This is a genomic window from Streptomyces sp. NPDC036984 (genome assembly GCF_055607665.1).
In genome coordinates, this window is record NZ_JBVJRL010000004.1 from 141,365 (window position 1) to 199,035 (window position 57,671).

Here is a 57,671-nt window from a genome sequence, read left to right on the forward strand (position 1 = left end):
GTGACCGCACGCTGCGGGTCCTCGGACTCGCCGGCCGCCAGGGTGGCGATCTCGCTGCCCATGAAGGAGAAGACGACCAGCAGCACGCCGGTGAGAATCGCTCCCGGACCGTGCGGCAGGAATCCGCCGTGCGAGGTCAGGTTGCCGAAGGAAGCCTTCTCGGCGTCCACACCCGGCAGCACGCCGAACACGGCGAGCAGGCCGACGACGATGAACGCGCCGATCGCCACGACCTTGATGCCGGCGAACCAGAACTCGAATTCGCCGTAGGAGCCGACGGAGACCAGGTTGGTCGCGGTCAGCACGGTCATCACGATCAGGGCCCAGCCCCACTGCGAGATGTCCGGGACCCAGCCATGGAGGATCTCGGCGCCGGCGGTCGCCTCGACGGCGAGGACGACGACCCAGAAGAACCAGTAGAGCCAGCCGATGGAGAAACCGGCCCAGCGGCCGAGCGCACGGTCGGCGTGCGCGGAGAACGATCCGGAGGTCGGATTGGCGGCGGACATTTCGCCGAGCATGCGCATCACCAGCACGACGAGCGTGCCGACGAGGGCGTAGGACAGGAGGATGCCGGGTCCCGCGGTGGCGATACCGGTTTTGGAGCCGACGAAGAGGCCGGCTCCGATGACGCCACCGATCGCGATCATCGACAGATGGCGGTTCTTGAGTCCTGCTTGAAGGCCCGAACCAGGGGTCATGGACGGATTTCCTTTGCGCCAGGTAGAGCTTCCCGCACGAGCGGTGTACGAGCCGGTCCAGTGAATCGGAGGCGAACGAATTCGGGAACCTCTGAATCCGGATCGTTACTTGAGGTTTCCTTGAGGATCTATGGCCTGGTTCACAGATTTTCCCCCTGGGTCGACCGCCGACACCCTGGGGCTGCTGCCCTCTGACAGGCGTGTCACACTCGTGGCATGCGCGTGTATCTCGGCTCCGACCATGCGGGCTACGAACTCAAGAACCACCTCGTCGAGTGGCTGAAGGCCGCCGGCCACGAGCCCGTCGACTGCGGGCCGCACATCTATGACGCCCAGGACGACTACCCGCCGTTCTGCCTGCGTGCCGCGGAGCGGACGGCCGCGGACCCGGAGGCTCTCGGCATCGTGATCGGCGGCTCCGGCAACGGTGAGCAGATCGCCGCGAACAAGGTGAAGGGCGTGCGCTCGGCGCTGGCCTGGAGCGAGGAGACGGCGGCGCTCGGCCGCCAGCACAACAACGCCAACGTGGTGGCCGTGGGTGCGCGGATGCACAGCACGGAGGAGGCGACCAAGTTCGTCGAGGTCTTCCTCGACACCCCGTTCTCCGGCGACGAGCGGCACATCCGCCGCATCGACATGCTGTCGGCGTACGAGACCACGGGCGACCTTCCGCCGATCCCGGCACACCACCCGCAGCAGTAGAAAGCCCCGGCCCCGGGGGCTCCGCCCCCGGGGCCGGGCGCCCACCCCAACCGGTCGGCTGGGAAGACCCGGATCCCGGGGGCTCCGCCCCCGGCTCGCCGCTCGCCCATCCGAACCGGTCGGCTGGAAGGCCCGCCCTCCGGGGCCCCGCTTCCCGCCCCCGGCTCGCCGAACCGCTCACCCGACTCCGTCGGCCGGCAAGCCGAGCCCGGATCGGCCGCCCTGTCGTTCAGCTCTCGGCCGAGCGAGGCGGGTGGGCGGGTGGGAAAGACGATGGAAAGGACACGGCAGCCTTGCCGGAAGGGCACACGATTCACCGGCTGGCCCAGGACTACGCCGAGCGCTTCCACGGCACGGCCCCCCGCGTCACCAGCCCCCAGGGCAAGTTCTCCGACGCCGCCGCCCTCCTGGACGGCACCGAGCTGACCGCCACCGAAGCCCACGGCAAGCACCTCTTCCTGGGCTTCCGGGACGCCGACTGGGTCCACATCCACCTCGGCCTCTTCGGCAAGGTCGGCTTCGGCGACGCTCCCGCGCCCCCGCCGACGGACACCGTCCGGCTCCGGCTCGCGAACGACACGTCGTACGTCGATCTGCGCGGCCCCACCACCTGCGCCCTGATCACGGACGGCGAGAAGCGGGCGATCCACGACCGGCTCGGCCCCGACCCGCTCCGCGCGGACGCCGACCCGGGCACCGCCTACCGGCGGATCTCCCGCAGCCGTACGACGATCGCCGCGCTGCTCATGGACCAGAAGGTGATCGCCGGCGTCGGCAACGTCTACCGCGCCGAGGTCCTCTTCCGGCACGGCATCGACCCCTACCGCCCCGGCCGGGACATCACCCCGGCCGAGTGGGACGCGGTCTGGAGCGATCTGGCCGCGCTGATGCGCGAGGGCGTGCGGAACAACCGGATCGACACCGTCCGCCCGGAGCACACCCCGGAGGCGATGGGCCGCCCGCCCCGCGTGGACGACCACGGCGGGGAGGTGTACGTCTACCGCCGGGCCGACCTGCCCTGCCACATCTGCGGCGACGAGGTCCGCACCGCCGGTCTCGCCGCCCGCAACCTCTTCTGGTGCCCGACCTGCCAGCGGCCCTGAACCGGCGCCAGGCCTGTTGTCACTCCCGCCTGCCCCGCGACGCCATGCACGTGTGACGACAGGACCTAGAAACCGTGCGGCAGCCACGGGGCCACCGGTGAGCCGAACGCCACCGACGCCTCCGTCAGCGCCCCCGGCCGCAGCTCCCGCACCCGCCCGGCCGCGGCCAGCGACAGCAGGCTCACCCCGCCCAGATAGGCCGCGCCCAGCTCCCGTACGGACACGGCGAGGTCGGCCGCGTCGGTCGTGCGCTCGCAGGACGCGCCCTTCGGATCGCCGGTCAGCCGCCAACGCCCCGCGTTCCAGGGGCAGAAGGCGTCCTCCACCTCGAACACGACGTCCACCGGCGCCTGATAGGTCCGCGCCGCCAGCGCCGCGCCGACGTCGACCAGCCGGACGTAGGCGTCCTCCCGCAGTCGCGGCGCACAGCGGCGGATGTCGGAGACCAGGTGCTGCCAGCCGTCGTCCACCGGCCGGGACCCCACCGCCAGCGTCGACATCAGGTCGATGCCGAAGAGGAAGCGCCACAGCGCGGCCTCGGTCACCGGGTCGAGCGCGGCCAGGTCCTTGAGGTGCACCGTGCCGTCGGGGGCACCGCTCTCACCCCACTCGCCCTTGGTGCGGAAGCGGGCGTACCCGGTGATCTCGCCGTCCCGCTCGGCCACCACGCACCGCAGCCGTGACCCCCCGCCCCGCTCTCCCTCCGGGTCGACCAGGGCGGCCCGCTCCCAGTGCGGCTGCCGGGCCAGCATGCCCGGCCGCCCCGGCACCAGGGCCGCGTACACCGCCTCGCACGCGTCGAGGACGTCGGCAGGCGCCGCGTAGCGCAGCCGCACCTCCTCCGTGCCGGCGGGCAGGGCCAGGGTCACCCGGCTCGTGTCGATCTCGGCGCTGACCCGGAAGGTCGCGGCGCCGTATCCGAACCGGCCGTAGATGGCCGGCTCCGACGCGGTCAGCACCGCGATCGGCTCGCCCAGCGCCCGGACGTCGTCCAACTGGCGGCGCATCATCGAGGTCAGCACCCCGCGCCGCCGGTGGGTGGCCACGACCCCCACCATCGTCACCCCGGCCGCCGGCACCGCGGCCCCGCCCGGCACGGTCATCCGGAAGCTGAACGCGCCCGCCGTCCCGACGATCGCGTCGCCGTCCCAGACGGCGAGTGAGCGGTCGAACTCGGTGACGGCCCGGTCCACTTCGCGCTCCTCCGCCGAGGCCGGCCCGGCACCGAAGGCCTGGTACAGGGTGTCGTGCCACCGGTCCCACTCGTCCTCGCGCAGCACCTTCAACTCGGTCCCGTGAACACTCCGCATGAGCCATGCCTATCAGGGCATTGCGGGACGAGCCAGTGAATTTCTTCGGGGTGAAGCCACCGGACGAACGGCGAAGCGGAGCCTCGCTCGGGGGACAAGTGGGACCTCCCGTGCCAAGCAGCCGGTCCGCTGGATAGGGTCCCGGACTAATGGCAGCGGAACGACAGCGGCGCGCGAAGGCCGAAAGGTTCACGGCCCGGTGGAGAATGCAGTGGCACCGGGCCCGGGTCGGGCTGCGCCGAAGCGCCGTGGACTACTTCCGCGGCGACGGCTCGGACTGGGTCGCCTTCGCCGGACTGCTGCTGGCCATCCCCGTCCTCGCGGCCATGACCCTGGCCGACGCGGTCTGGTGCTCCCCGGCCACCCTGGTGCTGCCGATCGTCGCGGGAGGCCTGCTGCTGCGCCCGGCGAGCCTGCTCGGCCTGTACGCGGCGGCGGCCACCGCGCTGATCGTGGAGTCGGTGCGGCTCGGCCCGTACACCGAGGGCCCCTCCCGGGTCACCCCCGGCATCGTCCTGGTGGTCGCCGCGTGCGGCTTCTTCGGGCTGCTGACCGCGCAGTTCCGCAGCCGGGTCGGCGTGCCCTGGCGGCGCGGCGGCACCATGCTGTTCGACCTGCGCGAGCGGATCCGGGTGCAGAGCAAGCTGCCGAAGCTGCCGCAGGGCTGGCATCACGAGATGGCGCTGCGCCCGGCGGGCGGTCAGTCCTTCTCCGGTGACTTCGTCGTCGCGGCCCGGACGAACGGCGGCCGGACGCTGGAGGTCGTGCTGACCGACGTGTCCGGCAAGGGCATGGACGCGGGCTCGCGCGCCCTGCTGCTGTCCGGCGCCTTCGGCGGCCTCCTCGGCTCGCTGCCGCCGCACGCCTTCCTGCCGGCCGCCAACGGCTACCTGCTCCGCCAGGACTGGGACGAGGGCTTCGCCACCTCCATCCATCTGGTGCTGGACCTGGACTCCGGGGACTACGAGCTGTACTCCGCCGGCCACCCGCCGGGGCTCCAGCTGAGCGCGGGCAGCGGGCGCTGGGAGGAGAAGGCGGCCGAGGGGCCGCTGCTCGGTGTGTACGACGGCGCCCAGTTCGACTCCGTGAAGGGCTCGCTGCGGCCCGGGGACGTGTTGATGCTGTTCACGGACGGTCTGGTGGAGACCTCCGACCGGGACATCATGGAGGGCATCGACCGGCTCACCGGTGAGGCCGACCGCTATGTGGCCGGAGGATTCCACGGCGCGGCCTGGCACCTCATCGAGGCGGTCGCCAAGGACGTCAACGACGACCGGGCCCTCCTGCTGATCTGCCGAGACGCTTCGGCGACCATCCGCTGAACGCCCCCGGCACAGGAGACACCGACCGGCATGACCCACCTCACCCTCCCCGAGGTCGAGACCCTCGCCCGCGCCGCCCACGAGGGCCAGACCGACAAGGCCGGACGCCCGTACGCGGAGCACCTCGCGGCCGTCGCCGAAGGCGTCCGCGCCCGCGGCGGCGACGCGGAGCAGATCGCCGCGGCCTGGCTGCACGACTCCGTGGAGGACGCCGCGCTGTGCGAGGAGTGGCTGGAGACGGCCGCCCTCGCCGAGCGGACCAAGGCGATCGTGCGCGCCCTCACCAAGCGGCCGGGGGAACCGCCCGAGACGTACGCGCGCCGGATCCTCGCCACCCCGGGCGCGCGCCTGGTGAAAGAGGCCGATCTGGCGCACAACGCCGACCCGGCGCGCCTCGCGGCCCTGGACGAGCCGACCCGGAAACGGCTGACCGAGAAGTACGCCCGGATGCGCGCGCTTCTCGGCCTGGGACCGGAGACCGGACCCGCGAGCGGAACCGGAACCGGGAAGGGGACCGGGATCGGCTAGACGCCGACCGTCTCCCGCTGCTTCTGCCGCTGGCGGGCGCCTTCGGCCGCGTCCTGCCGGAACGCCCACTCCATCTTCGGCTCCATCGCGAAGCGGAAGATCCGCTGCACCGGCCGGGTGCACAGCACGGTGACGGCCGCCGCCGCGGCCACGGTCACCAGGATCTCGCCGAGCGGACGGTGCAGCCAGGGGTGCTCGAACCAGCCGCGGTAGTCGCCGAACTTCACCAGGAAGCCGTGCAGCAGGTAGCCGTAGAGCGTGCCCGCGCCGAGCGCGGTGAACCACATCCGCCGGCGCGGCACCCAGGCGAAGAAGCAGGCCGTCAGCACCAGCGAGCAGCCCATCATGGCGAGCGTCATCACCGGGCCCGACCACCACGGGGCGCCCAGTTCCTGCGCCGAGTCGCGGTGGTAGAACCACGCGGTGTTCATGCGCGGCACCGCCCACCAGCCGATCGCCAGCGCCGCCGCGAACACCGGCACCGAGGCGATCCGCACCGAGCGGCGGCGCACCAGCTGGAAGTGCTCGGGCTTCATGCACAGGCCGAGCACGAAGTACGGAAGGAACTGAAGGACCCGCTGGAGATCGAGGTCGTCGCCGATGCTCGGGGTGACGGTCGCCAGCATCGCGAGGCCGAGGGCCAGCGGCACCGGCCAGCGCACCAGCTTCCAGACGGGCGTGGTCAGCCGCCAGACGAACAGCGCGACCAGGAACCAGGTCAGATACCAGGGATCGAGGAGGCTGATCTCCTCATGGGAGCCGGTGACGGCGTTCTTGAAGAGCGGGTACGCCGTCTCGAACAGGATGTACGGCACGGCGACGCCGGTGATCAGCCGCTTCAGCCGGTCCGGCCGCATGTCGAAACTGCGTGAGAAGAAGCCGGAGATGAGGATGAACGCCGGCATGTGGAAGGTGTACACGACGGTGTACAGGCCCTCCAGGATCCGGCTGTCGTCCTTCAGCGGCTCCCACGCGTGTCCCATCGCGACCAGCACGATGGCCAGGTACTTGGCGTTGTCGAAGAACGCGTCGCGTTGCCCGCCGGGTCTGTCCGCCGCCGCCTTCCGAGTGCGCTGCTGCTGCGCGCTCACCGGGGTACGCGGAGCGGGCACTCCGTCCACCGGCGGCTGTGCCGGGGGGAGCGGCCTGCGGTTCTGGCCGGGGGACGAGGCGGCGTCAAACATCTCAGGCACCCTAGCGTCGTCTGTGGGATTTCGTAAAACTCCCGCAGTGATTCCTGGTTATCGCGTTCGGGTACCCGGTGATTTACCGAACTTGCCACCCTTGTCCACGTGATGGTGCGCACACTAGGGTCGTCAGTTGACCCTGGATGTCCCGATTCATCCTGACTAATTGGGGCATACGTCGCCTCTGCGCCATCAATTCGAATTACTTGCGCAGGGGATGTGTGGGTGCGGAAACGAAGTCGGGTAATTCCTCGGCGCGTCACCGGCGTACGGCCGCTCGAATTGCAGTGCGGGGCATCGCCCGCGGCGGGCGGGCATCCGACGTTGCGTCACGGGCCGCATACGGCGGCCGGGTTGGTGGCACGATGGTTCTGGCGGGGGTGCGCGGGCCGTACCTCCGGGCCGGGAGAGCGGACCGACCGAGGGTGTGATCAGTTGTGGCCATTTCACTGTCTGTGGTGCTGCTGTTGGCGATCATCCTGGTGGTCCTGATCCGAGGGGGGAACATCAAGGCCGGCCCCGCCATCGTCGCGATCCTCTTCGGCTTCTTCCTCGCCTCGACCGGCATGGCACCATCGATCAACCGCTTCCTCAACTCGATAGCGGAGTCGATCAACTCGATCAGGTTCTGACCCGGCGGGGGAGCCGGAGAGTCCGGGCCGAACAGCACGGCGGGCCGGACGACTGAAACAACGGGGGGACGTACGGGAATGGCGCTGCGCGACTCGGACCCGGCGGAGGTCGGCGGCTACCGGATCGAGGACCGCCTGGGCAGTGGCGGCATGGGCGTGGTCTACCTCGCCCGCTCCGCCTCCGGCCGCCGCCTCGCCATCAAGGTCGTCCACGGCCAGTACGCCGACGACGACGAGTTCCGCATCCGCTTCCGCCGCGAGCTGGCCGCCGCCCGCCAGGTCAGCGGCGCCTTCACGGCACCCGTGGTGGACGCGGACGCCGACGCGCCACGCCCCTGGATGGCCACGCTCTACATCCCCGGCGAGGACCTCGGCACCCACGTGCGCCGGCACGGCCCGCTCCCGCCCGCCAGGCTGCGCGAACTCGCCGCCGGCCTCGCCGAGGCCCTGCGCGACATCCACCGCGCCGGAGTGGTCCACCGGGACCTGAAACCGGCCAACGTCATGCTCGCCGAGGACGGCCCCCGGGTCATCGACTTCGGCATCTCCCGGGCCGCCGAGGCCGCCGGCATGGACGCCCTCACCCAGACCGGCCGGGTGATGGGCACCCCGCCCTTCATGTCCCCCGAGCAGTTCGCCTCCCCGCACGAGGTCGGCCCGGCCACCGACATCTTCTCCCTCGGCGCGGTCCTCGCGTACGCCGCCACCCGGCGCGGCCCCTTCGACAGCCCGAGCCCCTGGGAGACGGCGACCCGTGTCGTCGAGGGCGACGCCGACCTGACCGGTGTCCCCGACGATCTGCTCCCCTTCGTCCGTCTCTGCCTGGAGAAGCACCCCAAGTCCCGCCCCGGCCCCGACGAGCTCCTGCACCTGCTCCGCGAGGGGCGGCTGCCCGACCCGCGCCCCGAGCCCGCGGTGCCGGTCACCGAGCCCGGCCGCCCGCGCCGGCGCCGCTGGTGGCCGGCCACCGTCGCCGCCACCGTCGCCCTGGCCGCCGCGGCCGCCACCACCACCGTCCTCGCCCGCGACGGCGGCGGCGCCCCGCACGCCCTGCCGGCCGGCTGGCACGCCTGGCACCGGCAGGCCGCGGACCCCACGGCCGAGAACCCGCGGGCCGTGGGCCCGAGCGAACCGTTCAGCCGCTGCGTCGTCGCGGACCAGGCGCTGCTGTGCGCCGGCGACGGCATCATGGCCGCCCGCTTCACCCTCGCCGGCGGCCGGAACACCTGGACCCGGCCCATGGACCCCACACCCGCCCAGACATCGGCCAGCGGCGGCGGCACGATCATCGGCACCCGCCCCGGCGCCGTGTACGCCTTCGGCGCCGACAGCACCGACATCAAGACCGGCGAAGAGCCCGAGAGCCGCACCCGGTACACCGTGCAGGCCTTGGACCCGGACACCGGCGAGCCGCTCTGGAGCAGGGTCGTCGCCGACAACGTGGACGGCCCGGGCCCGGAGTTCACGGGCGCCGTCGCCACCCCGGCCGGGGTCGTCACCGCCTACGGCGACGCGCCCGACTCCTACGCCCTGCTCGACGCCGCGCACGGCAAGGTCCGCTGGCACCGCAAACTGCCCGCCGGCGCCGACAGCGACTGCGGACTGACCGAGGCCGGCGGCCGGGCGTACCTGATCTGCCACACCTCCGACGACAACGGTGACCACGCGCGCACCACCGTCGCCCAGCTCGACCCCGCCACCGGCAAGGCCCACTGGCAGGTCGCGGCCAAGGGTGCGCTGTCCCTGTTCGGGCAGTCCCGGGGCCACCTCGTGCTCGGCGTCGACCCGCTCATGGACAAGCTGACCGGCCTGACCCTGATCGACACCTCTTCGCACGTCCTGACGACCGTACGGCTGTCCGCCCCGCGGAACGCCTCCGGCGCCTCCGTCGTCCGCGGCACCCTCTACCTCACCCTCACCAGCGGCAGCGTCCGCGCGATCGACCCGCGCACCGGACGCGAGCTGTGGCAGAGCAACTCCACCGTCGAGCAGCCCGGCCCGCCCACCGCCTCCGCCACCCGGCTCTACCTGGCCTCGCCCACCGGCCGGCTGGCCGCACTGGACCTGCGCACCGGCAAGGTCACCGGCACCCTCCCCGGCCGGGACGACAGCGACAGCAGCGGCTCCGGCGGCACCACGGCGGCCCCCGTCCTGGTCGGCGACGCCCTCTACGTCCCCTACGGCATGCGCGCGATCTACAGCGTGGACGTCAGAGACCTGTGACAATGCCCCCCCGGCGTGGTGCCGGCCGGGGAGGAAAAGGGAGCGGCGTTGATTCTTCGAGGGGCGCTCGCACTGCTCGCGGGAAGCGCATCGATCGTGGTCGCCTGCGGCTACCGCGGGGTGGATGTCCGGGTGTGGGACTGGGCGGACGCGAACTTCTCACCGCGCTACCGGACCCGCTACGGCACACCCTGGAGGAGCTTCGGACACATGAGGTTCTTCTTCGGCGTCGCGGGAGCCGCCCTCCTGGCACTCGGGCTGGCGATCCTGCTGCACTGAAACGGCCCGGGGCCGGCCGGATGTCTTCTCCCGCCACCTCTCGCGGCGGTGCCCTCGGATCCAGCGGTTCGGGACGGTTATTCCGGTCCCACAGGGTACTCACCCATCAGAGGGGGTGCATAACGGACAATCTGGAGGAGCTGTAATGACGACTCATCCCCGGCCTGACATGGAAACCCACCCCGACCTCATCGAAATGCGCAAGCGGCACGAGATGGCCGAAGGCATCGCGACCACCCCGAAGGCGCAAGCCGTCGAGGCCATGTCCCTGATCACGGGGCTCTACCTCGCCGCCTCACCGTGGATCGTGGGGTTCAACAACTTCTCCACCCTGGCGGTCAACAATCTGATCGTCGGCATCGCGTACGCCGTCCTCATGAGCGGCGGCTTCGGCCGGGCGTACGAGCGCTCGCACAGCATGGCGTGGGGCGCTTGCGTGCTGAGCGCGTGGACGATCTTCGCGCCGTGGGTCGTGGCAGGTGACGTCAGCACCACCAGGACCATAGTCAACAACATCATCGTCGGCCTGGTCGGCCTGGCGCTGGCCCTCATGGCCGCCGCGGCCGCCCGCCCGGTGGATCAGCGGCCCGGCGACCGCTCTTCCGTACGTATGTGATCGATCCCTGTCCGAAGGCTGCAACCATGACCGGCCCGAGGAACACGGAAGGCCCAGGGAGAGGAAAAACCTCTCACCTGGGCCTTCGGCATCCAGAGCGGGCGACGGGAATCGAACCCGCGTAGCTAGTTTGGAAGACTAGGGCTCTACCATTGAGCTACGCCCGCAGCAGCGAGCCGCAGGTCGGTGACCGCGGCGCTGAAGGCATCGTAGCGGGTCGCCCGCCGCCGAGGCCAACGAGTGAGGCCCAGGAGGCGTCCCGCGCGCCGCCTCGGAGAATGCGGCCGACGTAACCGGCCGGGGCATGTACCCTACGTGTCGCACCAGACGGGGTGTGGCGCAGCTTGGTAGCGCGTCCGCTTTGGGAGCGGAAGGCCGTGGGTTCAAATCCCGCCACCCCGACCACCGGCTCACGACGTCGTGATGATCGCCTTTTGGGGCGCTGACCGGCTGCGGTTACTATGCAAGCTGCGCGCCCGTGTGTCCCCGGCCCTCGCGGCCTACGTACTCCTCCGGGCGGCGAAATCCGCCGGGCCCGTCGGGCTCCGGCAGAACCCGAGAAGTCAGCCACAAGGAGACCGAACCGTGAAGAGCGCCGTGGAGACCCTGAACCCGACCCGGGTTCGGCTCACTGTCGAGGTGCCCTTCGAGGAGCTCAAGGACAGCCTCGACGCGGCGTACAAGAAGATCAACCAGCAGGTCACGGTGAAGGGCTTCCGTAAGGGCAAGATCCCGGCCCGCGTGATCGACCAGCGGTTCGGCCGCGGTGCGGTGCTGGAGGAGGCCGTCAACGACGCGCTGCCCAAGTTCTACACCGAGGCGGTCAACGAGGCCGAGCTGAGCCCGCTGGGCCAGCCCGACGTCGACATCACCGAGCTGAAGGACGGCGAGACGCTGAACTTCACCGCCGAGGTCGACGTCCGCCCGGCCGTGGAGATCCCGGACTACTCCGGTATCGAGGTCGAGGTCGACGCCGTCGAGGTCACCGACGAGGACGTGGAGAAGTCGGTCGAGCAGCTGCGCGAGCGCTTCGCCTCCACCTCCCCGGTCGAGCGTGCCGCCGAGGACGGCGACGTCGTCACCATCGACCTGGAGGCCAAGGTCGACGGCGAGGTGCTGGAGGACGGCATCGCCAACGGCGTGTCCTACACGATCGGCTCCGGTGAGCTGCTGGACGGCATCGACGACGCCGTCAAGGGCCTGTCCGCCGGCGAGGAGGGCACCTTCACCTCCGAGCTGAAGGGCGGCTCCGCCGCGGGCAAGGAGGCCGAGGTCACCGTCAAGGTCACCCAGGTCGCCGCCCGCGAACTGCCCGAGCTGGACGACGAGTTCGCGCAGCTCGCCTCCGAGTTCGACACCCTGGAGGAGCTGAAGGCCGACAGCCGCAAGCGTCTGGCCAACATGAAGCAGTTCGACCAGGCCACCCAGGCCCAGGAGCGCGTCCTGGAGAAGCTCCTCGAGCTGGTCGAGGTCCCGGTCCCCGAGAAGCTGCTCGAGGACGAGATCAACACCCGCAAGCACAACCTGGAGCACCACCAGCTCGGCCAGATGGGCCTCACCCTCGACAAGTACCTGGAGATCCAGGGCAAGACCGCCGAGGAGTTCGAGACCGAGACCCGCGAGGCCGCGGTCAAGGGCATCAAGACCCAGTTCGTCCTGGACGAGCTGGTCAAGAAGGAGCAGCTCAACGTCAACCAGGAGGAGCTCACCGAGCACCTCATGCGGCGTGCGGCCTCCTCCGGCATGTCCCCCGACCAGTTCGCCCAGGCCGTCGTCGAGGGCGGTCAGGTGCCGCTCCTGGTCGGCGAGGTCGCCCGCGGCAAGGCCCTGGCCGTCGTGGTCGAGGCCGCCACGGTGAAGGACACCAACGGCGAGATCGTCAACCTGGACGACGAGGAGGAGGAGACCGAGGCCGCCGAGGCGTCGGAGACCTCCGAGGAGAACGCCGAGGGCTGAGCGGTCCCACGGCGCCTCTGAAGCGCGTACGACGGGCCCTGGGGAGTTTCCCCGGGGCCCGTCGCCGTACCGGGGCGGGGAGTGGTCAGGGGCGCGGGGCCGTATCGATGTGCGGCTCCGCCGCGTGGGCGCGACCAAGCCGCCACGGGCCCGCGGCCCGAGACGAGCCGCACCACCTCCCAGGCACCGCACCGGCCCTCCGCGCATGGCACCGGCTCCCGCGCGAGCGCTACGCCCCCGGCGAACACTCCCATCTCCGGGATTCCCCGAAGGTGCCTGAGCGTTAGGGTCCATGAATACGAGGGCAGGGGAGTCTCCTGAACCCCCCGCTAAGCCCCGGCAGGAACACGTGAAGACGGCCCGGCGCCGTCGTAAGACGAGCAGGTGGATACGTGACGAATCTGATGCCCTCAGCCGCCGGCGAGCCTTCCATCGGTGGTGGCCTCGGCGACCAGGTCTACAACCGGCTGCTCAACGAGCGGATCATCTTCCTCGGTCAGCAGGTCGACGATGACATCGCCAACAAGATCACCGCACAGCTGCTGCTCCTCGCCGCCGACCCGGACAAGGACGTCTACCTCTACATCAACAGCCCCGGCGGCTCGGTGACGGCCGGCATGGCGATCTACGACACCATGCAGTACATCCCGAACGACGTGGTCACGATCGCCATGGGCATGGCGGCCTCGATGGGCCAGTTCCTGCTCACCGGCGGCGCCGCCGGCAAGCGCTTCGCCCTGCCGCACGCGGACATCATGATGCACCAGGGCTCCGCGGGCCTCGGCGGTACGGTCTCGGACATCAAGATCCAGGCCGAGTACCTGCTGCGCACCAAGAAGCGCATGGCCGAGCTGACCGCGCGGCACTCGGGCCAGACGGTCGAGGCGATCATCCGCGACGGCGACCGCGACCGCTGGTTCACCCCGGAAGAGGCCAAGGAGTACGGTCTCATTGACGAGATCATCACGCACGCCTCGGGTGTTCCGGGAGGCGGCGGCACCGGTGCCTGACCGGCCAGGCCACGCCACGCACCGCCGAGACCGAAGCCCCCAGAACGCCACCAGGACGGTGAACACCCCATGAGCAACTTCCCCGGCGCCGCCAGCGGCATGTACGAAGGGCCCCGCCCCGACAGCCGCTACGTCATCCCGCGCTTCGTCGAGCGCACCTCCCAGGGCATCCGCGAGTACGACCCGTACGCGAAGCTCTTCGAGGAACGCGTGATCTTCCTGGGCGTCCAGATCGACGACGCCTCCGCCAACGACGTCATGGCGCAGCTGCTGTGCCTGGAGTCGATGGACCCCGACCGGGACATCTCGATCTACATCAACAGCCCCGGTGGCGACATGACCGCCCTGACGGCGATCTACGACACGATGCAGTTCGTGAAGCCCGACATCCAGACGGTCTGCATGGGCCAGGCGGCCTCCGCCGCGGCCATCCTGCTCGCCGCCGGTACGCCCGGCAAGCGCATGGCGCTGCCGAACTCGCGCGTGCTGATCCACCAGCCGGCGGGCTCCACCGGCCGCGGTCAGCTCTCCGACCTGGAGATCATCGCCAACGAGTTCACCCGGATGCGTGAGCAGCTGGAGAACATGCTGGCCAAGCACACCAGCCGGCCGATCGAGAAGATCCGCGAGGACATCGAGCGCGACAAGATCCTCACGGCCGAGGAAGCGCTGGAGTACGGCATCGTCGACCAGATCATCTCCACCCGCAAGCTGAACAACGAAGCGGTCCGCTGACGCGGAACGCGGCACTCTGAGTCCCTCTTGGCACGGTGCACGTCAAAGTGAACCCTGCCAAGAGGGGCCCGAACACCCGGCCCGGCAAGGTACCGTCGGACATAAGGCAGCACCAGGAGTCGCTGGACGGATTACGTCCAGGCGTCTCCCAGGCGAAGGGGAAGCACACCGTGGCACGCATCGGTGACGGCGGCGATCTGCTCAAGTGCTCGTTCTGCGGCAAGAGCCAGAAGCAGGTCAAGAAGCTCATCGCAGGGCCCGGTGTGTACATCTGCGACGAGTGCATCGATCTCTGCAACGAGATCATCGAGGAAGAGCTCGCGGAGACCAGCGAGGTCCGCTGGGAGGAGCTGCCCAAGCCCCGCGAGATCTACGAGTTCCTCGAGGGCTACGTGGTCGGCCAGGAGGCCGCCAAGAAGGCGCTCTCCGTCGCGGTGTACAACCACTACAAGCGGGTCCAGGCGGGCGAGAACGGCGGCGCGAGCGGCCGTGACGACGCGATCGAGCTGGCGAAGTCCAACATCCTGCTGCTGGGCCCCACGGGCTCCGGCAAGACCCTCCTCGCCCAGACCCTGGCGCGCATGCTGAACGTGCCGTTCGCGATCGCCGACGCCACGGCGCTCACCGAGGCGGGCTATGTGGGCGAGGACGTCGAGAACATCCTCCTGAAGCTCATCCAGGCGGCCGACTACGACGTCAAGAAGGCCGAGACCGGGATCATCTACATCGACGAGATCGACAAGGTCGCCCGGAAGAGCGAGAACCCGTCGATCACGCGTGACGTCTCGGGCGAGGGCGTCCAGCAGGCCCTGCTGAAGATCCTCGAAGGGACGACGGCCTCCGTCCCGCCGCAGGGCGGCCGCAAGCACCCCCACCAGGAGTTCATCCAGATCGACACGACGAACGTCCTGTTCATCGTGGGCGGTGCCTTCGCCGGGCTGGAGAAGATCATCGAGGCGCGCGCCGGGGCGAAGGGCATCGGCTTCGGCGCCACGATCCTCTCCAAGCGCGAGCTGGAGTCCAAGGACGTCTTCGAGGACGTCATGCCGGAGGACCTGGTCAAGTTCGGCATGATCCCCGAGTTCATCGGCCGTCTCCCGGTCATCACGTCGGTCCACAACCTGGACCGCGAGGCCCTGCTCAAGATCCTGATCGAGCCCCGCAACGCGCTCGTCAAGCAGTACCAGCGCCTGTTCGAACTCGACGGCGTGGAGCTGGACTTCGAGCGCGAGGCCCTGGAGGCCATCGCCGACCAGGCCATCCTCCGCCAGACCGGCGCCCGCGGCCTGCGCGCCATCATGGAAGAGGTCCTCCAGGGCGTGATGTACGAGGTCCCGTCCCGCAAGGACGTAGCCCGCGTCGTCATCACCGCCGACGTGGTCCTCTCCAACGTCAACCCGACCCTGATCCCGCGGGACGCGCGGGGGCGGGGCTCGGGGGAGCAGAAGACGGCGTAAGCGAAGCCACACACGAAGGGGCCCCGGTCAGCCGACCGGGGCCCCTTCGCCGTTGCCGCGGAACGCGTCAGGCCTTGACGCGGACCTCCTTGCGGAACTTCGCGGTCAGCTCGGCGTCCGTCGCCGGGTCGCTGCTCCGGCCCGCCGCGAGGTTGGCGATGTCCATCGGCATGACCAGACCGAGGGTGCTGTGGTCACCCCAGATGCAGATGCTCATCGTGACGTCCTTGGGCCCGCCGCTGCTCGCGCCGGTGGGGGCGCTGGCCTGCTGGCACTTGAGGACCGCGCCGTCCAGCCCGGCCGGCTTGTACGCCGTCGGCTCACCCTTCAGGGTGACTTCGCTGTCGCTCTCCTTCTGGGACTCGGACTTCATGTAGGCGAACATCGCGTCGACGGTCTTCTCGGGGTCGTCGATCGAGCCGTACACGCCGCCGAACTTGATCATCTTCTTGCTCAGCGGATTGTCGTCGTCGCCGGACTCGTACTCCGCGCTGACGTCCTTCGGATCGTGCACGCCCCACTTCTCGGCGTCCTTCAGATCCTTCTCCGTCATCGTGTCGCCGTCGCCGTCCTTCTTCTGATACTCGGACAGCACAGTCGACGGCGTCGTCAGCTTGTGCGGGCCGTCGTCCGCGATGTCGCTGCCGCTGCCGCTGCTGCCGCCGAGCACGAAGTACGCGCCCACCGCCAGGGCGGCCACCACGGCCACCGCGCCGATGATCAGCCCCGTCTTCTTCTTCCCCCCGGCCGGCTGCGGCGCCTGCGGCATGCCGAACGGCTGCTGGCCGTACCCCGGCTGCTGCGGCGCGCCCTGCTGCGGGTAGCCGTACCCCGGCTGCGGTGCCTGAGGAGCCTGCTGGGGATAGCCGTAGCCGGGCTGGGGAGCCTGCGGCTGCTGCTGGCCGTAGGGGCCCTGCTGGCCGTAAGGCCCAGGCTGCCCCTGCTGGCCGTACGGACCCGGCTGCTGGGGCGGCTGGCCGTACGGGCCCGGCTGGTTGTTGCTCATTCCTGGGTTCCCCTCCAGATGCTTATGTGTTCCTGACATCCTGGCCCAGGCCCGGGAAGCCGGCGTCACCGGGGGGCGCACCGTTACAGAACAAACGCGTTTCGGGACCACCCCGTGACACCTCTAAACTGACCCCCGTGACCGAGAACGCTCAGCAGCAGCCACCCGCGCCCGACACCGAACTGCCGACCCAGTACGCGCCGGCCGATGTAGAGGGGCCGCTGTACGAGCGCTGGGTGGAGCGGGGTTACTTCGAGGCGGACGCGAAGAGCGACAAGCCGCCGTACACGATCGTCATCCCGCCGCCGAACGTCACGGGCAGCCTGCACCTCGGGCACGCCTTCGAGCACACCCTCATCGACGCCCTGACCCGCCGCAAGCGCATGCAGGGCTACGAGACGCTGTGGCAGCCCGGCATGGACCACGCCGGCATCGCCACGCAGAACGTCGTCGAGCGCGAGCTGGGCAAGGAGGGCAAGTCCCGCCACGACCTGGGCCGCGAGGCGTTCGTCGAGCGCGTCTGGCAGTGGAAGGGCGAGTCCGGCGGCCAGATCAGCGGACAGATGCGCCGCCTCGGCGACGGCGTCGCCTGGTCCCGTGAGCGCTTCACCATGGACGAGGGCCTGTCCCAGGCCGTCCAGACCATCTTCAAGAAGCTCTACGACGACGAGCTGATCTACCGCGCCGAGCGCATCATCAACTGGTGCCCCCGCTGTCTGACGGCCATCTCGGACATCGAGGTCGAGTACCAGGACGACGACGGCGAGCTGGTCTCGATGAAGTACGGCGACGGGGACGAGACGATCGTCGTCGCCACCACCCGCGCCGAGACGATGCTCGGTGACACCGCCGTCGCCGTCCACCCCGACGACGAGCGGTACAAGCACCTCGTCGGCAAGCTCATCCGGCTGCCGCTCACCGAACGCTCCATCCCGGTCGTCGCCGACACGCACGTCGACCCCGAGTTCGGCACCGGCGCCGTCAAGGTCACCCCGGCCCACGACCCGAACGACTTCGAGATCGGCCAGCGGCACGACCTGCCGTCCATCACGATCATGGACGAGCACGCCGTCATCACCGCCCACGGCCCCTTCCAGGGCCTGGACCGCCTGGAGGCCCGCTCCGCGATCGTCGCCGCGCTGCGCGCCGAGGGCCGGATCGTCGCCGAGAAGCGGCCGTACGTCCACTCCGTCGGCCACTGCTCGCGCTGCAAGACCACCATCGAGCCGCGCCTGTCCATGCAGTGGTGGGTCAAGGTCGGCCCGCTGGCCAAGGCCGCCGGCGACGCCGTCCGGGACGGCCGCGTCAAGATCCATCCGCAGGAGATGGAGAAGCGGTACTTCGACTGGGTCGACAACCTCCACGACTGGTGCATCTCGCGCCAGCTGTGGTGGGGCCACCGGATCCCCGTCTGGTACGGGCCGAACGGTGAAGTCGTCTGCGTCGGCCCGGACGAGGAGCCGCCGAGCGGCGAGGGCTGGCACCAGGACACCGACGTCCTCGACACCTGGTTCTCCTCCGGCCTGTGGCCGTTCTCCACGCTCGGCTGGCCCGAACAGACCGAGTCGCTCGCGAAGTTCTACCCGAACTCCGTCCTGATCACCGGCTACGACATCCTCTTCTTCTGGGTCGCCCGGATGATGATGTTCGGCCTGTACGCGATGGACGGCACCCCGCCGTTCCACACCATCGCCCTGCACGGCATGGTCCGCGACCAGTTCGGCAAGAAGATGTCGAAGTCCTTCGGCAACGCGGTCAACCCGCTGGACTGGATGGACAAGTACGGCTCCGACGCCCTGCGCTTCACCCTGGCCCGCGGCGCCAACCCGGGCGTCGACGTGCCGATCGGCGAGGACTGGGTCCAGGGCTCCCGCAACTTCGCCAACAAGATCTGGAACGCGACCCGCTTCGCGCTGATGAACGGCGCGACGGTCGAGGGCCCGCTGCCGGACGCGTCGAAGATGTCGGCGACCGACCGCTGGATCCTCTCCCGGCTCAACTCCGTCGTCGCCGAAGTCGACGCGTACTACGACGACTTCCAGTTCGCCAAGCTCTCCGACGCCCTCTTCCACTTCGCGTGGGACGAGGTCTTCGACTGGTACGTCGAGCTGTCCAAGACGACGTTCCAGGCGGGCGGCGAGCCGGCCGAGGTCAGCAAGCGGGTCCTCGGCGAGGTCCTCGACGTCACCCTCAAGCTCCTCCACCCGGTCGTCCCGTTCGTGACGGAGACCCTGTGGACGACGCTGACCGGCGGCGAGTCGATCGTCATCGCCGACTGGCCGACCGACAGCGGCTTCCGCGACGAGGCGGCCGAGCGGGAGATCTCCACCCTCCAGTCGGTCATCACCGAGGTTCGCCGCTTCCGCGCCGACCAGGGGCTCCAGCCCGGCCAGCGGGTCCCGGCCCGGCTGACGCTGGACGGTACGGCGCTCGCCCCGCACGAGGCCGCCATCCGCCAACTGCTCCGCCTCCAGCCCGAGGGCGACTCCTTCACGGCCACGGCGACCCTGCCGGTGGCGGGTGCCGAGGTGGCCCTCGACCTGTCCGGCACGATCGACGTCGCCGCGGAGCGCAAGCGCCTGGCGAAGGACCTGGCCGCCGCCGAGAAGGAGAAGGCGCAGGCCACGGCCAAGCTCGGCAACGAGGCCTTCCTGGCGAAGGCCCCGGAGAACGTGGTCGACAAGATCCGCACCCGCCTGGCCAAGGCGGAGGAGGACATCGCGCGCATCACCGCCCAGCTGGAGAAGCTGCCCCAGGCGTGAGGACCGGCGTTGAAGGCCCCCGGAGCTGCGAAGTTCCGGGGGCCTTGGCGTACCTGGGGTCGCCCGCCCGCGCTTGCGGGGTGCCTCCCCCAAGCTCTTCGAGCAGGGGGTACCCCCAGCGCCCGCCCGTGCCGCCGAGCGGCACGACCGCCCGCAGGCTGCGACGGTGGGCAGCGCCCCGAAGGGGCGCGGGGAACTGCGCGCTCAGCCCACGACGGCCCGCAGCCGGACGACATGTCCAGCGACCCAGAACCGGCGCCGCGGGCCACCGCGCCGCTCCGTAGACTGGGACCGTGAGCGACCTCCCGCACGACGACACCGACCAGCCCGACCCCCTCGACTCCTTCAACGAGATCATCGCGGAGGAAACCGAGCGCGACCCCGACCTCGCGGTCATCGAGGCCGGCAGCCGTACCCTGCGCACCCAGGGAGCCTCGCCGCAGGCCGACGTACCCGCGCGCCCGGAGGACCCCGAGGTCGACAAGGCCCTGCGCGAGGTCGAGGCGGAGCTGGCCACCCGCTGGGGCGAGACCAAGCTGGAGCCCTCGGTCTCCCGCATCGCCGCGCTGATGGACGTGCTGGGCGAGCCCCAGCGCTCGTACCCCTCGATCCACATCACGGGCACGAACGGCAAGACGTCCACCGCCCGCATGATCGAGGCCCTGCTCGGCGCCTTCGAGCTGCGCACCGGCCGCTACACCAGCCCGCACGTGCAGTCGATCACCGAGCGGATCAGCCTGGACGGCGCCCCTGTCTCCGCCGAGCGCTTCATCGAGACGTACCGGGACATCAAGCCGTACATCGAGATGGTCGACTCCTCGCAGGAGTACCGCCTGTCCTTCTTCGAGGTGCTCACCGGCATGGCGTACGCGGCCTTCGCGGACGCCCCGGTCGACGTCGCCGTGGTCGAGGTCGGCATGGGCGGCTCCTGGGACGCCACCAACGTGATCGACGGCGATGTCGCCGTCGTGACCCCCATCGATCTGGACCACACCGACCGGCTCGGCGGGACGCCCGCGGAGATCGCCGTCGAGAAGAGCGGCATCATCAAGCAGGACGCGACCGTCATCCTGGCCCAGCAGCCGGTGGACGCGGCGCAGGTACTGCTGAAGAAGGCCGTCGAGGTGGACGCCACGGTCGCCCGTGAGGGGCTGGAGTTCGGCGTCGTCGCCCGGCAGGTCGCCGTCGGCGGGCAGCTGCTCACGCTGCGCGGCCTCGGCGGCGAGTACCCCGAGGTGTACCTCCCGCTGCACGGCGCCCACCAGGCGCACAACGCGGCCGTCGCGCTCGCCGCGGTGGAGGCGTTCTTCGGTGTCGGCGCGCAGCGCGCGGAGCCGCTGGACATCGACACCGTGCGCAAGGCGTTCGCGGCCGTCTCCTCGCCGGGCCGGCTCGAGGTCGTACGGCGCTCTCCCACGGTCGTGCTGGACGCCGCCCACAACCCGGCCGGCGCCGAGGCCACCGCCGAGGCCGTGCGGGAGGCGTTCGACTTCACCCGGCTGATCGGCGTGGTCGGCGCGAGCGGCGACAAGAACGTGCGGGGGTTGCTGGAGGCCTTCGAGCCGATCTTCGCCGAGATCGTCGTCACGCAGAACTCCAGCCATCGCGCCATGGACGCCGACGAGCTGGCCGCGATCGCCGTCGAGGTGTTCGGCGACGAGCGGGTGCAGGTCGAGCCGCGGCTGCCGGACGCCCTGGAGGCCGCGATCACGCTGGCCGAGGAGGAGGGCGAGTTCGCGGGCGGCGGTGTGCTGGTCACCGGTTCCGTCATCACGGTCGGCGAGGCCCGGCTGCTGCTGGGGAAGGGCTGAGACTTTCGTGCGTACGCTCTGTTCATCGACCCTGATCGGCGAGTTCTTCGTCATCGGCTTCGCCGGCCTCGTCGCCATGAAGGACCCGGACCTGTCCACGTCGACGGTGTGGCTGGTCAGCGGTATCGCCATGCTGCTGTGCGTGCTGCTGTGCGGCATGGTGACCCGGCCCGGCGGAGTGGCCCTCGGCTGGGCCCTCCAGATCGCCCTGATCGCCTCCGGTGTCGTCGTGCCGACCATGTACTTCCTGGGCGCGGTGTTCGCGGCGCTGTGGTGGGCGTCGGTGCACTTCGGCAGAAAGGTGGACGAGGCGAAGGCGAGATTCGCGGCCCAGGCCCAGTCCCCCTCCTCCACGGCTGACGCTGCGTAACAGGTGCCCCGACACGCCCTGTAACCTCGTCCCACCGCACCCGTAAGTCGTGTAAGGAGCCTCCCGTGAGCCAGCGCACCCTCGTCCTCCTCAAGCCGGACGCCGTCCGTCGCGGCCTGACCGGCGAGATCATCAGCCGGATCGAGCGCAAGGCCGGCTGGCAGATCACCGCGCTGGAGCTGCGCACGCTGGACACCGACACGCTGGAGCAGCACTACGGAGAGCACAAGGGCAAGCCGTTCTACGAGCCGCTGGTCGAGTTCATGTCGTCCGGCCCGGTCGTGGCGATGATCGTCGAGGGTGAGCGGGTCATCGAGGGCCTGCGCGCGCTGGCCGGCCCGACCGACCCGATCGCCGCCGCGCCCGGCTCGATCCGCGGCGACTACGGCGTGATCGTCCGCGAGAACCTGATCCACGCCTCCGACTCCGAGGAGTCCGCCGAGCGCGAGGTGAAGATCTTCTTCCCCGGCCGCGCGTGACGCCGGAGGCAGCCGTAGAAGGTCCGGGCCCGGTCCCGGACCTTTCTGGCTTAGTCCGGGCATTTGAGGGAACGAGCGCCCCCGAACGCCCGTCTCCACAAGCGGGGCGGCACGCCATCTGGTGACAATGGCGGAGACCCTCGCGCAGTGTTCGTGCAGGCGCGTTTACGATGGAAGCCTTCACGTCACAGCACCCGCCTCGCCTACCTGACATGCCCTCAAAAGCGCAGGAAGGCCAGATGAATCCGGATGGGGAACTCAATGTCGTTCATCGGCCGTGACATGGCTGTCGACCTCGGGACCGCCAACACGCTGGTGTACGTCAGGGGTCGCGGGATCGTACTGAACGAACCGTCCGTCGTGGCGATCAACACCAACACGGGTGGGATCCTCGCGGTCGGTGCCGAAGCGAAGAAGATGATCGGCCGGACGCCGGGCAACATCGTGGCCGTCCGTCCGCTGAAGGACGGCGTGATCGCCGACTTCGAGATCACCGAGCGGATGCTCCGCTACTTCATCCTGAAGATCCACAAGCGGCGGTATCTGGCCCGGCCGCGGGTCGTCGTCTGCGTGCCCTCGGGCATCACGGGCGTCGAGCGCCGCGCGGTCATCGAGGCGTCCTCCCAGGCCGGTGCCCGCCAGGTGCACATCATCGAGGAGCCCATGGCCGCCGCCATCGGCTCCGGCCTGCCGGTCCACGAGGCCACCGGCAACATGGTGGTGGACATCGGCGGCGGCACCACGGAGGTCGCGGTCATCTCGCTCGGCGGCATCGTCACCGCCCAGTCCATCCGCGTCGCCGGCGACGAACTGGACAACGCGATCATCCAGTACATCAAGAAGGAGTACAGCCTTCTGCTGGGCGAGCGCACGGCCGAACAGATCAAGATCACGATCGGTTCGGCGTACGACCTCGACACCGACGAGCACACCGAAGTCCGCGGCCGGGACCTGGTGTCCGGGCTGCCGAAGACCGTCGTCATCTCGGCCGCCGAGGTCCGCAAGGCGATCGAGGAGCCGGTCAACGCGATCGTGGACGCGGTCAAGACCACCCTTGACAAGTGCCCGCCGGAGCTGTCCGGCGACATCATGGACCGAGGAATCGTTCTGACCGGCGGCGGAGCCCTGTTGCGCGGGCTCGACGAGCGGCTGCGGCGGGAGACCGGCATGCCGATCCACATCGCCGAGGACCCGCTGGACAGCGTCGCGCTCGGTTCCGGCAAGTGCGTCGAGGAGTTCGAGGCGCTCCAGCAGGTACTGGACGCCCAGCCGCGCAGATGACGTCACTTGTCGATTCCGCCGTACGAGACGTTCTCCTCTCGTGCGGCGGATCGTTGGTATAGAGGCATAAGCTCCCCCGAATGGGCCTCTTCGGTTTGCGCCGCAGCATTCGCGTTTTCCAGGGGCCCGACGAATTCCTACTTGAGGAAGGGCACGGCCGCCGCACGTGAGGGACACGAAAGAGAGCCGGCTGCTCCTGGTCCTGTTGGTCGCCATCGCGTTCGCGCTGATCACGGTGGACATCCGCGGAGGCCGGAACTCCCCGGTCGACGGCGCCCGGCAGGCCGCCGCCGCGGTGTTCGGCCCGGTCGAGGAGGGAATGTCCTCCGCGGTCGACCCGGTCGGGAACGCCGTCTCCGCGATCCGTGACTCCGGCAGCCGGCACGACCGGCTCGCCGCGCTGGAGAAGGAGAACGCGGCCCTCAAGGCGAAGCTCGGCAGCGACGACCGCAACCGCAGCCGCCTGGGGCAGCTCGACAAGGTGATGAAGCTCGCCGGCGAGGGGCAGTACGGCATCAAGGGCGCCCAGGTCATCGCCATAGGGTCGGCCCAGGGATTCTCCTGGACCATCACCATCGACGCCGGCGCGGACGACGGCATCCAGCGGGACATGACCGTCCTGAACGGGGACGGACTGGTCGGCCGCGTCACCACCGTCGGCCCCAGCACCTCCACCGTGCTGCTCGCCAACGACCCCGACTTCACCGTCGGCACCCGTATGGAGTCGGGCGACGAACTCGGCTTCGCCTCCGGGCAGGGCGACCGCCCGCTGCGCGTGGAACTGCTCAACGGCAAGGCGGAGGTGAAGAAGGGCGACCGGCTCGTCACCTTCGGGTCGCAGGCCGACAAGCCGTTCGTGCCCGGCGTCCCGGTCGGCGTGGTGTCCCGCGTCGACCCCTCCGGCGGAGGCCTCACCCGCACCCTCTACGTCACCCCGTACGTCAGCTTCACCAAGCTCGACATCGTCGGTGTGGTCGTGCAGGCCCCGAAGAAGGACCCGCGGGACACCGTGCTCCCGGCCAAGCCCAAGCCGCTCCCGACGCCGACGGTGACCGTCACGGTCACCCCGTCGGCCGACGACGCCCCCGCCACCGACGAGCAGCAGTAGGAGCTGTATCCCCATGCGTGTGAACCGGATCCTGCTCTCCAGTGCGCTGGTCGTCGTGGCCCTCGTGATCCAGGTGAGCGTCCTCGCCCGGCTGCACCTGCCGGGCGCCGTCCCCGACCTGCTGCTGCTCACCGTCCTGGGCCTCGCGATGGTGTACGGCCATGTCGGCGGCGCCCTGGTCGGCTTCGGCGCCGGCCTGCTCGCCGACCTGGCCCCGCCCGCCGACCACGCGGCCGGCCGCTACGCGCTCGTCCTGTGCGTCACCGGCTACGTCGCCGGGCTCATCAGGCCGGAGAACGGCCGGCTGAAGTCGGCGACCGGCCCCATGGCCGTCGTGGTCGCCGCCGCCCTCGGTTCCACGCTGCTGTACGCCGGGGTGGGCGCCCTGGTCGGCGACACCGCCGCCCGTCATGTCGGCCTGACGGGGCTGCTGTTCTCGGCTGCCCTGTACGACCTGCTGCTCGCCCCGTTCGCGGTGCCCGCCGTCATGTGGCTGGCCCGCCGCGCCGACAACGACCCGCTCACCGAGTCCGGCCCCGCCGCCAAGGCCGGCGACATCTCCTCCGGCTGGCTCTCCTCCGGCACCGGCCTGCGCATCGGCAGTCAGCGCGGCGGCCTCGGCGCGCTGAAGGCCAAGGCCCGCACCCGCTCCGCCCGGGTCGGCCGCATCAAGGGGGTCAAGAGGCTGTGAGCGCCCGGGAATTCACCCGAACGGGGCAGCTTTCCCGGAACGCGGGTTCACAGGCTGGTCGTTCATCATGCGTACGCGCACAGGCGGATCGCACACCCGTGCTGCGCGTACATCCGCTTCGCGTACATCCGCTGTGCGCGCATCAGCATCGCGCGTATCGCGCGCACCCGCATCGCACACAGACGTCCGCGCACTGAGAGGGGGAGACAGCCGCAGTGACCAACATTCCCGAGACCGGCCGGACCCCACGGGTCCAGATCCGGCTCGTCGTGATCCAGATCCTCGTCCTCTCCCTCCTCGGCACCCTCGGCGGCCGGCTGTGGTATCTCCAGATCCGTGAGGGCGCGGAGTACCAGAAGGAGGCGTCCGGCAACCACGTCCAGCAGGTGGTCGACCCCGCCGTGCGCGGCGACATCCTGGACGCCCGCGGCGTGCCCCTCGCGGACAACGAGACCCGGCTGGTGGTGTCCGCCTCCCGCACCGACCTGCTGAAGCAGAAGGACGACGGCAAGGCCGTCCTCACCAAGCTGGCCGGCGTCCTCGGCATGAGCCCCGAGGACGTCATGCTGAAGGTCCGGCTGTGTGACGCCAAGACCCCCCAGCCGTGCTGGAACGGCTCGCCGTACCAGCCGATCCCCATCACCGACGAGGCCACGGCCAAGCAGGCCCTCCAGATCCGCGAGCGTTCCGAGGACTTCCCCGGCATCACCGCCGAGCCCGAGGCCGTCCGCCGCTACCCGGGCCCGGGCAAGTCCAACAGCGCCCAAGTGCTCGGCTACCTCTCGCCCGTCACCGACACCGAGATCCAGAAGGCCAAGGACACCGACTCGCCCTATCTGCGCTCCGACATGGTCGGCCGCTCCGGCCTGGAGCGGACCTACGACAAGGTGCTGCGCGGCAAGGCCGGCGTCACCCGCTACGAGGTCGACAACCTCGGCCGGGTCATCGGCAAGGCCGAGTCGGACGCGGCCGAGTCCGGTTCGAACCTGGTCACCAGCATCGACTCCCGCGTCCAGCGGGTCGCCGAGTACGAGCTGAACAAGGCCATGAAGAAGGCCCGCGAGCAGTTCGACAAGATCACCGGCGAGAACTACAAGGCCGACTCCGGCGCCGTCGTGGTGATGGAGGCCAAGACCGGCCGGATCGTCGCCATGGCCTCCGCCCCGACCTACGACCCGAACGTGTGGGTCGGCGGCATCTCCGCCAAGGACTACAAGGCCCTCACCGGCAAGAAGTCCGACTATCCGCTGCTCAACAGGGCCATACAGGGTCAGGCCGCCCCTGGCTCGACCTTCAAGGTGGTCTCCACGGCCGCCGCGGTCCAGGCCGGCTACGAGTGGGACGGCGGCTATCCGTGCACCAGCTCGTACTCGGTCGGCGGCCAGGTCTTCAAGAACTTCGAGGGGGAGAGCTTCGGCCCGATCTCGCTCGGCCGGGCGCTGGAGGTCTCCTGCGACACCGTCTTCTACGGCCTCGCCGACAGGGAGTGGAAGAAGGACGGCGGCATCAACCCCAAGAAGGGCCAGCCCAAGGACTGGTTCTTCAAGACCGCCCACCAGTTCGGCCTCGGCAAGGAGACCGGTGTCGACCTGCCCAACGAGGTCACCGGCCGCGTCCCCGACCGCCGGTGGAAGGAGGAGTACTGGAAGGCCAACAAGGACGCCTGGTGCAAGACCGGCAAGAAGGACGGCTCGTACGTCGAGAAGATCGCCTACGAGAACTGCCTCGAAGGCAACAAGATGCGCGAGGGTGACGAGATCAACTACTCCATCGGCCAGGGCGACACGCTCGTCACGCCGATCCAGGAGGCCGTGATCTACGGCGCCGTCGCCAACGGCGGCACGATGTACCAGCCGACCATCGGCAAGGCGATCATCAGCGCCGACGGCAAGACCGTGGAAGAGATCAAGCCCAAGAAGCGCGGCAGGCTGCCGGTCAGCCAGGCCACCCTCAAGGGCATGGACGACGCCTTCGCGGGCGTCATCACCCGCGGTACGGCCGCCTGGAAGTTCGGCGGCTGGCCGCAGGACAAGATCACCCTGCACGGCAAGACCGGTACGGCGGAGGTCTACGGCAAGCAGACCACGTCCTGGCTCGCCACCTACTCCGAGGACTACACGGTGATCATGACGATCGCCCAGGCCGGTACGGGTTCCGGCGCCTCCGGTGAGGCCGTGCGCAACATCTACAGCGCGCTCTACGGCGTCCAGGGCGACGGCTCCATCGACACCAAGAAGGCGCTGCTGCCCGAGCCCCAGAAGGGCCTGCCGAAGGTCCGCACGGACGGCACCATCGTCAACCCCAAGGTCGAGGGCGACCCGGCCAAGGACGTCGAGGCCGCCCAGAAGGACAACGAGACCAACGGCGACGACGAACAGCAGCCGGCCACCACGCCCTCGCCCACCACGGGCAACCGGGACACCCGCAGGAGGGCCCGCAGGAGGGGAAGCCGGAGGATGCCCTCATGACCGGCGCGAACAGCTTCTCCGTCTCCGGGTACGGCCCCGAGCGGGCCGGCTGGACCAGGGTCCTCGCCCGCGACTCGCTGGCTCGCCGGCTGGACTGGCCGATGCTGCTCGCGGCGACCGCCCTGTCTCTGCTGGGCTCGCTGCTGGTCTACTCGGCGACCCGCAACCGCACCGAGCTCAACCAGGGCGACCCGTACTTCTTCCTGGTCCGGCACCTGATGAACCTCGGCATCGGGATCGCCCTGATGATCGGCACGATCTGGCTCGGCCACCGCGCCCTGCGCAACGCCGTGCCGATCCTCTACGGCCTGTCGGTGCTGCTCGCCCTGGTGGTCCTCACCCCGCTCGGCGCGACGATCAACGGCCAGCGCAACTGGCTGGTCATCGGCGGCTTCTCGCTTCAGCCCGCCGAGTTCCTCAAGGTCACGATCATCCTGGGCATGGCCATGATGCTGGCCGCACGGGTCGACGCCGGGGACAAGCCCTACCCGGACCACCGGACCGTGTTCCAGTCCCTGTGCCTGGCCGCCGTACCCATCCTGATCCTGCTGCTCATGCCCGACCTCGGCTCGGTGCTGGCCATGGTGGCGATCATCCTGGGCGTGCTGCTCGCCTCCGGCTCCTCCAACCGCTGGGTCTTCGGCCTGCTCACCGCCGGCGTGCTCGGCTGCGTGGCCATCTGGCAGCTGCACATCCTGGACGAGTACCAGATCAACCGGTTCGCGGCCTTCGCCAACCCCGACCTGGACCCCGCCGGCGTCGGCTACAACACCAACCAGGCCCGCATCGCCATCGGCTCCGGCGGACTCACCGGGGCCGGGCTCTTCCACGGCTCCCAGACCACCGGCCAGTTCGTGCCCGAGCAGCAGACCGACTTCGTGTTCACGGTCGCGGGGGAGGAACTGGGCTTCGTCGGCGCCGGCTTCATCATCTTCCTGCTCGGGGTCGTCCTGTGGCGCGCCTGCCGGATAGCACGCGACTCGACCGAGTTGTACGGGACGACCGTCGCCGCCGGGATCGTCGCCTGGTTCGCCTTCCAGTCGTTCGAGAACATCGGCATGACCCTCGGCATCATGCCGGTCACCGGTCTGCCGCTGCCGTTCGTGTCGTACGGAGGCTCGTCGATGTTCGCCGTGTGGGTGGCCGTGGGACTGCTTCAGTCGATCAAGGTGCAGCGGCCCATGTCGGCGTGACGCTCCGACAACCGCACGAGGGGCGTTGCCCGGGTGAGTCACGAGGGCGTTCACCGGGTGAGTGGCGTGAGTCTTCCGGCCATTCACCCGGGACGGCCACTGCCGTGCCGGCCCGACGCCCACTAGATTCGGTGCATGGCGGATGCGAAACGCGAGATCGAGCGCAAGTACGAATCCGACGAGAGCGGGCTGCCCGACCTGACCGGTGCCGGCGGCGTGGCCGCCGTCCTCGACAAGGGTTTGGTCGAACTGGACGCGACCTACTACGACACCGCCGACGAACGGCTGGCCGCGGCCTCGCTCACCCTGCGCCGCCGCACCGGCGGCTCGGACGCCGGTTGGCATCTGAAGTTCCCGGTCGCCCCCGGAGTCCGCGACGAGATCCAGGCCCCGCTCTCCGACACCGTCCCCGAGGAGATCGCCGCCCTCGTCCGCTCCCGGGTCCGTGACCGGGACCTGGTCCCCCTGGTCCGGCTGCGCTCCGCGCGCGATGTGCGGCACCTGGTCGACGCCGAGGGCACCCTGCTGGCCGAGGCGAGCGTCGACGCCGTGACCGCCGAGCGGCTCACCGGCAAGGGCCGGACCGCGCAGTGGACCGAGATCGAGGTGGAACTGGCCGACGGCGGCGACCCGGCCGTCCTCGACCAGCTGGAGAAACGGCTGCGCCGGGCGGGCGTACGACCGTCCGCCGCACCGTCGAAACTCGCCCGCGCCCTGGCACAGACCGCGGCGGGCCACCGCAAGGACCGCAGGAAGAAGACCCGGCCCGCCAAGCCGGCGACGGCGGGCGACCACGTCCTCGCCTACCTCCGCGCCCAGCGGGACGCGCTGGTCGAACTCGACCCCGCCGTCCGCCGCGGCCTTCCCGACTCCGTGCACCGGATGCGGGTCGCCACCCGCCGCGCCCGCAGCACCCTGCGCACCTTCCGGCCCCTCTTCGACCGCGCCGTCACCGACCCCGTCGGCGCCGAGCTGAAGTGGCTCGCGGGCGAGCTGGGCATCGACCGCGACCAGGAGGTGCTGGCCGACCGCCTGACCACCGCCCTGGACGCGCTCCCGCCCGCCCTCATCACCGGCCCTGTCCCGGAACGGCTCGCGGCCTGGGCCCAGGCGCGGCACGGCGGAGCCCACGCCCACCTCACCGGCGTCCTGGACTCCCCGCGCTACCTGACCCTGCTGGACACCCTGGACACCCTCCTCGCCGACCCGCCGCTGCGGACGGCCGCCGGCAAGAAGCCGCAGAAGGCGCTCACCAAGGCCGTACGCAAGGATCTGGCGCGGCTGACGGACGTGCTGGACCGCGCGCTGGAGCTGCCGCCCGGCGAGGACCGCGACCTCGCCCTGCACGAGGCCCGCAAGAACGCCAAGCGCACCCGCTACGCGGCCGAGGCCACCACCAAGGCCCTCGGCGCCCCCGCCCGCTCCCTCACCGACTCCATGAAATCCCTCACCACCCTGCTCGGCGACCACCAGGACAGCGTCATGGCCCGCCGCACCCTGCGCGAGCTGGCGGCCGTGGCCCACGCGGCGGGGGAGAGCGCGTTCACCTACGGGCTGCTGTACGGCAGGGAGGAGGCACGGGCGGCCACCCTGGAGGCGGAGCTGCCCGTGCGGTGGACGGAGATCAAAAGCGAGGCGGCCGGCTGAGCGTTCGGGGGAGGCCGCCGAGCGGGTTACGCTTGATGGTCACCCCTGTCAGCTCATGAAGGTTCGCGAGATGCCTGTCGAGTCGGTTTTCCCGCAGCTCGAAGCTCTGCTCCCGCACGTGCAGAAGCCGATCCAGTACGTCGGCGGCGAGCTCAACTCCACGGTCAAGCCGTGGGACGAGTGCGACGTCCGCTGGGCGCTCATGTACCCGGACGCGTACGAGGTCGGCCTGCCCAACCAGGGCGTGATGATCCTCTACGAGGTCCTCAACGAGCAGGAGGGCGTCCTCGCCGAGCGCACCTACAGCGTGTGGCCGGACCTCGAGGCGCTGATGCGCGAGCACCGTGTCCCGCAGTTCACGGTGGACAGCCACCGCCCGGTGAAGGCCTTCGACGTGTTCGGCCTCAGCTTCTCCACGGAGCTGGGCTACACCAACATGCTCACCGCCCTGGACCTGGCCGGTATCCCCCTGGAGTCCAAGGACCGGACGATCGACGACCCGATCGTCCTGGCCGGCGGCCACGCGGCCTTCAACCCCGAGCCGATCGCCGACTTCATCGACGCGGCGGTCATCGGCGACGGCGAGCAGGCCGTGCTCGACATGACGAGGATCATCCGCGAGTGGAAGGCGGAGGGCCGCCCCGGCGGCCGCGAGGAAGTCCTCCTCCGCCTGGCGAAGACGGGCGGGGTCTACATCCCGGCGTTCTACGACGTCGAGTACCTGCCGGACGGCCGTATCGCCCGCGTGGTCCCCAACCGCTCGGGCGTCCCGTGGCGCGTGTCCAAGCACACGGTCATGGACCTGGACGAGTGGCCGTACCCCAAGCAGCCCCTCGTGCCGCTGGCGGAGACGGTCCACGAGCGCATGTCGGTGGAGATCTTCCGCGGTTGCACGCGCGGCTGCCGCTTCTGCCAGGCAGGCATGATCACGCGTCCGGTCCGTGAACGCTCCATCACCGGCATCGGCGACATGGTCGACAAGGGCCTGAAGGCGACGGGCTTCGAAGAGGTGGGCCTGCTGTCGCTCTCCTCGGCGGACCACTCGGAGATCGGCGACATCGCCAAGGGCCTGGCGGACCGCTACGAGGACGACAAGATCGGCCTGTCCCTCCCCTCCACCCGCGTGGACGCTTTCAACGTCGATCTGGCGAACGAGCTGACGCGCAACGGCCGCCGCTCGGGCCTGACCTTCGCGCCCGAGGGCGGCTCGGAGCGCATGCGCAAGGTCATCAACAAGATGGTCTCGGAAGAGGACCTGATCCGTACGGTCGCCACCGCCTACGGCAACGGCTGGCGCCAGGTGAAGCTGTACTTCATGTGCGGCCTGCCGACGGAGACGGACGACGACGTCCTCCAGATCGCCGACATGGCGACCCACGTCATCCAGAAGGGCCGCGAGGTGTCGAAGTCGAACGACATCCGCTGCACCGTCTCGATCGGCGGCTTCGTCCCCAAGCCCCACACCCCCTTCCAGTGGGCGCCCCAGCTCTCCGCCGAGGAGACGGACGCCCGCCTGGAGAAGCTCCGCGACAAGATCCGCGGCGACAAGAAGTACGGCCGCTCGATCGGCTTCCGCTACCACGACGGCAAGCCCGGCATCGTCGAGGGCCTGCTCTCCCGCGGTGACCGCCGCATCGGTGCCGTCATCCGCGCGGTCTACGACGACGGCGGCCGCTTCGACGGATGGCGCGAGCACTTCTCCTACGACCGCTGGATGGCCTGCGCCGACAAGGCCCTGGCCCCCTTCGGCGTGGACGTCGACTGGTACACCACCCGCGAGCGCACCTACGAGGAGGTCCTCCCCTGGGACCACCTCGACTCCGGTCTGGACAAGGACTGGCTCTGGGAGGACTGGCAGGACGCCCTCGACGAGACGGAGGTCGAGGACTGCCGCTGGACGCCGTGCTTCGACTGTGGCGTGTGTCCGCAGATGGACACCCACATCCAGATCGGCCCCACGGGCAAGAAGCTGTTGCCTCTGACGGTCAAGAACGCCGGTCCGACGCCGGCTGTGAGCGGTCACACGCACTGAGAGCTGTCGGCGCCGCCGGTGTCCTGCCGGATGCCGCTGCCGGGCCCCGGAAGTGACACCCCGAGCCCCCTTCCGTGATGGAAGGGGGCTCGTCGGTGTGCGGTGGCGTGTGCCTCCGGTGGGCGATCGGCCGGCGCCGGGGGAGAGGTCCTCACCCACTTGGCGATGCCCGAATGCCGTGGTCCGCCGCTGTGGCGAGTATGGAACGGGCGCCGGGCGGGCCCCTGAGGGCTCTTTGAGCGCGAGGTGTCTGCAGCATGGCGAATCGGAGTCGCGGGAGAAGGCTGCGCCGGCAGGCCCGGGTGGGCGGGGCGGTGGTGTGCCTGAGTGTGCTCGGGGTCGTCATGCCGGGGTGCGCGGGCATGGACGCCGCTGTCAGCAGTCCGTCGACCGCTGCATCGCTCGCCCCGGCGCCGCCGAAGCAACCGCCACCTCAGTTGACGCAGGCGCAGGTGAAGGCCGCTGTGGGCCGGCTCGACGGCTTGGTGGAGAACGCGATGCGGCAGACCGGGGTACCGGGGGTCGCCGTGGGCGTCGTCTACCGGGACAAGGTCGTGTACGAGAAGGGCTTCGGCGTCCGTGAGCTGGGCAAGAGCGACAAGGTCGACCCGGACACGGTCTTCCAGTTGGCGTCCTTGTCCAAGCCGCTGTCGTCCACCGTCGTCTCCGGGGCCGTGGGGCGCAAGATCGTCGGCTGGGACGATCGGATCGTGGTCCGTGATCCGGGCTTCGCGCTCAAAAACCCGTATGTGACCGCGAACGTGACGGTCGCGGACCTGTTCTCGCACCGCAGTGGACTGCCCGACCATGCCGGTGACCTGCTGGAGGACCTGGGTTACCAGCGCGGCTACATCCTGCAGCACCTGCGGCTGGAGCCGCTGGCTCCGTTCCGCGCAAGCTATGCCTACACCAACTACGGCCTCACCGAGGCGGGGGTGGCGGTGGCCGACGCGGCGAAGACCAGCTGGCCGCAGCTGGCAGCGGACACGCTGTTCAAGCCCCTGGGGATGGAGCAGTCCAGCTACCAGCGCGCCGACTATGACAAGGCCGCCGACAGAGCGTCGGCCCACGTCGAGGTCGACGGCCGCTGGAAGCCCTCCACCACGGAGAACGCCGATCGTCAGGCGCCCGCGGGCGGTGCGAGTTCGAGTGTCGACGACCTCACCAAGTGGATGCGCCTTCAGCTGGACAACGGCGCGTTCGACGGGAAGCAGCTGGTCGACCCGGCGGCCCTGGACCAGACCCGCATCCCCCACTCCGTCGCAATGGACCCACTCGCCCCGGCAGGTGAGCCAGGCTTTTACGGGCTCGGCTGGAACGTCAGGTACGACGAGCGCGGACGGCTGCGCTTGAACCATTCCGGCGCCTTCGACCTGGGCGCCGCAACCGAGGTCACCCTGCTGCCCAGCGAACGGCTCGGCATCGTCGTGCTGACGAACGGACAGCCCATCGGCGTACCCGAGGCGGTATCCGCCGCGTTCTTCGACATCGCCCAGAACGGACAGCAGACAGTTGACTGGCTGGCCTTCTTCGAGAAGGTGGTGCGGGCCGCCGCCTACACGGGCATCTCCCCCACGAACTACGCCAAGCCGCCCGCCAAGGCCACACCGGCGAAGGCCGACGACGTCTACACGGGCACCTATGCGAACGAGTACTACGGGCCGGTCACCGTCACCAGTGACAACAGCGGCAACCTGAGCATGACGCTGGGCCCGCGAAAGATGTCGTTCCCGTTGAGGCACTACACGGGTGACACCTTCAGCTACCGGACACAGGGCGAGAACGCCGTCGGCCTCTCCGGCGTCACCTTCCACACTCGCTCGGGGAAAGCCACAAGCGTCACCATCGAGCACCTCGACGCCAACGGCCTGGGCACCTTCAGCCGCTGAGGACCCCCGCGCAGAACGGCACGGCGGCTCTTATTTCTATGGTGCGGTTCGCGAAGTTCATTTCATCGACAAGAATCTGTGTTCTTCGACCAGTAATGCTGAAAAGCCATCTGTGTGATTTCTGAACTCTGGTCAGATCGGCTAGAGGTGATGAGGTACCTGATATTCACGGCCCAGAAATTTTTCTGGGCCGTTTTTATGCCCGGGCCCGGTCCTTGGGCCCTTGTCTCAGCAGGACGTAGGTGCTGCGCGAGTCCGGGTCGCCGAAGAAGAAGTAGAGTTCGAGGGCTTTCTTTTCACCGCGCCGCAGCTCGAAGGTCCATGTGTAGGTCTGGGGCGCCTGGGAGCTGTCCGCCGTCGGGGCGGGTGGGTCGTTCGGGTCCGGTGTGCGGGTCGTCGGCTCGGTGCGTGAGGCGAGGGTCAGTAGGACGTGCTGGCCGTCGTTCCAGCCGGCGCGCCGGTCGGTCAGCTTCCAGGTTCCCGTGCCGGACAGGCGCCACCGGTCGTCGAAGTCCCATTCCTGTCCGTCCAGGAGGCGGATGTCGGCCTTCCCGCCGGGCCGGAGGACGACCTTCGTCCGTTCGAGGCCGAGCCATGTCCCCGACACCTCTGCCGGCCGCACGTCGTGCAGCCCGGGCACGTCGTCGTACATGTGGGGATTGCAGCCCGTCAGTGCGAGCGCGCAGGCGACGGCCGCTCCCCGGGAGCAGCGCCGAAGCCGACCGTGGTTCCACCGTTCACCGATCATGGTGGCGCTATGCTGGCAGCTTTTTTGAACATGTTCAACTGTCGTTTTGAGGGGTGATCTCAGGCCGGCTGGGGCCGCCGTGTGCCCATGGCCAGCTTGGTCTTGGCGAAGTCGCGGTTGGCGATGACCCGTTCGCGGTGGGTCCCGGGCAGCTTGCCGCCGTCCAGGAGTTGCTCGCAGCACTCCAGGGACTCACGGTAGGAGCCCACCCAGTACGCCGACACCGCCAGCTCGTCCAGGGCCCGCCAGTCGTACCAGCCGTGCTCGACGAACAGGATGTCGTCGGGGTGGGGGATCTCCACGGCGCGTCGCGCGAACAGGTAGGCGAGCGGCCAGCGTTCTCCCTGGACGCGGCAGAGGTGAGCGAGTTCGCCGAGCGGTTCCGCGCGGGTGGGCCGATATGCGTGGGCGTCCAGGAAACGGGCCATGACCTCAGGCGTCTTGCGCTTGAGCGTCACGGCGAGCCGGGCGGCGTAGAGCCGGGCGCAGAACGTCTCCTCGGCGAAGCCGCCCATGGCCGCGCGGCGGTCGTAGGCGGCGAGCGCCTTCGCCGGTTCGCCGGCGTCGCGCCAGCTCTGCGCGAGATAAAAGGCGTAGCGGGTGTTGTCCGGCTCCTTGGCCAGCCCGTCCTTCAGGACGGCGGCATCGCGCAGGTACTTCGCGCGCTGGCCGCCCTGCTGGCGTCCGCCGCCGCCCATGATGACCATGCGGGCGCCCGGCAGAGTCGCGCGGCTGAACCGCGTGTCGCACTCCAGGTACTCGTGCAGGACGCCGACGTACCGCCAGGGGAGGCGGGTCGACACCATGGCCGGGCGCCAGTGGACGACGGGGCCGTGGCGCACCTCGAAGTCGTAGCAGTCGTGGGTCAGCTCCGGCATCGTGAAGCCGGGGTCGGTCTCCATCACGTCGTCGGCGTCGATGAACAGCAGGTAGCGCGCTTGGTCCCGGGCCCGTTCGATCGCCTCCGTGCGGCTCAGGTCGAAGCCTTTCCACGGGCTTTCGTGGAGCGCGCCGGGAAGGTCGGCGAGAGTGTCGCGGATGACGTCCTGGGTGCCGTCGGTCGAGCCCGTGTCAAGGATCACCCAGGTGTCGATGAGGGGGCGTACGGATTCGAGGCAGCGGCGGATCACATGTGCCTCGTCCTTGACGATCATATTGAGGCAGACCGTTTTCATGGGTTTTTTCTTTCCCCTGAAAGAAAGGACCGGGCGGTGAATTTATCGAGCCCCGTGGGCCTGTACAAGCAGCCACGGGCTGTCCCCGTGGCTTTTCTCGGGAACGCCGTAAGGGGTACCCGGCGGTCGTTCGTGACCTGCCGGACACCCCTTGTGCGGTGTGCCGGACGGCCCGGGCTAGACGATGATCCCGCCGTTCACGGCGCCGGGGGCGGGCTGTCTGTTCACGAGGGTCCAGGGATTGTCGTCGCAGTCCAGCGTGCGGTTGCTGGGGACCACCTGACAGGTGGTCTCGTAGACGGCGCCCGTGGTGGTGATGACGTCGACCCGCAGGTCGCCTTCCGTCGCGGCGCCCAGGCTGTGCTGGGCGAGGGCGATGCCACACGCGTTCTGCGGGTAATTGGGGTGAGTGCTGAGGTCGGTCCACAGGAAAGGACCGGGAGTCGCCGTCGTGAGGTCGCGAATACCCGCGTACGCCCTGGCCGGGTTGGACCCGGTCAGGGCGGCCCGCAGTTCGAAGTTGGCGCTGTCCTGGCTGGCGTCGATGTCGGCGCACGGACCGGTGGCGCCGGTCGCTCCGGTGGCGCCCGTGGCGCCGGTCGCGCCCCGGCACCCGTCGTGGTCGCCGCCGGTGGGGCCGGCGGGCGCCTTCTGATCGCCACGGTCGTCACAGTCGTGGCCGCCGCCCTGCGTGGCGGTCGGGGTCGGGTCGGTGACGGCGCGGCCCGCCGCCGCGGCCGGCGCGGCCACAGCGGCCGCCAGTACCAGGGTGAGGGAGGTCAGCATCCCGGCCTGCTTGAACCGTGCCCGGGCCACCGGCCCCAGTCGTGAGGTCCTGTACTCAGGGCTCATGCAGTGCTCCTTGCCTCGAAGCGGTCCGGGCGGTCCCGGACTCCAGTGCGAGCGTGACCCGCCTCCCCAGGACCGGCCGAGCCGTACGAGCCAAATGGGGAGCTTTATCCTCATATCAGCGCAATCGCTGCCCCCTGGTGGGGCACTTTTTACCCAGCGTCACCCGGTCGCACCAACTCCGCGCGGAAGGGGGCCGCGGGTCGTGGGCGTCCCGGGTGGCGTGCGGCCCGCGGCGGACGGCAGCACGATGGAAGAAGAGGTGGTCACGGCATCCGACGGGAGAACCCCCATGGCTCAGCAGACGGAGACGAAGGCCCCGCCCGAGAAGCCCGTCGGCACGGGCGGTGTGTTCCTCTCGTTCGCGCCCTGGATCATCTTCGGAGTGGTCGCGAGCCCCAGCACCTGGGAGTACGCGGCACTGGCCGCGCTGGTCGCCGCGCTCGTCCTGTCGGGCAAGGACATCGCCCGGCGGAGGTTCTACGTCCTCGACATGGCCGGCATCGTGTTCTTCGCGGTGATCACGGTCCTCGCGCTCGCCCTGAACCGCTCGCAACTCCTGTGGCTGGAGACCTACGCCCAGGTCATCTCCAACGGAGTCATCGCCGTCGTCGCGCTGGGCTCGCTGCTCAAGGACCCCTTCACGGCGCAGTACGCCAGGCAGCAGACGCCCCGCGACCTGTGGGGCTCGCCCGTCTTCCTGCACATCAACCGGGTGCTGACCGCCGCGTGGGGCGCCGTCTTCGTCCTCATGGCCGTCTCCACCTGGCTGGCCGTCCGCATCCCGTCCCTGGACGACTGGCTCGACTGGGTCGTCCCGGTGGTCCTGCTGGTGGTGGTGGTCAAGTTCACCGAGCGCTACCCCGAGGCGTACAAGGCGCGTGTGCCGTAGTGCATCCGGACGGCCGTTCGGAGCGTCTACGCAGGTATGGAGTTCGACAAGCCACCCGCACAGCCGCAGCAGCCCGAAGGCTGCCTCGTCGTCGCCATCCGCCTCCCGGTGCGGATCGTCGTTCTGGTGCTGGTCCTGCCGGTGCGGATGGTGTGGGACGCGCTCGTCGTCACGGGGCGGTTCCTGCGGGACACCGTCCTCCGGCCGCTCGGGCGGGCACTGCTGTGGGTCGGCAGGGCCGTGTTCGTGTGGCCGTTCGTGGGTCTGTGGCGGTACGTACTGGTGCCCGTCGGCATGGTGCTCGCCTGGCTCGGCAACGTCCTCGTCGTCGTACCGGCCGTGTGGTTCCACCGGTACGTCCTCACGCCGGTCGGGCACGGCCTCGCCTGGCTGGCGCGCGGGGTGGGGGCCGGGTTCGCGTGGGTGTACGCGCGCGTGCTCACCCCGGTGGGGCATGCGCTGACCTGGCTGCTGACGGGCATCGGCGCGGTGCTGGCCGCCCTCGGGATCGGGGTGTACACGGCCGTCGCCTGGCTGGTGCGGTACCTGTTCGTCGTACCCGCCCGGTGGCTGTACACCTGGGTCCTCGCGCCGGCCGGCCGGGGCGTCGCCTGGTGCGTACGGGGGCTCGGCCGGCTGCTGGGACTGCTCTTCACCGGCGTCGGCCTGGCCCTGTACTGGACCGGCCGTGTCCTGTTCGTCCTGCCCGCGCTCACGCTGTGGCGCTGGGTGCTCGCGCCCGTCGGCCGGTTTCTCGCCTTCGTCGTACGCGAGGTGGGGGAGGCCCTCGGACACGCCTGGCGGGTCGCCGGGCGGATCTCGCGGGCCTTCGGGCGGGCGCTCGCGACCCTCTTCCGGTGGATCTTCGTGGAGCCGGTGCGCTGGGTGTACCGGACCGTTCTCACCCCGGTCGGGCACGTCGTACGGGACGCCGTGCTGCGGCCCGTCGCCGCGGGCCTGCGCGCGGTGGGCCGGGCCACGCGCGAGGCGCTGACCTCGGCCCGCGCCACCGTACGGCAGGCCCGTGCCGACGTCCGCCGGATGTTGTTCGGCGAGCCCCCGCAGCCGGTCGCGGTGGACCGGCGGGAACTCCCGGGCGGCGCGGCACGTACTCTTGATAGCAGTACCACCGCTCTCACGAAGGACTAGGACACTGGGGAAGCGACAGCCCGAAGGCCCGCCGCCCGCACCCGCGGTGCAGCGCATCCGACTGCGTTACACCAAGCGCGGCCGCCTGAGGTTCACCAGCCACCGAGACTTCCAGCGCGCCTTCGAGCGTGCGCTGCGCCGCGCCGAGGTGCCCATGGCGTACTCGGCGGGGTTCACGCCGCACCCGAAGGTGTCGTATGCCAATGCCGCACCCACCGGCACCGGCAGTGAGGCGGAGTACCTGGAGATCGCGCTCACCGACGCGCGTGACCCGGAGGCCCTGCGCGTCCTCCTCGACGAGTCGCTGCCCGCCGGGCTCGACGTCGTCGATGCGGTGGAGGCGCGGACCTCGGGCCTCGCCGACCGGCTGACGGCCTCCGTCTGGGAGCTGCGGCTGGACGGCGTCGACCCGGCCGACGCCGAGCGCGCGGTCGCGGCCTTCACCCAGGCCGAGACCGTCGAGGTGCAGCGGATGACCAAGAACGGCGTCCGCACCTTCGACGCCCGCCCTGCCGTGGTGAGCCTGGAAACGCACGGTTCGCCGGCTGATAGGCCGACCGACCAGCCCTGTGCGATACTGCGGCTGGTTGTTCGGCACGTGACGCCTGCCGTACGACCCGACGACGTCCTGTCCGGTCTCCGCGCCGTGGCCGACCTGGCGCCGCCGGTCCCCGCAGCGGTGACCAGGCTGGCGCAGGGGCTGTTCGATGAAGAGACCGGCACGGTGACCGACCCGCTCGCGCCCGACCGCGAGGCAGCCGAGGCCCTGACGGCCCAGCCGGCTGCCGCCGCGACGGCGCCGATGCCGGAAGGTCCCGCGTAGGGACGGACGTCGTAGCGCCGCCCTCGTACTCGGGAGCCACCTGGGTCGGGCAGCGCACCGACCAGAAGACTTTCGCCAGGCCGTACCGACAAGGCGTACGGAACCGGCGAGACAGGACACAGAGTGCTCCCGTGCGGCGCCCGCGCCCCGGACGGCGGCCATCGCGCATCGCGCGGGCCGCGGACGTCAACGGCGGACGGTCCCTGAGACCGACGTCGGACCAGGCGCGGCGCCCGGGAGCCTGACGGGAGAAATGCCCGCATGCTCGAGCCGACCGAACCCACTGAGGGTTCCGAACTGAACACACCGAGCGACACCCTGCCGCCGCGCAGGCGTCGCCGTGCCGCTTCCCGCCCGGCGGGTCCGCCCGCCGCGGCCACGGAGGCGCCCACCGAGGTCACCGTGCCGGCCATACCGGCCGCCGAGACCGACGACGTCACCGGGATCGTCGAGGACACCGAGGTTGCCGAGAGCGCCGAGGTTCTTGAGGCAGCTGAGGCTGCGGAGGCCGAAGAGACGGAAGAGGCCGCCGCCGTCGCGCAGGCGCCCGCCGCGCGTCCGCGCCGCCGGGCCACCCGCCGCGCGTCCGCGCCCGCCGGTTCGCCGGTGTCCGGCGAGGCCGCAGAGGCCGCCGAGACCGTCGTACCCGCCGCGTCCGCCGTCGCCGAGGCCGAGAAGCCGGCCGTCGCCGAGGCCGGCGCCGTCGTCGTCGGCGAGGAGGCCGCGCCGCGCCGCGTCCGCCGCCGGGCCACGCGCAGCGCGTCGGCGCCGGTGGCCGCATCGGCCGAGGCCGGTGCCGCCGAGGCTGCTGTGGCCGAAGAGGCCGCTGCGCCCGCTGTCGCCGAAGAGGCCGCTGCTTCCGCGCCCGTCGAGGAGCCGGCTGCCGCTCCGGCCGGTCGTCCGCGTCGGCGTGTGGCGCGTCGGGCGTCTGCGCCTGCGGGTGCTCCGGCGTCTGTTGAGGGTGCCGAGACGGTTGTTCCGGTTGTTGAGGCGTCGGAGGTGGCGGCGGTTCCTGCTGCTGCCGAGGGCGAGGCCGAGGCTGCCGCTCCGGCCGGTCGCCCGCGTCGGCGTGCGACGCGTCGGGCGTCCGCGCCCACCGGTGCGCCCAAGGCCGCTGCCGCCGAGGAGATCGCGCCTGCCGCCGAGGAGGTCGCTGCCGCCGAGCCGGTCGCTGCCGCCGAGCCGGTCGCCGCCACCGCGGCGGCGGAGCCCGCCGCCGAAGAAGCCGCCCCGCGCCGTACCCGGCGCCGGGCCACCCGCCGGGTGTCCGCGCCCGCCGGCGCCCCCGTGACCGAGGAGGCCGCCGTGCCCCAAGCCGATCAGGCGGAGGAGTCCGGCGTGCGCGCCCACACCCCCGAGGTCCCCGTGACCACCCACACCACCGAGCCCGCCACGGCCACCGCCGAGGCGCCGCAGGCCCCGGCCGCCCAGGCGCCCGCCGAGGCCGCTGCCCCGCGTCGTACCCGGCGCCGGGCGGTGCGGCCCGCTTCCGGGTTCGCCGCGCCCGCGCAGCCCGCCGCGGAGGCCGCCGAGGCTCCCGAGGACGAGGCCACGCGCCGGCCGGCCCGTCCCGCCGTCGCCGTCTTCCAGGCGCCGGTGTTCACCGAGCCCCGGTTCCAGACCCCCGAGCGGGCCGCCGCCGAGGCCGCCGCCGAGACCGTCGAGACGGAACAGCCCGAGGAGGAGTACGCGGAGGAGCGCACCGAGGTCGGTGCGCGCCGCCGTCGGCGCCGCCGCGGTGCCGTCGCGGAGGAGGCCCGTCCGGTCGAGACCGCCGCCGAGGACCAGGAGGCGGAGGAGGCCGAGGAGGCCTTGGAGTCCGCCGAGGACCTCGCCGAGGGCGAGGAGTCCGAGGGTGCCGAGGGCGAGGAGTCCGGCTCGCGCCGCCGTCGCCGCCGTGGCGGACGCCGTCGCCGTCGTGGTGACGCCGCCGAGGGCGAGGCCGGCGAGGGCGTGGACGCCGAGGCCGAGGAGCTGGCCGCCGAGCAGGCCGCGCAGGACGCCGAGGACACCGCCGAGCAGGAGGAAGAGGACGCCGAGGACGTTGGGGACGAGGAGTCCGGCGGCTCCAGCTCCAGCAGCCGCCGTCGCCGTCGCCGCCGTCGCCGGGCCGGTGACAGCGGCGTCGACACCGAGCCGTCCGCGGACGACCCGGAGCGCACGGTCGTCAAGGTCCGCGAGCCGCGCAAGGCCGCCGAGCCGTCGGACGAGGTGCAGTCCATCAAGGGCTCGACCCGTCTGGAGGCCAAGAAGCAGCGCCGCCGGGAGGGCCGCGAGCAGGGCCGCCGACGCGTTCCGATCATCACCGAGGCCGAGTTCCTGGCCCGCCGCGAGGCCGTCGAGCGCGTGATGGTCGTCCGTCAGCACGGCGACCGTACGCAGATCGGCGTCCTGGAGGACGGCGTGCTCGTCGAGCACTACGTCAACAAGGAGCAGTCGACCTCGTACGTCGGCAACGTGTACCTGGGCAAGGTGCAGAACGTGCTGCCCTCGATGGAGGCCGCGTTCATCGACATCGGCAAGGGCCGCAACGCGGTGCTGTACGCCGGTGAGGTCAACTTCGAGGCGCTCGGCATGGCCAACGGGCCGCGCCGGATCGAGTCCGCCCTGAAGTCCGGCCAGTCCGTGCTCGTCCAGGTCACCAAGGACCCGATCGGACACAAGGGCGCCCGCCTGACCAGCCAGGTCTCCCTCCCGGGCCGCTACCTGGTGTACGTGCCCGAGGGCTCGATGACCGGCATCAGCCGCAAGTTGCCCGACACCGAGCGGGCCCGGCTGAAGAGCATCCTCAAGAAGATCGTCCCCGAGGACGCGGGCGTCATCGTGCGCACCGCCGCCGAGGGCGCGAGCGAGGACGAGCTGCGCCGGGACGTCGAACGGCTCCAGGCGCAGTGGGAGGAGATCCAGAAGAAGGCCAAGAACGGCGGCAACGCGCCCACGCTGCTGTACGGCGAGCCGGACATGACCGTCCGGGTCGTGCGCGACATCTTCAACGAGGACTTCACCAAGGTCATCGTCAGCGGTGACGACGCCTGGCAGACCATCCACGGGTATGTCTCGCACGTCGCCCCGGATCTGGCCGGCCGGCTGTCGAAGTGGACGAGCGAGGTCGACGTCTTCGCCACCTACCGGATCGACGAGCAGCTCGCCAAGGCGCTGGACCGCAAGGTCTGGCTGCCCAGCGGCGGTTCGCTGGTGATCGACCGGACCGAGGCGATGGTCGTCATCGACGTCAACACCGGCAAGTTCACCGGCCAGGGCGGCAACCTGGAGGAGACGGTCACCAGGAACAACCTGGAGGCGGCCGAGGAGATCGTGCGCCAGCTGCGGCTGCGCGACCTCGGCGGCATCATCGTGATCGACTTCATCGACATGGTCCTGGAGTCCAACCGGGACCTGGTGCTGCGCCGCCTGCTGGAGTGCCTGGGCCGGGACCGTACGAAGCACCAGGTGGCCGAGGTCACCTCGCTGGGCCTGGTCCAGATGACCCGTAAGCGGGTCGGCCAGGGCCTGCTGGAGTCCTTCTCCGAGACCTGCGTCCACTGCAACGGGCGCGGTGTCATCGTCCACCTGGACCAGGCGACCGTGAACGGTGGCGGCGGCAAGCGCAAGAAGCGCGGCCGGGGTGCCGAGGCGCAGGAGCCGGTGCACGAGCACGTGCACGAGACCGCGGCCGTGGCCGTGGAGACCGGCGAGGCCGTCGAGCCCGAGGTGGAGACCGCCGCGGAGGTGGCCGCCGAGGCCGCCGAGCCGGTGGCCCTGCCGGCCCCGGACTTCGCGCCGGACGAGGAGCTGTACAGCAGCGTCGCCGAGGCGGAGGCGGCGGCCACCCGTGGCCGTTCGCGGCGCCGCGCCGGCCGCCGGGTGTCCGCTCCGGCGGGCGCGCCGAAGGCGGAGAAGGCCCCGCGGTCCGCCAAGGAGGAGAAGGCCGCGCAGGCCGAGCAGCCCACCGAGGTGCCGACCGCGCAGGACGTCACCGCCGAGGAGGCGGCGGCGCGCCCGGTGCGGCCGGAGTCGGCCGCCGAGGCGCTGGCCGAGCCGGTGGCCGCCGAGGACCAGGTGGTTCCGGCGCCGCAGGCCGAGGCCCCGGCCGCCGAGGAGGCCGCGCCCAAGGGCCGTACGCGCCGTCGGGCGACCCGGAAGGTGTCGGCCCCGGCCGGTTCCCCCGCGGGCGCCGAGGCGGCCGTCGTGACGGTGCCGGAGACCGCGCCCGCGGCCGAGGCACCGGCCGAGCAGCCCGCTCCGGTCGCCGAGGCCCCGGTCGAGGAGGCTCCGGCGCCCGCCGAGGCCGCCGCGCCGGCCCGCCCGCGCCGCCGTGCGGTGCGCAAGGCCACCGCGCCGACCGCGTCCGAGGAGGCGGCCGTCGTGGTCGTCCCGTCGGCCGCGGCCGAGGAGGCCCCGGTGCAGGAAGCCCCCGCGGCCGAGGCACCGGCGGCCCAGGCCCCCGCTGAGGCGGCACCTGACGCCCCGGCGGGCGAGGTGACGGCCGAGGAGGTGGCCGAGGTGACGGCTCCGGCCAAGAAGGCGGCCCGCAAGACCGCCGCCAAGAAGGCCACGGCGAAGAAGACCACCGCCAAGAAGACCGCGGCCAAGAAGACGGCCGCCAAGAAGACGACGGCCAAGAAGGCGACGAAGACCGCCAAGACGGCCGCCGCGAAGTCGACGGCGAAGAAGACCACCACGGTCTCCACCGCCGGCGACGAGGGCTGACGCCCAGGTGTGCGGCCGGTTCACGGGACCGGCCGCACATCCGTGGGGCCCGGGTATGAGCGACGGGCCGCACTCCCGTGGGGCCCGTCGCGAGTGGCGCCCCGCACTCCCGTGGGGCCCGTCCGGAGTGACGGGTCGCACACCCGCGGGGCCCGGTTTGACCCCCTCGGCCGTGGCCCCGTAACCTTGACCGTCGGCGTGTCCACTGAACACGCCACATCCCCGTAAACCTTTTCCTCCCGGGCGCAAGGCGGGCCGGGAGAGGTCGTCCGTGGTGTTCCTGGGTGACTGGCCTGCGGGGGTGCCGTTTCTTCGAGCGAAAGTGAGATCCGCGTGTACGCCATCGTGCGCAGCGGTGGTCGCCAGCACAAGGTTGCTGTCGGCGACATCGTTGAGGTTGACAAGATTTCCACTGCCAAGGTTGGCGACACGGTCGAGCTCTCGACCCTGCTCGTTGTCGACGGCGACTCCGTGACCAGCGACCCGTGGGTGCTGGCCGGCATCAAGGTCCAGGCCGAGGTCGTGGACCACCACAAGGGCCAGAAGATCGACATTCTGCGCTACAAGAACAAGACCGGCTACCGCCGTCGGCAGGGCCACCGCCAGCAGTACACGGCGATCAAGGTCACGTCGATCCCCGCGGCTGCGAAGTAAGGGACTGAGGAGAAATGGCACACAAGAAGGGCGCATCGTCCACCCGGAACGGTCGCGACTCCAATGCCCAGCGGCTCGGCGTGAAGCGCTTCGGCGGTCAGGTCGTGAACGCGGGTGAGATCCTGGTCCGCCAGCGCGGCACCCACTTCCACCCCGGCGCCGGCGTCGGCCGTGGCGGCGACGACACGCTGTTCGCCCTCCAGGCCGGTGCGGTGGAGTTCGGTACCCACCGTGGCCGCAAGGTCGTGAACATCGTTCCGGTCGCCTGAATCGCCTGATTCAGCACCGAACGCTTTCGCGAGGCGGACCTCACTTCCCGATCGGGAAGGCGGGTCCGCCTTTCGCGTGTTAACACAGGTAAAACCCGTCATCTTTCTGGAGGCACCCACCATGACCACCTTCGTGGACCGCGTCGAGCTGCATGTCGCCGCGGGTAACGGAGGCCACGGCTGTGCCTCCGTCCACCGTGAGAAGTTCAAGCCGCTCGGCGGCCCGGACGGCGGCAACGGCGGCCGGGGCGGTGACGTCATCCTGACCGTCGACCAGTCGGTCACGACGCTGCTCGACTACCACCACTCCCCGCACCGCAAGGCCACCAACGGCAAGCCCGGCGAGGGCGGCAACCGCTCCGGCAAGGACGGCCAGGACCTGATCCTGCCGGTACCGGACGGCACGGTGGTGCTGGACAAGGCGGGCAACGTGCTCGCCGACCTGGTCGGCCACGGCACCTCGTACATCGCCGCGCAGGGCGGCCGGGGCGGCCTCGGCAACGCGGCGCTGGCCTCCGCCCGCCGCAAGGCGCCCGGTTTCGCGCTGCTCGGTGAGCCGGGGGACCTGCAGGACATCGTCCTGGAGCTGAAGACGGTCGCCGACGTGGCCCTCGTGGGCTACCCGAGCGCCGGCAAGTCCTCGCTGATCTCCGTGCTCAGCGCGGCCAAGCCGAAGATCGCCGACTACCCGTTCACCACGCTGGTCCCGAACCTGGGCGTGGTGACCGCCGGCTCCACCGTCTACACCATCGCCGACGTGCCCGGTCTCATCCCCGGCGCCAGCCAGGGCCGCGGCCTCGGCCTCGAGTTCCTGCGGCACGTGGAGCGGTGCAGCGTGCTGGTGCACGTGCTGGACACCGCGACGCTGGAGTCCGACCGCGACCCGGTCTCCGACCTCGACGTCATCGAGGAGGAGCTGCGGCAGTACGGCGGCCTCGGCAACCGGCCTCGCATCGTCGTCCTGAACAAGGTCGACGTGCCGGACGGCAAGGACCTCGCCGAGATGGTCCGCCCCGACCTGGAGGCCCGCGGTTACCGGGTCTTCGAGGTGTCGGCCGTGGCGCACATCGGCCTGCGTGAGCTGACCTTCGCGCTCGGCGAGCTGGTCGCCAAGGCGCGGGCCGCGAAGCCCAAGGAGGAGGCGACGCGGATCGTCATCCGGCCCAAGGCCGTGGACGACGCCGGCTTCACGGTCACCCGCGAGGAGATCGGCGGCGAGCCGCTGTTCCGGGTGCGCGGCGAGAAGCCCGAACGCTGGGTCCGCCAGACCGACTTCAACAACGACGAGGCCGTGGGCTACCTCGCCGACCGGCTCAACCGCCTCGGCGTGGAAGAGGAGCTGATGAAGGCGGGCGCCCGTGCGGGCGACGGCGTCGCCATCGGCCCCGAGGAGAACGCGGTCGTCTTCGACTGGGAGCCGACGCTCATGTCCGGCGCCGAGATGCTCGGCCGCCGCGGCGAGGACCACCGCTTCGACGCGCCCCGGCCCGCGGCGCAGCGCCGGAAGGACAAGCAGGCGGAGCGGGACGAAGTCCTGCGGGAGTACGACGAGTTCGACCCGTTCGAGTAGGCGCGCCGCGGCAGCGCGAACAACTGAAAAGGTGAACGTCGGGAGAATTGGCGGCGGCTGCGAGGGCAACCCCGCCCCGGCCCGGTGAGTCGAACGGTGCGACTCGGAACGGATCTTGGTCCGTCCGGGTCGCACTTCTCTGTCATCCGACTCCTGGAGCCGACGTGCCTGACCAGCATCGTTCCTTCTCCCGCCGCACCCTGACACTCGCCACCGGCATCGCCCTGGCCGCCGGTGCCCTGCTGGCGGCCCCCGCGGCGGACGCCGCCCCGCAGCCGCCCGCCAAGCAGCTGCGCGCCGACTTCAACGGCGACGGTTACGGCGACCTGGCCGTCGCCGCGCCGTACGGCACGGTGGGCGGCAAGACCCGGGCCGGCTATGTGGCGGTGATGTACGGGTCCCCCAAGGGCCTTGCCGCCAAGAAGGTGTACACCCAGGCGTCTCCCGGTGTCCCCGGAGCCGTGGAGAAGGACGACTTCTTCGGACAGCGGCTGGCCACCGCGGACCTGGACGGCGACGGCCTCACCGATCTGCTGGTCGGGTCGGGCGGCGAGCAGTGGACGCAGGACGGCGTCGACCGCTCGGGCAGCCGGACCGTGCTGTGGGGCGGCCCGAAGGGCTTCGTCTCCGGCACGCTGCTGCCCGCCGAGGGCACCGGCCGCTACCAGAACCCGCTGACGGTCGCCGGTGACTTCGACGGCGACGGACACCAGGATCTGGCGCAGGGCGGGCGGGTGCTGCTCGGCCCGTTCGGGCGGGACGGCCGCCCGGCGCGCACCCAGGAGGGCGCAGAGTGGGTCGACGGTGATGTGAACACGATCGCGGCGGCGGTGGGGGACACCGACGGCGACGGCATCGACGACATCGCGGTGCTGACCCGCTCGTACGACTGGGACGACGAGGGCGACTACGGCCACGCCGTGTACGTCGTGCGCGGCAGCCGCGACGGGCTGCGGGCCCCCGTCATGCTGAAGGACCTCAGCGGGCCGGAGGGCGATGCCATCGCGCTCGGTGACCTCAACGGCGACGGCCGCGCGGACCTGGTCCTCGGCGACCAGACCCTGCGCATCGTCTACGCGGGCAAGCAGGGTCTCGGTCCCGGCAAGCCCCAGGTGATCACCCAGGACACGCCCGGCGTGCCCGGCGTCCAGGATGGCCGGGACGGGTTCGGGCACGCGCTGGCCCTCGGTGACGTGACGGGCGACGGCCGCGCCGACATCGTGGCGGGCATCCCCTTCGAGGACTTCGACGGGCTGCGCAGCCCGGGTGCCTTCGCCGTCGTACCCGGCGGCCGCTCGGGGGTGACCGGTGCCGGTACCAAGGTGTTCAGCCAGAACAGCGCGGGTGTGCCCGGTACGGCCGAGAAGGACGACTGGTTCGGCGCCGCCGTGCATCTCGTGGACGGCAACGGTGACGGCAAGGCCGAGCCGGTGGTCGCCGCGCCCTTGGAGGACTCCCGCGCCGGTGCGTTCTGGGTGTTCCCGGGCCGGACGAGCGCCAAGGGGTCCTTCACCGTCGGTGCCCGCGCCCTCGGCACGGTCGCGTCCGGCGCCGAACTCGGCTCCGTCTTCCCCAACTGACGTCGCTTCACTCGATATTTCAGGACAATCATGAACTCCTCCTCCCAGCGTCGTGTCCGGCCGGCGATCGCCACCGGCTTCGCCCTGGCCGCCGGCGCCCTCGCGGTCCCCGCCGCCGCGGCCCCCGCCCACCCGACCACCGCCCACACGGCCCCCGCAGCAGCCGCGAGCGCCAAGCGCCTGCACGACGACTTCAACGGCGACGGCTACTCCGACATCGCCGTCGGCGCCCCCGGCACCGCCCTCGGCGAGCAGCGCGGCGCGGGTGCGATCACCGTGCTGTACGGCTCGGCGAAGGGCCCGTCGACCGCGCGCAAGCAGGTGCTGACCTGGCCGGGCCGGAAGAACGCGGAGTCGCCGGAGGGCGGCTACGGCAGCGCGCTGCGCACCGCCGACCTCGACGAGGACGGCTACGCGGATCTGCTCTCGACCGTGTCGTGGACCCCCATGGACGGCGACCCCGGCACCTTCATCGAGGTCAACTGGGGCGGTCCGAAGGGGCTTACGGCCACGCCGACGCTGCTGTCGGGACTGCCCGACGCCACCGCCCTGAAGGACTTCACGGTCGCCGACGTCGACGGCGACAAGCACCCCGACCTGGTGCGCCTCGGCGTGGACGCGGAGACCGCCCCGAAGGCGGACGGCGCCGTGCAGCACGGGCCGTTCACCCGCGAGAAGCCCGGCGGGACCCGGACGACGTACTTCCGTGTCGACCCCGACGGGTTCGACCTGGTCGAGTCGTTCGCCGCCGGCGACGTGAACGGTGACGGCACCGCGGATCTCGCCGTGCGCAGCCACTTCATGGACGAGTCGGACTCCCGCAGCGTCACCCTGCTCCTCGGCGGCCCCGACGGCTTCACGAACAAGGGCCTGCTGCGGGACACCAAGCACCGTCTGATCGGCGGCGAAGAGGTGGCGATCGGCGACCTCGACCACGACCGCTACGGTGACATCGTCGTGGGCCACTCGGTCGACGGCTACGACAGCGACGCCGGCATGCCCACCAAGGGCGGAGCGATCGGCGTGGTCTACGGCGGTGCCAAGGGCATCTCGACCACCCTGAAGCCGGTGTGGATCAATCAGGACACCGCCGGCGTGCCCGGTGCCGGTGAGTACAAGGACGGCATGGGCTCCGGCCTGTCGATCGGGGACACCAACGGCGACGGCTACGACGACGTCGCCACCGGGCTGCCCGGCGAGGACCTGGGCGGCCTGACCGACGCGGGCAGCGTGCTGGTGCTGCGCGGCAGCGCCAAGGGCCTGACCGGCACCGGCGCCAAGCTGTTCCACCAGGACACCGCGGGCGTGCCCGGCACGGCGGAGAAGGGCGACCGGTTCGGCCGGACGACGGCGCTGGTCGACGGCGACGCAGACAAGAAGGCCGGCCTGATCGTCGGCGACCCGGAAGAGAACGCCGGCGACGGCGCGGTGTGGGTCTTCCCGGCGGCGTCCGGGGGCATCACCGCGAGCGGTGCCTTCTCGTTCGGCGCGGCCAAGGCCGGCCTGCCCGCGGCCGAGGCCCGGTTCGGCGCGTCGCTCGGCGACTGACCGGACGAGCCGCTCCCGAGCGGCGGCGGTGGGGCGGATTCCGATCTACCGTCAGATCCGTTGCGGCGCGAGGGTTTTCTCGTGCCGCAACGGATCTCCTGTTGTCTGCCCATTTGTCATGCTCGCGATGGGCGTCGTTCAGCAGGCGGACCGTCCGGCCGTGGGAACTTCCGCATGTCCGACAGGCAGGCCCAAGTGGCCACTGTGGCAAGGGAGTCAGCGTATGACCGCATCATCGCCCGACCGCCGCCGCTTTCTGACCGCCGGGGCCGCTCTGCTCGGCGCCGCCGCCTCCGCCCAGTTGTGGCTCCCCGGCACCGCCCGTGCCGCGGACACCCCGCTGCCGGACGGTGTGTTCACCCTCGGCGTCGCCTCCGGCGATCCGCTGCCCGACGGCATCGTACTGTGGACCAGACTCGCGCCCGACCCGCTGAACGGCGGCGGCATGCCCGACGCGGTCTTCCCCGTGGAGTGGGAGATCGCGGAGGACGAGCGGTTCCACAGGATCGCCCGCCGGGGTACCGCGCAGGCCCGCCCCGAACTCGGCCACAGCGTCCACGCCGACGTCCGCGGCCTGCGCCCGGACCGCCCGTACTGGTACCGCTTCCGGGCCGGCGGCCAGCTCTCGCCCACCGGCCGCACCCGCACCGCCCCCCACCCGCACCAGCGTGGCGGCTCGCTGCGCGTCGCCCTCGCCTCCTGCCAGAACTGGCAGCACGGCTATTTCACGCCGTACGCGGACATGCTCGCCCAGGACCCCGACGTCGTCCTCTTCGTCGGCGACTACATCTACGAGTCCGGGCCGTCCGCCACCGCCGTACGCCGGCACGAGGGCAAGGGCGAGCCGTACACCCTCGTGCAGTACCGCAACCGGTACGCCCAGTACCGCACCGACCCCGACCTCGCCGCGATGCACGCGAACGCCCCCTGGGTGGTCTCCTTCGACGACCACGAGGTGGACAACGACTGGGCCGGCGAGATCCCGCAGGACCCGGACAAGCAGCCGCACGACAAGTTCGTCGCCCGGCTGACCGCGGCCTTCCAGGCGTACTACGAGCACATGCCGGTGCGCGCCACGGCCGTCCCCGACGGCCCGCACATCCAGATGTACCGCCGTCTGGAGTTCGGCCGGCTCGCCCGGCTCAACGTCCTCGACACCCGGCAGTTCCGCAGCGACCAGGCCACCACCCAGGAGGGCGCCGAGGCACCCTCGCAGACCATGCTCGGCGCCGAGCAGAAGCAGTGGCTGCTCGACGGGCTGTACGACTCCCCGGCCCGCTGGAACCTCATCGCCTCGCAGATCATGATGGCCGAGACCGACCTGCTGCCCGGCGACGGCAAGCTCTGGTACTACGACGCCTGGGACGGCTACCAGGTCGAGCGCAACGCCCTGCTGGAGGAGTTCGCCGACATCCGCAACCCGGTCGTGCTCAGCGGCGACCGGCATCTGACGATGATCAGCGACCTCAGGACGGACTACGCCGACCCCGACTCCGACGTCGTGGGCGCCGAGTTCGTCGGCACCTCCATCTCCAGCAGCGGCGACCAGGACCAGGACGCCTTCCACAAGCAGTGGGACCCGCTGAAGGCGGACAACCCGCACTGGAAGCTGATCGACGCCCACCGCGGCTACCACCTCTTCGACATCCGCCGCGACGGCATCGACGCCCGGGTCCGGGTCGTCGACACGGTGCTGAAGCCGCAGGCGACGGCGAGCACCCTGGCCCGGCTGCGGGTGGAGTCCGACGAGCCGGGCGTCCGGCTCGTGTGACGCCCGCGTGAGCCTGGGACTCGTCCAGGTCCCAGGCTCCTCTCAGCGTCACCTCAGCCAAGGCTCTTTACAGCTCGGGGCTGACCGCGTGCACATCGTGGTCACCCTGCGCCCGCTCGCGAGGATCATGCCCTCGCAGTGGCAGCAGTACGTGCAGAACGGGCTGCCCATGGGCTACGAGGACCGGCTGGAGCACATGCTGCGCACGCCGCCGTACGAGAAGCCCAACCCCAGTTTCCGGCACCGGCACGACCGGCTGGTCGCGCGCTGGGCCCGGGCGGTCGGCGCGGAGCGGGTCACCGTGGTCGTGGTGGACGACCGCGACCACGGCGGGCTGATGCGCACCTTCGAGGCGCTGCTCGGCCTGCCGGAGAATCTCCTCCAGCCGGTTCCGGACACCGCGAATCGGTCCCTCACCCTGGCCGAGACCGAAATGCTGCGGAATCTTAATATGGAATTCCCTGGCAATGGACTCCCGGACGAGCTGTATTCCCGTCTCGTCCGAAGCGGTGCCGTGCTGCATATGAAGAACACGTGCAGTCCCACGCCCCGGGACGTGAAGATCTCCACGCCCCGTCGGGCGGTCGAGGCGGCGGCCGCGATCGGCGCCGAGGCGGCGGAGCGGATCACCGGGCTGGGCGTCCGCGTCCTCGGTGACCCGGCGCTGCTGTCCGCCGTACCCAGAGGCCGGAGCGTGCGCCGGCCGAGCCGCTGATCGCCCCGGACGTCGCGGCCCGGGCGCTCTGCGGACCGCTCACCGCGGCGGCCGCGGCGGCCGGCGGCGCGACCCCGGCACGCGGGGCGCACCAGACGTCGTCGAGGGAGCCGGTACGGGTGCTCGGGCACCGCTGTCCGAGGCGGCTGCGGCGGCGCTGAAGCCCGTTCGCGGCGGGCCTGTGGACTTACTCACAGCAAATTCACGGGGGTTCACACCAGCTGCCGCCAATCACCAGGGGTGCAAGGTGAATGACAGGTTGCGCGCGCATATGCATGGGACGTCACTCACCTTGCACTGCGGTTACCCGAAGTGGGACCATTTCACGGTTCCCTGTCGCCCCAAGGTAGGTCAGCCTGTGTCCCAGCACATAGCCAAGCCCCGAACCACCGCAGTGATCCTGGCCGGTGGCACCGGTCAGCGGGTGGGTCTGTCGATCCCCAAGCAGCTGCTGAAGATCGCCGGCAAGGCAGTCATCGAGCACACCCTGACCACCTTCGAGAAGGCCGACTCGATCGACGACATCATCGTGCTGATGGCCCCGGGCTATGTGCCGGACATCGAGAAGATCGTCGCCAAGGCCGGCTTCACCAAGGTGAAGAAGATCATCGAGGGTGGCTCGACCCGGAACGAGACCACCGAGCGCGCCATCGCCGCCCTCGGTGAGGGCCTGGCCGAGGGCGAGGACGTGAACGTCCTCTTCCACGACGCCGTACGCCCGCTGCTCTCGCAGCGCGTCATCGACGACTGCGTGGCCGCGCTGGAGCGTTACCAGGCCGTGGACGTCGCCATCCCGTCCGCGGACACCATCATCGTCACGCGCACGCACGGCGAGGACGGCGAGTTCATCACCGAGATCCCGGACCGCTCCCGGCTGCGCCGCGGCCAGACCCCCCAGGCCTTCAAGCTGTCCACGATCAAGCGGGCCTACCAGGTCGCCGCGGGCGACCCCAACTTCCAGGCCACGGACGACTGCTCGGTGGTCCTCAAGTACCTGCCGGACGTGCCGATCCACGTCGTCGCGGGCGACGAGTACAACATGAAGGTGACCCAGCCGGTCGACGTCTTCATCGCCGACAAGCTGTTCCAGCTCGCCTCCACCGCCGCGCCCGAGCAGAACGGCGAGGAGGACTACCGTGAACTCCTCACCGGCAAGACCGTCGTCATCTTCGGCGGCTCCTACGGCATCGGCAAGGACATCGCCGAACTCGCCGGGTCCTACGGCGCGAACGTCTACGCGCTCGGCCGCTCCACCACCGGCACCCACGTGGAGAACCCGGAGGAGGTCGACGACGCGCTGTCCAAGGCGTACGCGGAGACCGGCCGGATCGACTACGTCGTCAACACCGCGGGCGTGCTGCGCATCGGCAAGCTCGCCGAGACCGACAACGCCACCATCGAGGAGGCGCTGAAGGTCAACTACCTGGCCCCGGTGCAGATCGCGCGCTCCTCCTACAAGTACCTGGCCGAGACCAAGGGCCAGCTGCTGCTGTACACCTCCAGCAGCTACACCCGCGGCCGCGCCGAGTACTCCCTGTACTCCTCCACCAAGGCCGCCATGGTGAACCTCACCCAGGCGCTGTCCGACGAGTGGGCCGGCGACGGCATCCGCGTCAACTGCATCAACCCGGAGCGCACCGCCACCCCGATGCGCACCAAGGCCTTCGGTCAGGAGCCTGCGGGCAGCCTGCTGTCCTCCGAGGCCGTGGCCCGCACCTCCCTCGACGTGCTGCTGTCGGAGCTGACCGGGCACGTCATCGACGTCCGCCAGCAGGACCCGACCGCGGGCGCCGCCAAGGCCTCCGGCTTCGAGCAGGCGCTCGCCTCGGTGCTGGACCGTCAGGACGGCGTGTAATAATCAGAGGTAATTAGGATTTTGGGAATTCAGGCCTCTGCGGGTGCCCGTTCACCGGGTATTCGCAGAGGCCTGTATCCGTACCCCACCCAATTACCGGCCTCTCCCGGCATTTCTGAACAAAACCGGCACTCCCCCCTCCCAGAGCAGGTTTCTCCGTGATATCCACCGCTATTCGCGTCGCCCGGGTGGGCAGCGCGGCCGAGCTGGCCGCGGCGGCCCTCGTGATGCTGGGCTTCCCGGCGCTCATGCTGGCCGCGCTCGTCCCGAGCGTTCCCGCCTTCGCGGCCGTGGCCGCCGTGACGTACCTGGCGGACCACTATCTGCACCGCAAGGGCAGCTACCTGATCAACCGCCTCAGCAAGGTCCGGGCGGGTCTGTCGATCCGCTTCCTGATCCGACAGCTGCTGCTGATCCTGCTGCTCGCCCGCCTGTCCCTCTCGGACGACCTGATCTTCTACGGCGCGGTCGCCTGCTTCATCGCCTTCTACGGCCTCCAGGCCCCGCACGGTGCCCTGGTCACGCTGATCCGCAACCGCCGCCGGATGCCGGTCGCCACCCGCAACATCGACCTGGCGTCCCGCATCCGCATTCCGGACGCCCCGCCGCGCCGGCTGCTGCACCGGTCCGCGGAGAAGATGCTCCACCTCGACCTGTTCGCGGTCGTGGGCGTCCTCGTCTCCGCGCAGCTGGAGTCGGCCGCCTTCGGCTTCCTCGGCATCGGTCTCACCGTCGGCGCGGGCGTCGGCTACGTCCTGCGCCTCCTGCCGTACGTCCGCAGCAAGAAGATCCCGCCGCGCGCCGACGTCGTCCTCGCGGCCGTGGACGACTGGCTGGCCGGCTACAAGCCCGAGACGGTCCTGTACTTCTCCGGCTCCAAGGACTCCGCCTACCAGGTCAACATGTGGCTGGAGACGATGGAGCGGCTTGAGACCCGGCCGCTGATCATCCTCCGCGAGCGCGCCATCCTGAACAACCTCGCGCCCACCACGGTCCCCGTCATCTGCGTGCCCGGAGGGGTGCACCTGATGAACATGGACCTGTCCACCGTGCGCGTCGCCCTGTACGCGGCCAACGTCGGCAAGAACATCCACATGCTGCGCGTGCCCACCATGAAGCACGTCTTCATCGGCCACGGCGACAGCGACAAGCTCGCCAGCGTCAACCCGTACAGCAAGGTGTACGACGAGGTGTGGACCGCCGGCCGCGCCGGCCGGGACCGCTACGCCATCGCCGACGTCGGCGTCCGCGACGACGACATCGTCGAGGTCGGCCGTCCGCAGCTCGCGCCCATCCAGGCCTGGCAGGGCGTGCCCGAGGACCGCATCCCGACCGTCCTGTACGCGCCCACCTGGGAGGGCTGGGACGGCAACCCGGGCAACACCTCGATCGTGCTCGCCGGCGAGAACATCGTCACCCGGCTGGTGACGGCCGACCCGCCGGTCCGCGTCCTGTACAAGCCGCACCCGTTCACCGGCACCGTCAGCAAGGAGGCGGGTGCCGCCCACAAGCGGATCACCGCCCTGGTCCAGGAGGCCGCCGCCGAGCGCGCCGCCGACCCCCGCTTCGCCGCCGACACCGTCGTCATGGACCAGGCCAAGGCCGAGCTGGCCCGCATCGAGGCCCGGCTCGCCGAGCTGGCCGGCTCCGGCGGCACCAAGCGCGACGAGGCCGAGGCCACCCGCGACGGCATCGTGGACGTGCATAAGCACGAGGAGATCGCCCGGCTGCGCGCCGAGTGGAACGCCGCCTACTGGCGCTCCTTCCCGTCGTACGAGCACCGCGTCATCAGGGGCGCCGAACCGCGCCTGTACGACTGCTTCAACGTCTCCGACGCGATGGTCTCCGACATCTCCTCCGTGGTCTCCGACTTCATCGCCAGCGGCAAGCCGTACGCGGTCACCGACTCCGGCGAGCTCGGTCACGAGGAGTTCAAGCGGCAGAACACGGCCGTGCGCGCCGCGGTGATCCTGTCCAACGACGCCGCCGAGCTGGGCGGCCTGCTGGACGCCGTACGCGACCCGTCGGCCGACCCGCTCGCGGACGCCCGCAAGGAACTCAAGCAGTACCTGCTCGGCCCGGACGAGCCGGCGTCGATCGACCAGTTCAACACCGCGGTCGCCGACCTCGCCCTCAAGGCCGAGGCCCGCAACGTCGGCCAGCAGTCCCGGCTGGGCGCGGCCAACGCCGACCCCGCCGAGGCGGCGGAGCTGACCAACGCGGTGCCGGGCCAGCGCACCGCGTCGGCCGGCGAGACGGACGGCGTGAGCGCGGGCTGACCGCCCCGGCACGATCAGGGCCCCCGAGGAGCACTTCCTCGGGGGCCCTCGTCCTGCCCCGCTCTCACCCCGCATGAGCGGCTCTTCCCGCGGACGCGTATTGTCATGTGACGTACACCACTCATCACCCTGGGTGAGGCAACCCCTTGCCCTGAGCACCCGTCTAACGAATTGCGATTGAGGCGATACAGGGGGAAATATTCCGTGGCAAGGGGGAAGAGTGACCGTCGTGACGCAGCCTGATGTGAGCGTGATCATCGGGGCGTACGAAGCGATGCCGTACCTGGTCGAATGCCTGGCATCCGTCGAGGCGCAGACCATCGACCCGGCGCGTATGGAGGTCATCGCGGTCGACGACGGCTCGACGGACGGCACCGGCGAGTGCCTGAAGGAGTTCGCGGCCCGCGCCGCCATGCCGGTCACCGTCATCCGCCAGGAGAACTCCGGCGGCCCCAGCGGTCCCCGCAACGTCGGCCTGGGCAAGGCGGCCGGACGCTACGTCTTCTTCCTCGACGCCGACGACCGGCTCGGGCCCGAGGCCCTGGAGCGCATGGTCGCCATGGCCGACCAGAACGGCACGGACGTC

45 protein-coding genes and 2 tRNA genes (2 of these 47 running past the window's edge) are annotated in these 57,671 nt (G+C 70.6%); 39 read left to right on the top strand and 8 right to left on the bottom strand.

The features are described 5' to 3' along the window. Positions 1 to 701, bottom strand: the beginning of a protein-coding gene (locus ACZ7DL_RS10035; protein ID WP_470772984.1) for an amino acid permease. Its footprint begins 718 nt before the window's first position; 701 of the gene's 1,419 nt are visible here — the first part of the coding sequence; it begins with the start codon at positions 699 to 701; its stop codon lies off the left edge, out of view. Positions 702 to 917: 216 nt separating this feature from the next. Here ACZ7DL_RS10035 and ACZ7DL_RS10040 point away from each other — a divergent pair, with 216 nt between their 5' ends. Then, a complete protein-coding gene (locus ACZ7DL_RS10040; protein ID WP_470772986.1) occupies positions 918 to 1,403 on the top strand; it encodes a ribose-5-phosphate isomerase in 486 nt (161 codons plus the stop codon). Positions 1,404 to 1,696: 293 nt separating this feature from the next. Next, entirely contained in the window at positions 1,697 to 2,506 is an 810-nt protein-coding gene (locus ACZ7DL_RS10045; RefSeq protein ID WP_470772988.1) for an Fpg/Nei family DNA glycosylase, read from the top strand. Between the two features lie 65 nt (positions 2,507 to 2,571). On the opposite strand, the gene ACZ7DL_RS10050 is transcribed toward ACZ7DL_RS10045, so the two are convergent. Then, positions 2,572 to 3,816, bottom strand: coding sequence for a GNAT family N-acetyltransferase (locus ACZ7DL_RS10050; protein ID WP_470772991.1), 1,245 nt, complete (start codon positions 3,814 to 3,816; stop codon positions 2,572 to 2,574). A gap of 149 nt (positions 3,817 to 3,965) precedes the next feature. Between ACZ7DL_RS10050 and ACZ7DL_RS10055 the strand changes: the two genes are divergently transcribed. Both ACZ7DL_RS10055 and ACZ7DL_RS10060 read left to right on the top strand, forming a co-directional pair. Then, on the top strand, positions 3,966 to 5,138 hold the full coding sequence (locus ACZ7DL_RS10055; protein ID WP_470772993.1) for a SpoIIE family protein phosphatase: 1,173 nt from the start codon (positions 3,966 to 3,968) through the stop codon (positions 5,136 to 5,138). A 30-nt stretch (positions 5,139 to 5,168) separates the two neighbouring features. After that, positions 5,169 to 5,666 (top strand): HD domain-containing protein, encoded by a 498-nt coding sequence (locus ACZ7DL_RS10060; RefSeq protein WP_470772995.1) that lies wholly within the window; start codon positions 5,169 to 5,171, stop codon positions 5,664 to 5,666. On the opposite strand, the gene ACZ7DL_RS10065 is transcribed toward ACZ7DL_RS10060, so the two are convergent. Then, complete coding sequence (locus ACZ7DL_RS10065; protein ID WP_470773571.1) at positions 5,663 to 6,778, bottom strand: acyltransferase family protein; 1,116 nt, start codon at positions 6,776 to 6,778, stop codon at positions 5,663 to 5,665. The two genes, ACZ7DL_RS10060 and ACZ7DL_RS10065, sit on opposite strands and share 4 nt — an antisense overlap. A gap of 512 nt (positions 6,779 to 7,290) precedes the next feature. Here ACZ7DL_RS10065 and ACZ7DL_RS10070 point away from each other — a divergent pair. The 4 genes from ACZ7DL_RS10070 (at position 7,291) to ACZ7DL_RS10085 (ending at position 10,603) form a co-directional block, all read left to right on the top strand. Next, on the top strand, positions 7,291 to 7,485 hold the full coding sequence (locus ACZ7DL_RS10070) for a hypothetical protein (protein WP_030648672.1): 195 nt from the start codon (positions 7,291 to 7,293) through the stop codon (positions 7,483 to 7,485). 78 nt (positions 7,486 to 7,563) lie between these two features. Beyond that, positions 7,564 to 9,708 (top strand): protein kinase domain-containing protein, encoded by a 2,145-nt coding sequence (locus tag ACZ7DL_RS10075; RefSeq protein WP_470772997.1) that lies wholly within the window; start codon positions 7,564 to 7,566, stop codon positions 9,706 to 9,708. 48 nt (positions 9,709 to 9,756) lie between these two features. After that, positions 9,757 to 9,987, top strand: a complete 231-nt coding sequence (locus ACZ7DL_RS10080) for a hypothetical protein (RefSeq protein WP_470772999.1) — start codon at positions 9,757 to 9,759, stop codon at positions 9,985 to 9,987. A gap of 145 nt (positions 9,988 to 10,132) precedes the next feature. Beyond that, positions 10,133 to 10,603: an SPW repeat protein gene (locus tag ACZ7DL_RS10085; protein ID WP_470773000.1), complete on the top strand. Its 471-nt coding sequence runs from the start codon at positions 10,133 to 10,135 to the stop codon at positions 10,601 to 10,603. A gap of 96 nt (positions 10,604 to 10,699) precedes the next feature. On the opposite strand, the gene ACZ7DL_RS10090 is transcribed toward ACZ7DL_RS10085, so the two are convergent. Then, positions 10,700 to 10,770 (bottom strand) — tRNA-Gly (locus ACZ7DL_RS10090). 161 nt (positions 10,771 to 10,931) lie between these two features. Between ACZ7DL_RS10090 and ACZ7DL_RS10095 the strand changes: the two genes are divergently transcribed. The 5 genes from ACZ7DL_RS10095 to clpX all read left to right on the top strand — a co-directional run bounded on the left by ACZ7DL_RS10095 (position 10,932) and on the right by clpX (position 15,761). After that, positions 10,932 to 11,008, top strand: a tRNA-Pro gene (locus ACZ7DL_RS10095). A gap of 180 nt (positions 11,009 to 11,188) precedes the next feature. Then, positions 11,189 to 12,559 carry a trigger factor gene (tig, locus tag ACZ7DL_RS10100; RefSeq protein ID WP_470773002.1) on the top strand — a complete coding sequence of 457 codons (1,371 nt, stop codon included), beginning with the start codon at positions 11,189 to 11,191 and terminating at the stop codon, positions 12,557 to 12,559. Between the two features lie 404 nt (positions 12,560 to 12,963). Beyond that, entirely contained in the window at positions 12,964 to 13,569 is a 606-nt protein-coding gene (locus ACZ7DL_RS10105) for an ATP-dependent Clp protease proteolytic subunit (RefSeq protein WP_470773572.1), read from the top strand. A gap of 69 nt (positions 13,570 to 13,638) precedes the next feature. Then, on the top strand, positions 13,639 to 14,304 hold the full coding sequence (locus tag ACZ7DL_RS10110) for an ATP-dependent Clp protease proteolytic subunit (RefSeq protein WP_470773004.1): 666 nt from the start codon (positions 13,639 to 13,641) through the stop codon (positions 14,302 to 14,304). A gap of 170 nt (positions 14,305 to 14,474) precedes the next feature. Further along, a complete protein-coding gene (gene clpX / locus ACZ7DL_RS10115; RefSeq protein WP_470773006.1) occupies positions 14,475 to 15,761 on the top strand; it encodes an ATP-dependent Clp protease ATP-binding subunit ClpX in 1,287 nt (428 codons plus the stop codon). Positions 15,762 to 15,828: 67 nt separating this feature from the next. Here the strand turns inward: clpX and ACZ7DL_RS10120 are convergent, their stop codons facing one another. Further along, a complete protein-coding gene (locus tag ACZ7DL_RS10120; RefSeq protein WP_470773007.1) occupies positions 15,829 to 16,767 on the bottom strand; it encodes a hypothetical protein in 939 nt (312 codons plus the stop codon). Positions 16,768 to 16,904: 137 nt separating this feature from the next. On the opposite strand from ACZ7DL_RS10120, the gene ACZ7DL_RS10125 reads away from it, so the two are divergent. The 12 genes from ACZ7DL_RS10125 to ACZ7DL_RS10180 all read left to right on the top strand — a co-directional run bounded on the left by ACZ7DL_RS10125 (position 16,905) and on the right by ACZ7DL_RS10180 (position 34,498). After that, positions 16,905 to 19,529, top strand: a complete 2,625-nt coding sequence (locus tag ACZ7DL_RS10125; protein WP_470773009.1) for a valine--tRNA ligase — start codon at positions 16,905 to 16,907, stop codon at positions 19,527 to 19,529. A 293-nt stretch (positions 19,530 to 19,822) separates the two neighbouring features. Further along, the gene (gene folC, locus ACZ7DL_RS10130; protein ID WP_470773011.1) at positions 19,823 to 21,340 is read left to right on the top strand and encodes a bifunctional tetrahydrofolate synthase/dihydrofolate synthase; all 1,518 of its coding nucleotides are present in this window, start codon (positions 19,823 to 19,825) and stop codon (positions 21,338 to 21,340) included. Positions 21,341 to 21,347: 7 nt separating this feature from the next. After that, positions 21,348 to 21,710, top strand: coding sequence for a DUF4233 domain-containing protein (locus ACZ7DL_RS10135; RefSeq protein WP_470773013.1), 363 nt, complete (start codon positions 21,348 to 21,350; stop codon positions 21,708 to 21,710). Positions 21,711 to 21,775: 65 nt separating this feature from the next. Beyond that, the gene (gene ndk / locus ACZ7DL_RS10140) at positions 21,776 to 22,189 is read left to right on the top strand and encodes a nucleoside-diphosphate kinase (RefSeq protein ID WP_470773015.1); all 414 of its coding nucleotides are present in this window, start codon (positions 21,776 to 21,778) and stop codon (positions 22,187 to 22,189) included. A 261-nt stretch (positions 22,190 to 22,450) separates the two neighbouring features. Continuing rightward, positions 22,451 to 23,470, top strand: coding sequence for a rod shape-determining protein (locus ACZ7DL_RS10145; RefSeq protein ID WP_014672705.1), 1,020 nt, complete (start codon positions 22,451 to 22,453; stop codon positions 23,468 to 23,470). A gap of 166 nt (positions 23,471 to 23,636) precedes the next feature. Further along, a complete protein-coding gene (gene mreC / locus ACZ7DL_RS10150) occupies positions 23,637 to 24,578 on the top strand; it encodes a rod shape-determining protein MreC (protein WP_470773016.1) in 942 nt (313 codons plus the stop codon). A gap of 13 nt (positions 24,579 to 24,591) precedes the next feature. Next, entirely contained in the window at positions 24,592 to 25,269 is a 678-nt protein-coding gene (mreD, locus tag ACZ7DL_RS10155) for a rod shape-determining protein MreD (protein WP_470773018.1), read from the top strand. Positions 25,270 to 25,484: 215 nt separating this feature from the next. Then, positions 25,485 to 27,737 carry a penicillin-binding protein 2 gene (mrdA, locus tag ACZ7DL_RS10160; RefSeq protein WP_470773020.1) on the top strand — a complete coding sequence of 751 codons (2,253 nt, stop codon included), beginning with the start codon at positions 25,485 to 25,487 and terminating at the stop codon, positions 27,735 to 27,737. Further along, the gene (gene rodA / locus ACZ7DL_RS10165; protein ID WP_470773022.1) at positions 27,734 to 28,930 is read left to right on the top strand and encodes a rod shape-determining protein RodA; all 1,197 of its coding nucleotides are present in this window, start codon (positions 27,734 to 27,736) and stop codon (positions 28,928 to 28,930) included. Before mrdA ends, rodA begins: the two co-directional genes overlap by 4 nt. Positions 28,931 to 29,065: 135 nt before the next feature. Further along, the gene (locus tag ACZ7DL_RS10170) at positions 29,066 to 30,577 is read left to right on the top strand and encodes a CYTH and CHAD domain-containing protein (protein WP_470773024.1); all 1,512 of its coding nucleotides are present in this window, start codon (positions 29,066 to 29,068) and stop codon (positions 30,575 to 30,577) included. A 70-nt stretch (positions 30,578 to 30,647) separates the two neighbouring features. Then, positions 30,648 to 32,609 (top strand): TIGR03960 family B12-binding radical SAM protein, encoded by a 1,962-nt coding sequence (locus ACZ7DL_RS10175; RefSeq protein WP_470773026.1) that lies wholly within the window; start codon positions 30,648 to 30,650, stop codon positions 32,607 to 32,609. A gap of 257 nt (positions 32,610 to 32,866) precedes the next feature. Beyond that, on the top strand, positions 32,867 to 34,498 hold the full coding sequence (locus ACZ7DL_RS10180) for a serine hydrolase (protein WP_470773028.1): 1,632 nt from the start codon (positions 32,867 to 32,869) through the stop codon (positions 34,496 to 34,498). A 196-nt stretch (positions 34,499 to 34,694) separates the two neighbouring features. Here ACZ7DL_RS10180 and ACZ7DL_RS10185 read toward each other — a convergent pair whose 3' ends face one another. From ACZ7DL_RS10185 to ACZ7DL_RS10195, 3 genes are all read right to left on the bottom strand, one after another. Beyond that, on the bottom strand, positions 34,695 to 35,150 hold the full coding sequence (locus tag ACZ7DL_RS10185) for a hypothetical protein (protein ID WP_470773030.1): 456 nt from the start codon (positions 35,148 to 35,150) through the stop codon (positions 34,695 to 34,697). A 155-nt stretch (positions 35,151 to 35,305) separates the two neighbouring features. Then, complete coding sequence (locus tag ACZ7DL_RS10190; RefSeq protein ID WP_470773032.1) at positions 35,306 to 36,421, bottom strand: tetratricopeptide repeat-containing glycosyltransferase; 1,116 nt, start codon at positions 36,419 to 36,421, stop codon at positions 35,306 to 35,308. 177 nt (positions 36,422 to 36,598) lie between these two features. Then, on the bottom strand, positions 36,599 to 37,273 hold the full coding sequence (locus ACZ7DL_RS10195) for a hypothetical protein (protein WP_470773034.1): 675 nt from the start codon (positions 37,271 to 37,273) through the stop codon (positions 36,599 to 36,601). A gap of 289 nt (positions 37,274 to 37,562) precedes the next feature. On the opposite strand from ACZ7DL_RS10195, the gene ACZ7DL_RS10200 reads away from it, so the two are divergent. The 14 genes from ACZ7DL_RS10200 to ACZ7DL_RS10265 all read left to right on the top strand — a co-directional run. Then, entirely contained in the window at positions 37,563 to 38,162 is a 600-nt protein-coding gene (locus ACZ7DL_RS10200) for a DUF3159 domain-containing protein (protein WP_470773036.1), read from the top strand. 36 nt (positions 38,163 to 38,198) lie between these two features. Then, entirely contained in the window at positions 38,199 to 39,311 is a 1,113-nt protein-coding gene (locus tag ACZ7DL_RS10205) for a hypothetical protein (RefSeq protein WP_470773038.1), read from the top strand. A gap of 46 nt (positions 39,312 to 39,357) precedes the next feature. After that, positions 39,358 to 40,134, top strand: coding sequence for a TIGR03936 family radical SAM-associated protein (locus tag ACZ7DL_RS10210; protein ID WP_470773039.1), 777 nt, complete (start codon positions 39,358 to 39,360; stop codon positions 40,132 to 40,134). A 261-nt stretch (positions 40,135 to 40,395) separates the two neighbouring features. Continuing rightward, positions 40,396 to 44,844 (top strand): Rne/Rng family ribonuclease, encoded by a 4,449-nt coding sequence (locus ACZ7DL_RS10215; RefSeq protein WP_470773040.1) that lies wholly within the window; start codon positions 40,396 to 40,398, stop codon positions 44,842 to 44,844. A gap of 333 nt (positions 44,845 to 45,177) precedes the next feature. Continuing rightward, positions 45,178 to 45,498, top strand: a complete 321-nt coding sequence (gene rplU, locus ACZ7DL_RS10220) for a 50S ribosomal protein L21 (protein ID WP_030653874.1) — start codon at positions 45,178 to 45,180, stop codon at positions 45,496 to 45,498. Between the two features lie 14 nt (positions 45,499 to 45,512). Next, complete coding sequence (gene rpmA, locus ACZ7DL_RS10225; protein ID WP_023550764.1) at positions 45,513 to 45,767, top strand: 50S ribosomal protein L27; 255 nt, start codon at positions 45,513 to 45,515, stop codon at positions 45,765 to 45,767. Positions 45,768 to 45,888: 121 nt separating this feature from the next. Further along, on the top strand, positions 45,889 to 47,337 hold the full coding sequence (gene obgE, locus ACZ7DL_RS10230) for a GTPase ObgE (RefSeq protein WP_470773043.1): 1,449 nt from the start codon (positions 45,889 to 45,891) through the stop codon (positions 47,335 to 47,337). 164 nt (positions 47,338 to 47,501) lie between these two features. Continuing rightward, positions 47,502 to 48,917 carry an FG-GAP-like repeat-containing protein gene (locus tag ACZ7DL_RS10235; RefSeq protein ID WP_470773045.1) on the top strand — a complete coding sequence of 472 codons (1,416 nt, stop codon included), beginning with the start codon at positions 47,502 to 47,504 and terminating at the stop codon, positions 48,915 to 48,917. Positions 48,918 to 48,947: 30 nt separating this feature from the next. Continuing rightward, positions 48,948 to 50,465 (top strand): FG-GAP-like repeat-containing protein, encoded by a 1,518-nt coding sequence (locus tag ACZ7DL_RS10240; protein ID WP_470773047.1) that lies wholly within the window; start codon positions 48,948 to 48,950, stop codon positions 50,463 to 50,465. Positions 50,466 to 50,688: 223 nt separating this feature from the next. Next, entirely contained in the window at positions 50,689 to 52,236 is a 1,548-nt protein-coding gene (locus ACZ7DL_RS10245; protein ID WP_470773049.1) for an alkaline phosphatase D family protein, read from the top strand. An 88-nt stretch (positions 52,237 to 52,324) separates the two neighbouring features. After that, positions 52,325 to 52,951, top strand: coding sequence for a hypothetical protein (locus ACZ7DL_RS10250; protein WP_470773052.1), 627 nt, complete (start codon positions 52,325 to 52,327; stop codon positions 52,949 to 52,951). 358 nt (positions 52,952 to 53,309) lie between these two features. Further along, positions 53,310 to 54,806 (top strand): D-ribitol-5-phosphate cytidylyltransferase, encoded by a 1,497-nt coding sequence (locus ACZ7DL_RS10255; RefSeq protein ID WP_470773055.1) that lies wholly within the window; start codon positions 53,310 to 53,312, stop codon positions 54,804 to 54,806. A gap of 158 nt (positions 54,807 to 54,964) precedes the next feature. Beyond that, the gene (locus ACZ7DL_RS10260) at positions 54,965 to 57,085 is read left to right on the top strand and encodes a hypothetical protein (protein ID WP_470773057.1); all 2,121 of its coding nucleotides are present in this window, start codon (positions 54,965 to 54,967) and stop codon (positions 57,083 to 57,085) included. A 229-nt stretch (positions 57,086 to 57,314) separates the two neighbouring features. Further along, positions 57,315 to 57,671, top strand: partial view of a glycosyltransferase family 2 protein gene (locus ACZ7DL_RS10265; protein WP_470773059.1) — the 5' end (the start) only. The gene runs 852 nt beyond the window's last position; 357 of the gene's 1,209 nt are visible here — the first part of the coding sequence; its start codon is at positions 57,315 to 57,317; its stop codon lies off the right edge, out of view.

What these genes read in the sequence shown, in the direction of transcription:
- ACZ7DL_RS10040 (WP_470772986.1), top strand. Translation starts at nt 918, where the DNA reads ATGCGCGTGTATCTCGGCTCCGACCATGCGGGCTACGAACTCAAGAAC.
- ACZ7DL_RS10050 (WP_470772991.1), bottom strand. Translation starts at nt 3,816, where the DNA reads ATGCGGAGTGTTCACGGGACCGAGTTGAAGGTGCTGCGCGAGGACGAG.
- ACZ7DL_RS10055 (WP_470772993.1), top strand. Translation starts at nt 3,966, where the DNA reads ATGGCAGCGGAACGACAGCGGCGCGCGAAGGCCGAAAGGTTCACGGCC.
- ACZ7DL_RS10060 (WP_470772995.1), top strand. Translation starts at nt 5,169, where the DNA reads ATGACCCACCTCACCCTCCCCGAGGTCGAGACCCTCGCCCGCGCCGCC.
- ACZ7DL_RS10075 (WP_470772997.1), top strand. Translation starts at nt 7,564, where the DNA reads ATGGCGCTGCGCGACTCGGACCCGGCGGAGGTCGGCGGCTACCGGATC.
- ACZ7DL_RS10085 (WP_470773000.1), top strand. Translation starts at nt 10,133, where the DNA reads ATGACGACTCATCCCCGGCCTGACATGGAAACCCACCCCGACCTCATC.
- ACZ7DL_RS10105 (WP_470773572.1), top strand. Translation starts at nt 12,964, where the DNA reads ATGCCCTCAGCCGCCGGCGAGCCTTCCATCGGTGGTGGCCTCGGCGAC.
- ACZ7DL_RS10110 (WP_470773004.1), top strand. Translation starts at nt 13,639, where the DNA reads ATGAGCAACTTCCCCGGCGCCGCCAGCGGCATGTACGAAGGGCCCCGC.
- ACZ7DL_RS10120 (WP_470773007.1), bottom strand. Translation starts at nt 16,767, where the DNA reads ATGAGCAACAACCAGCCGGGCCCGTACGGCCAGCCGCCCCAGCAGCCG.
- ACZ7DL_RS10145 (WP_014672705.1), top strand. Translation starts at nt 22,451, where the DNA reads ATGTCGTTCATCGGCCGTGACATGGCTGTCGACCTCGGGACCGCCAAC.
- mreD (WP_470773018.1), top strand. Translation starts at nt 24,592, where the DNA reads ATGCGTGTGAACCGGATCCTGCTCTCCAGTGCGCTGGTCGTCGTGGCC.
- rodA (WP_470773022.1), top strand. Translation starts at nt 27,734, where the DNA reads ATGACCGGCGCGAACAGCTTCTCCGTCTCCGGGTACGGCCCCGAGCGG.
- ACZ7DL_RS10170 (WP_470773024.1), top strand. Translation starts at nt 29,066, where the DNA reads ATGGCGGATGCGAAACGCGAGATCGAGCGCAAGTACGAATCCGACGAG.
- ACZ7DL_RS10175 (WP_470773026.1), top strand. Translation starts at nt 30,648, where the DNA reads ATGCCTGTCGAGTCGGTTTTCCCGCAGCTCGAAGCTCTGCTCCCGCAC.
- ACZ7DL_RS10180 (WP_470773028.1), top strand. Translation starts at nt 32,867, where the DNA reads ATGGCGAATCGGAGTCGCGGGAGAAGGCTGCGCCGGCAGGCCCGGGTG.
- ACZ7DL_RS10185 (WP_470773030.1), bottom strand. Translation starts at nt 35,150, where the DNA reads ATGTACGACGACGTGCCCGGGCTGCACGACGTGCGGCCGGCAGAGGTG.
- ACZ7DL_RS10190 (WP_470773032.1), bottom strand. Translation starts at nt 36,421, where the DNA reads ATGAAAACGGTCTGCCTCAATATGATCGTCAAGGACGAGGCACATGTG.
- ACZ7DL_RS10195 (WP_470773034.1), bottom strand. Translation starts at nt 37,273, where the DNA reads ATGAGCCCTGAGTACAGGACCTCACGACTGGGGCCGGTGGCCCGGGCA.
- ACZ7DL_RS10200 (WP_470773036.1), top strand. Translation starts at nt 37,563, where the DNA reads ATGGCTCAGCAGACGGAGACGAAGGCCCCGCCCGAGAAGCCCGTCGGC.
- ACZ7DL_RS10205 (WP_470773038.1), top strand. Translation starts at nt 38,199, where the DNA reads ATGGAGTTCGACAAGCCACCCGCACAGCCGCAGCAGCCCGAAGGCTGC.
- ACZ7DL_RS10215 (WP_470773040.1), top strand. Translation starts at nt 40,396, where the DNA reads ATGCTCGAGCCGACCGAACCCACTGAGGGTTCCGAACTGAACACACCG.
- rpmA (WP_023550764.1), top strand. Translation starts at nt 45,513, where the DNA reads ATGGCACACAAGAAGGGCGCATCGTCCACCCGGAACGGTCGCGACTCC.
- obgE (WP_470773043.1), top strand. Translation starts at nt 45,889, where the DNA reads ATGACCACCTTCGTGGACCGCGTCGAGCTGCATGTCGCCGCGGGTAAC.
- ACZ7DL_RS10240 (WP_470773047.1), top strand. Translation starts at nt 48,948, where the DNA reads ATGAACTCCTCCTCCCAGCGTCGTGTCCGGCCGGCGATCGCCACCGGC.
- ACZ7DL_RS10245 (WP_470773049.1), top strand. Translation starts at nt 50,689, where the DNA reads ATGACCGCATCATCGCCCGACCGCCGCCGCTTTCTGACCGCCGGGGCC.